The following is a 55,641-nucleotide window of genomic DNA, read 5'->3' as shown; positions in this document are numbered from 1 at the left end:
TGCTCGTCGACGACCTCGAATTTGAAGGTCCGATCTCAGGGAAGCGCACAGGGGCAGCCGGATTCTGCCAAGGCGTCAAGGGCTTCATCGCCAATGTGTCGACCATCGAGGTCATCCAAGAGGTTCACGGAGCAGACGCCTCCGCGATGCTCTACGACGCCCATATGCCGGGCGGGATTGTCCGGCTCGCTGAGTTCTTCCGCTTCGACGACGGCAAGATCTCGACACTCCGGATCCACTACGACCCCACCGAATACATGCAAAAAGGCGGCCGCTGAGCTTCTTACCCAACTTTGAGTCCCAGTGAGAGTGTCGGAACACTCACGCTGGCAGGAAGCGATCACGATCCATAAGTAGCGGCAATCGCACTTGTTTGAAGATGTTGAAAAATAGCCGCATGCGAAAATGACGGCATGACCCACGAACAGCACCAAACTGCCACCCCGGAACCGCAAGCAGCCCCCGACCCCGCGTTCGAAGCCGCCTACCAAGCCGCCCAAAAGAGCCTCAGCGAAGGCGGTATCCCCATCGGAGCAGCGCTCGGCCGTGACGGCGTGGTCATCGCGAGCGGACACAACGAACGAGTCCAAAATGGCGATCCGATCGCGCACGGCGAAATGTCGGCACTTCGCGCAGCCGGCCGGCAGAAGAGCTACCGGAACACCACGCTCTACACCACCCTCGCCCCGTGTGCCATGTGCACCGGAACCATCATCCAGTTCAAAATCCCCCGCGTGGTGGTGGGAGAAGCGCGCACGTTCGACGGCGAATTCGAGCTTCTGCGATCACGTGGTGTTGAGGTGGTGGTCCTGGATGATCAGCGTTGCGTGGACATGATGCGCACCTTCCAGGATAAGAACCCGGACCTGTGGGCGGAGGACATCGCAGAGGACATCGCCGAGTCGGCCTAGACGAGCAGCCGTATCCCCAAACCCGACCAACCGCACTCGAGGAGAGCATCATGACCGCTACCTACACCTTCGACGTCTTTTCCAGCCTCGATGGCTTCGGCTCCCACAGCGGCAACTGGGGCGGCTACTGGGGCAAGCAAGGCCCCGAACTGCTCGAGCACCGTCTCGCCTTGTACGGCGAGGAGCAGCGGATGGTCTTCGGGGCCAACACGTATCGGATCTTTGCGCAGATGCTGGCCTCAAGCACCGACGAGTCCGAAGGCCGTGACCCATGGGTGACGCGGATGAGGAACCTGCCGGCATCGGTGGTGTCGACCACGCTGCAAGGACCGCTCGACTGGCCGGACGCGACCGTCGTGAGCGGCGACGCGGTCGACGTCGTCGCCCGGCTCAAGGAGGAGTCCGAGGTGCCGTTGCGCTCACACGGCAGCCTGTCGATGAACCGGGCGCTGATGGCCGCCGGTCTGGTCGACCGCGTCCAAGTGACGCTCTTCCCTGTGATCACCGGTCAGACCGGAGTGGACCCGATCTTCCGGGGTGCGGCCGACTTCGACCTCGAGCTGATCGAGAGCCGGACGCTCGACGGCCACACCCAAGAGCTCACCTACCGGCCGACCCTGCATGTCTGAATCCATCCAGGCACCCGGCTCCTACGCGATTGCGAGTCATCCCAGGGTCCGATTTGTTTCGCTCAGGTCCGTCCCCGCTGTGGTTGCGGTTTCCTCCTCGTGGCTGGCGGCCCAGCTGGCAAGAAGCCGGAGACGCTCTTCGGAGGGCGAGCCTGGCTCTGCTGTGTAGATGAGAAATGACAAATCCGGTTCCGTGGTGAGTTCGAGTCCCTCGTAGGCAAGAGTGAGATCCCCGACGACGGTGTGGTGGAAGGTCTTCTCCCCCGTTCCGTGTCGGCGCACGTTGTGTGCTCCCCAGCGGGTGCGGAACTCATCGCTTCGCGTGGACAGTTCTCCGATGAGGTCCTGCAGATCCTTGTTATGCGGATCCCGGCCGGCCTCCGTGCGTAGGATCGCGACGGTGACGTCAGCGGCTGCCTCCCATTCAGGGTAGAAGATCCGGGACCGTTCTGGGTCGAGGAAGCTGAACCGGGCCAGATTCCCCAGTCCAGGCGCGGCGAACACGTCTGCGTAGAACGCCTTGCCGAGCCGGTTCACGGCCAGGATGTCCATCCTGCCGTTACGCACGAATGCCGGCCCGGCAGTGATCGCGTCCAGGGCCCGCTGCAATCCCGGTCGAATTGCGGCGGACCTGGCCGTACGGCGCCTGGGCTTGACCGCCGGAGCGTGAGACGCGCGCGCGAGATCAAACAGGTGTGCGCGTTCCGCGTCGTCCAGCTGCAAGGCCCCGGCGATGGAGTGCAGGACGCCGTCTGATGCCCCGGAGATGTTGCCGCGTTCAAGTTTGGAGTAGTACTCCACGCTCACGTCGGCAAGCATCGCAACCTCGGCCCGGCGCAACCCGGCTACGCGCCGATGGGCTCCGCCGGCCGGAAGACCTGCCTGTTCCGGGGTAAGTCTGGCCCGCCGTGAGATGAGGAACTCGCGGACCTCGTTTTGGTTATCCACCACCCCGACGTTACCTGCCCCGGGGAGCCTGAGGGATCCCCTGCCAGTACACCTTTCGTCAGGGACTCCCACGTGCGCCCGAAAGAACGTTGACTGGATGCAGGCCGGGCAGCCTTGCATTGGCAGGCACGTTTATCGACAAAGGAGGAACATCATGCACACACGAACACTTGGACAGGGCCTTGAGGTCTCGGCCATCGGACTTGGTTGCATGGGCATGTCACAAAGCTATGGCCCCAACCCCGGAGACCGGCAGGCGATGATCGGCGTGCTCCGCGATGCCGTCGAACTCGGCATCAACTTCTTCGACACCGCGGAGGTGTACGGACCCTTCGTCAACGAGGAGCTCGTCGGCGAGGCCCTGGCCCCGGTCCGGGACAAAGTCGTGATGGCAACAAAGTTCGGATGGCGGATCGAGGGCGGCAAGTCCGTCGGTCTCGATAGCTCCCCCACTCGGATCAAACAAGTCGCCGACGAGTCGCTGTGCCGGCTGCGCGTCGATACCCTTGACCTGTTCTACCAGCACCGCGTCGACCCGGCCGTGCCGATCGAAGACGTCGCAGGGGCGGTTGGCGAACTCGTCCAGGCCGGCAAGGTCCGCCACTTCGGCCTGTCCGAAGCCTCGGCAGCAACCATCCGCGCCGCCCACGCCGTCTTCCCCGTGACAGCAGTCCAGAGCGAATACTCCCTGTGGACCCGGGACCCGGAACCGGAAGTTCTGCCGACACTCGCGGAGCTGGGCATCGGGTTCGTGCCCTTCAGCCCGCTCGGCAAGGGCTTCCTCACCGGAACCGTCAGCACGGCGACCCAATTCGCCGACGGCGACGTTCGCGGCACCATCCCGCGCTTCACCGCCGAAAACCGTGCCGCGAACCAGGCGCTGGTCGTCCACGTCGCCGGCCTCGCCGCAGCCAAAGGCGCAACACCCGGGCAAATCGCGCTGGCATGGCTGCTGGCCCAGCAGCCATGGATTGCGCCGATCCCCGGCACCCGTCGACGTGAGCGTCTCGAAGAAAACGCAGCCGCAACCACGGTCGCCCTGTCCGCTGACGAAGTCGCAGACCTGGACGCAGTAGCCCGCCGGATCGGCGTGCAGGGCAACCGCTACAACAACCACCACATGGGGCTCGTCGGTCGATGACCAGGCCCCAGAGTCCTTGGCTGCCATCGAGCAGGCCGGGCACGACTTCACCCTAACCATCGAACCTGCCCCTTAAGGAGCACATCATGACCAACGCCACACCCGAGCCGTCCGGCGCGCAGCGCATGTTCGGCGACTTCGCACCGGCCCTCGTCACTTACACCGACGACGTCCTCTTCGGTGACGCCTGGAAGCGTCCGGAGCTGTCCCCACGCGACCGCAGCCTCGTCACTGTCGCGGCCCTCATCGCCGGCGGCAACACCGAGCAGCTCAACTTCCACCTGCCTTACGCCCGCGAGAACGGGCTGAGCGAACAGGAACTCATCGAAGCGATCACCCATCTGGCCTTTTACGCCGGCTGGCCCAAAGCCATGTCCGCGATGGGCGTTGCCAAGAACGTCTTCACCACGCAGAACGAACGAGATAGCAAGGAGAACGCATGAACATCGAACCCACCTACCCCACCAGCAAGAACCCGCCCGAACAGTTCGTCGGCGATGTATGGCTGGACCCCATCGCGCTGCCCCACGAAAGCGATCAGCGCATGGTCGTCGCAACCGTGCGCTTCGCTCCCGGCGCCCGCACAGCCTGGCACTCCCACGCCCGCGGACAGTACCTCCGCGTCACCCAGGGTATTGCCCGGTTCGGTGGCCGCGACGGCACGATCATCGAGCTCCACCCCGGCCAGACCCTGTACACCCCGCCTGGTGAAGAACACTGGCACGCTGCCGCGCCCGGTTGCTTCATGGAGCACATCGCCATGCTTGAGAACGGCGACGATCCGGCCACGACCACCAACTGGCTCGAGCACATCACCGACGACGAGTACAACGGCCCCCAGTCCTGACCCCGCCCTCGAATCCACGGGTCCCCGGAACATCCTTCCGTTCCGGGGACCCGTGACACAGGAAGCACATGACCAGCACACACCCCGGCACCGTTACCGCCACCGCGACCGCTGAGGCGCGCGGCTTCGTCGCGGCCACCGTCTCGTTCATCTCCGTGTTCGCCGCCGGCGCCGCAGCGATTCCCCTCTACGACACTTACCGAAGCAACGACGGTCTGACCAATGACGAGTTCTCACTGGTCGCCGTCGTCTACTTCGTCTGCGCAGTGTTCGCCCTGCTCGTCCTCGGCCGGCTCTCCAACCACCACGGGCGCCGCCCCGTCGCGATTGCCGCGCTCCTGCTCGCCATCGCCGGCTGCCTCACCCTGCTTTTGGTCCACAGCTTTCTCCCCCTCCTAATTGGCCGGGCCCTCCAAGGACTTGCCGCCGGTCTGGCCTCCAGTGCAATCGGCGCCTACGCCGTGGACACTGCACCCCGGCGCCCCAAATGGCTCGCCGCGACCGTCACCACTGCCGCCGCGACCGTCGGACTCGCTCTCGGCGTCTTCCTCTCCGGCGTGCTCGTCGAGTTCGCGCCGGCGCCGCGCGAGCTCACCTTCTGCGTGTTCGCCGTGATCCTGCTCGGCTGCGCAATTGCACTTGCGGCCTCGCCCGAGACCGTGCCCCGCACCGCCGGGGCGTGGTCCTCACTGATCCCCCGGTTCGCCGTTCCGAAGTCGTCCCGCGGCTACCTGCCCCTCGCCTCCGGTGTCTTTGTCGCCACCTGGGCGTTCGGCGGCTACTTCACCTCGTTCGGCCCCTCCATCGCCGCCGACAACCTCGGCTCGCACAGCCCTCTCACCGCAGCCGCCGTGTTCGCCTCCTACATGGCGCCGAGTTTCGTCGGCGGCTTCATTGCCGGGCGCTTCACACCGGCGGCAGCGCAACGCATCGGGATGACACTCGTCGCCGCGGCAGGCGCAGGCCTCGCGTTCGCCAGCACCGCCGGAATCCTCGGCCTGTACATCAGTGCGGGCGTCATCGGCGGCATCGGAATGGGCATCGCCACCTCCGGCAGCATGAATACGCTCCTGCCCGAAGCGCTCCCCCGGCAGCGCGCCGGCCTGCTCGCCGTGGTCTACGCCATCTCTTACACCGGATCCGCCGTGCCCAGCCTCATCGCCGGACAAGCCAGCCTGGTCATCAGTCTCCCCGCCATCACGGCCGGCTACGCCATCCTGGCCACCGTCGTCTGGCTCTGCACACTCGTCGCCGCCCGAAACCCGCCGCCGGCATCATCGCCGGTCCAATAGCCGAACCGCCGCCAGGCCAGGATTCTTGCAAAGGGCCGTTCGTTGCCGCAACAAAACCGGCGGCCGCGATGAACTCGCGGCCGCCGGTTTGTTATCGGGTGCGACCAGGGCTCAACGCACCGACTTCCGCTCGTAGATCGCCATCGACCAGGCGTACCCGGAGACCACGATCACGACGCACCATCCGATCGCGAGTGCCGGGCTCCAACCGAGCGGGGCGCCGAGCAGCAGCCCGCGGATGGCCTCGATGAACGGCGTGAACGGCTGGTACTGCGCGAACCATTGCAGCCACTCCGGCATCGACTCGGTCGGCACGAAGCCGCTGCTGAGGAAGGGCAGGAAGGTCAGCACGAGGGGCCAATTGCTGGCTGTCTCGACCGACTTCGCCTGCATGCCCATGGCGACCCCGAGCCAGCTGATCGCGTACGCGATGAGCACCAGCAGACCGGCGGCGGCGATCCACTCGACCGCTCCGGCCGTCGGGCGGAAGCCGACAGCCAAGCCGACGCCGAGCACGAGCGCGACGGCGATGATCGCCTGGATGGTGTTGCCGAGCACGTGCCCGGCGAGCACCGCAGCCCGCGAGATCGCCATCGTGCGGAACCGCGCCGTGATGCCCTCGGTCATGTCCATCGCGACCGTCGTCGCGGTGCCGCCGGCGCTGCCGGCGATGGTCAGCAGCAGGATGCCCGGCATGATGTACGCGACATACGCTTCCCGCCCGGCGGCCGGATCCGCACCGGGCAGGCCGGCCCCGAGCGTACCGCCGAACACGAACACGAAGAACAGCAGAATCACCACCGGCCCCACGATGGTGAACACCGACAGGCCCGGGTAGCGCACCATGTGCAGCAGGTTGCGGCGCAGTATTGTGATCGAGTCGGAGACGACGTGTGAGTGTCGGGTGGTGCCCGGGGCGGTCTTGCGCTGGGCGGTGATGGTGGTCATGACGCGGTTCCCTTCGTGTCCGCCCGGCCGGTGAGCGCGAAGAACACGTCATCGAGGTCCGGGGTGTGGATGCTGAGGTCGTCGACCTCGACGTCGGCCGCGTCGAGGCGGTCCAGCACGGTGCGAAGCGCGCCGACCCCGCCGTCGCTCGGCACGGTGAGCACGAGCCCGGCGTCGTCGCGATCGGACTCGTCGAGCAGGCGGGCGGCGGTGTCGAGCGCCGCGGCATCCGCGAACCGGAGCCGGATGTGCCCGCCGGGCACAAGGCGCTTGAGCTCGTCGGGCGTCCCGTCGGCGACGATGCGGCCGCCGTCGAGCACCGCGATGCGGTCCGCGAGTTCGTCCGCTTCGTCGAGGTACTGGGTGGTGAGCAGGACGGTCGTGCCATCCGCGACGAGGCCGCGCACGATGTCCCACATGGTGTGGCGGCTGCGCGGGTCCAGGCCCGTGGTGGGCTCGTCGAGGAAGATCACGCTCGGGGTGGCGACGAGGGTCATCGCGAGGTCGAGGCGGCGCTGCATCCCGCCGGAGTAGGTGGCGAGCGGCTTGCGGGCGGCGTCGACGAGGTCGAACTGCTCGAGCAGCTCGACCACCCGGGTCTTCGAGCGCTTCGCCCCGAGGTGGCGCAGCCGCGCCATCAGCAGGAGGTTCTCCTCGCCGGTGAGCAGTTTGTCCACCGCGGAGAACTGGCCGGTGAGGCCGATCGCGGCGCGCACGCCGCCGTGGTCGCGCACGACGTCGCATCCGTTGACGAATGCCGTGCCGCCGTCGGGCCGCACGAGCGTGGACAGGATGTGCACGGTGGTCGTCTTGCCGGCGCCGTTCGGGCCGAGCAGCGCGGTGACGGTGCCGGCGTTGACGGTGAGGTCGACGTCGTCGAGCACCACCTTTCCGCCGTAGGACTTCCGCAGCCCGTGGACTGCGATCGCTGGCGTGTTCATGTGTGTGGTTCCCTTCTGTTGGTTGCCCGGGTTCACCGCGCGCGCTGGATGTTGATGTTGCCGTGCTGCGTGCGTGCACGTACTTCGACGGTCTGTTCGGATGCGTCGGGGGCGCTGTCGCCGTCGAGCTCGTTGCGCACATGTCCGGCCTTCGAGGACAGGTCGAGCCAGGCGGCAACGCCGGTCCGCACGCCGATGGTGACCTGGCCGAAGCCGCTTTCGACTTGGATGGAACCGCTCGCGACCTCTCCCAGCTGGATGCTGCCGTATGCGGTCTTCGCCGTAACGGAGGCGCGTGCCTTTGTGATCTCGAGGTCGCCGTAGGAAAGCTTCGCGTCGAGGTCGCCGCCGGAGTCCCCGACCTGGATGGTGCCATGGGAGGCCTTGAGGATCGCGTCGCCGGTGACCGTGCCGACCCGGATCTGACCGTGGTCGGCCGTGATCTCGACGCCGCCTTCGGCGGTGCCCACGGTCGCGTTGCCGTGCGAGGCCCGCAGCCACAGGTCGCCGGTGGTGTCGACATCCACGGGACCGAGCGAACTCTTGATGCGGGTGGCCCCGAGGCGGCCGACGGTACGCAGGCCGCCGACCGCGATCTCGGCGGCGAGCCGGGACCCCGTCGGCAGCTCGATCTTCACGTCGACCGACTCGGTTGGGCCGATCCAGCTGATGCGGGGCCGCGGGCCCGTGATGGTGAGCCGCTGGCCATCGAAGTCGACCCTGGTCTCCTCCGCGCCTCGACGGTCGACCGCCTTCTCGGGGTTGGTCGGCGATACGGTCACCACCGTGTCGGCGCGGTCGCTGGCGAAGACATCGATTCCGCCGACCTGCAGGTTGATGGCGAGGTCGATCGGGGCGGGGGTGTTGTAGGTGGGCATGCTGGCGCCTCCCTTTCTCTGCGCGTGTTTGTATCACCCGCGGGGCGGCGGGGTCGGTGAATGGTGAAGGTGGGGCTGAGCGGGCTAGCGCGCCCAGCCGGCGAAGTTGTCGCCGGTGCGCAGCGTGCGCTGCGTGGATCGTCGTTGCTTGGGTTGGAGAGCGGCCGCAATCGCGCGGACCAGCCAGGTGTTGACGGACATGCCGTCAGCCGCCGCCGCCTCGTCCACCCGCGCCTTGAGGGCGTCCGGCAGGCGGAGCGTCGTGCGGGAGGTGCTCGCGTCGTCGAGGTCGACGGTTGCGGCGGGCCGCTCGTCGCTGTCAGGCTCGGTGTTCGGCGGGGTAACTACGAACTCGATGTCGCGTCCGCGCAGCCGCATGTCAACCGAACCGGGTGCGAGGTCGCGGGTGATCTCGCCGGCCGCGGCCGACAGAACGTCGAGTAGCACGAGCCGCGCGGCGGCATCTAGTCCGGCGGCGAGCCGCTCGGCCACGGCGCGAGTGTCCTCCGTGCCGTTCTCCGCGGCATCCACTAACTGGCGCTGCAAGTCGCTGACGTATTGTCCAAGTTCCATGCCACCATAGTGACACCACCATGGTGTCACGTCAAGCAATCGTGGTGTCATGGCCACGACACGTGCGGCTCCGCTTGAGGAGAGCCTCGCGGCAGGAGTTCGATTTACGCTGCTGAGATGCAGGAACGTATCAACTGGGCTCGGACCCCGCACCCTTCGTTGAAGGCGCTGCGCAGCGCGGTCTGCGAGACTTCTCGGCGTGAATACTCCTGGCACTGATGGTTCTGCGGTATGGCCGGCCCTGGAAACGGCGTGGCCCGAACTGCCGTGGCGGAATGCCGCCTTCAGGCACGGAGCCTTCCACCATGTCGCTGTCATGGGTACGACGTGCGTCGCGCGGCTCTCGTTTGGTGCGCAGCACTCCTCGCAGATCCGGAACGAGCACCGAAACCTGGCCTCGTTCGCTGCCATAGATCTTCCTTTCCGCGTCCCTGCCCCGCTCCATAAGCCCCTGTCCACACCGTCCTGGTCAGCCCATGCCGTGAGCTTCCTTCCCGGACGCGGAACGGAAATGTCGGCCGGTTTACCCCGATCACTTGCTACATCCAACGTAGACCCAGCAGGCATGCTGCCGGGAGGCTGACTTCTGCCAAGGTGTCGCTCCGCTGCAATCGGCACTAAGAGCGCCCAAGGGACCGGGGAAATTAGCCCTCGTCGAGAAACCACAACAACCACGAAGCCCTCTGCCTAGGCATTCGGTTTCCGGGCTGCCCTCTTAGGTAAGAGGCCGAAGTGATTCTTTCTCCTGCATCAAAAGTCTGGTCCATCACGCCGGCATCGATGATCCAACTCGCTCCCCGAAGTAAAGAATGGTTCCAGGTAGAGCGGGTGTTGATGCCTTCGCCATCTCGGTGACGCCTAACGAGAGAGCTTCAAGACGGGTGCGGCAATCGGAATCCTGTGTGCCGAGTCGCTTCTCCTCACTGCATAAATCTAACGACCCCAGTGCGCCGTTAGTCCACATATTGAGAGTCAAGGACGTAGGACAAGCGGCCAAAATTCTTGTAACACAATTATAACGGAGTGAGGGGGAGACTAAGACAAGGCAAGCGGAAACAGCGAGAGACGGCTCAAGACATCCATTGTTTGGTCAGAGACCGACCAGGTTCATTTCACTAAAAACGCAGCACGACTAGGAGTCCGACATGGCAAATCGCGCCCTTCTCGTCGGGATTGACGTATATCCCGACCCTAGGAACAACCTGAATTCATGCATCGCAGACACCCTAGCGTTCAGGCAGATGCTTCAGAACACCTATGGCTTCGATCTTGGTTCCATCAAACTGCTTCATAATCAGGACGCGACCAAGGCAAACGTCCTCGCTAGCCTCGACGCCATGTTGGCAGGCGCACAACCCGAGGACCGGCTGGTTTTCTTCGAATCGTCTCATGGCTATCGGTACCCAAAGGGAGACACCATGGTCGAGGTTCTGTGTCTATATGACCAGTTCCTTGAAGACACGGAGTTCGTGGCTAAGTCGCAGTCTGTTCCTCCAGATGTTCTGACGGCCTGCATCGACGCATGCCACTCGGGCGGGTTGAACAAGCTCTTTTTCGCTGATGGAAATGTAAACATCGCTCCGGCGAAGGTTTGGAAGCCCACCGCGGAAGAAGAGGCGGCCAACCTCGGGCTGTACAGTCAGGTCACCAAGTTTAAGTTCTTCGGTTATGCCTCCACCGCCGACAGCGGAGCGGTTGCGAAGAATTTCGCGATGGGTCCAATCGGTGTCGACGGACCCAAGAACTTTGGGGAAGGAGCACCGGAGTTCAATGGCGCGCTCTTCGCGGCGTGCCAAGCGGATCAAACGGCTGCCGCCGGCAGCCTCCCTACCAACTACCTCTCAGCGTTCACGTACGCCCTTCTGCAGGAACTTGACCCGCGAATCTCGCTCAGCGATCTGAACGCGAAGGTCGTGGCCCGGCTGAAAGCGCTCAACATGAACCAGGCGCCTCAAGCGGTCGCGCCAACATTGCATCAGGAAATACTCACGGACACGTTCGTGTCCATGCAGAAATTGGGCGACTCAGCAGGTCCTCAGTCGCCCGCGAGCGAACCGTCAACCAATGGCTTTGACCCGCTCGCCTATCTCCGTGACCAGCTCGCATCCCTCCGGGGCTGAAAGAACCCCACAAATATGAAGTTCACCAATTAAGGAGTAGATCATGACCGATACGACTGCTGTGCTCGACACACGACTGCAACCGCTGGCCGAGCAACTCAAAAAGTCGTTCACCGGGAACGGCCAGGTGTCGAAGGATTGGGGAAAGCCCTCCGTCAACACCGACGCCTCTCAATTGGCCGCCTCGCTTCTGTCCGCTTACCAACAGGCAGCTCTCGTCAACCCAGGAATAGCCATCCGCCCCAAGGGTGTCGTCCCTGCCCTGCAGCTCCAAGATCCCGCAAATAAAGACTTGTGGGATGATGCGCTGAAGCTTGTGACCACCGTTGGACCGCCACTGATTAACTGGCTGAGCAAGGACTACAAGCCTGAGACGCCCACGCTCGGGGACATCATCAAACAGGTCCCTGAGTCGCGCCGAAATGACAAAGATTGGACGGATTTCGCCTCCCAGTTTGTGCTGATCGCTGCGCAGGCAACTGTGCAGGCTTTGTCCGGCGCTAAGGACTTCACGGACCCGAAGAACTCCATAACTTTTCCCGATCTGCCACCGGGCTTAACTGAGGCGGAGCGCAAGAATTGGTTGAGTGACCTGGGCGACTGGACGGTTCATTCTCTTCCGTCTATCATCCCAGCAGTCCTGCCGTTGATCCTCTAAACCGTGGAGATTCTGCAGCCAGGCCCGATTCCACTGAAAATCGCGCAAGATTTGGCCGTGTTGGCGCTTCCAGATCTGAGTTCTTTCTCGGCGGGGGAGATCAGAGAGCAGTACTGGCCCATGTTTTCCAAGAGTGGGCTAAAACCGGAGTGGCTGGCTTGGCTGCAGAACGCAGTAGAAGAGATCAGCAACGGCCTGACCAAGCTCGAACCAGGCAAGGCTGAAGATCTGCCTAACTTCGACCCGATGAAGCCAATATTTGCCGATGTCCAGCGCGTTCAAGGCGCCTCCGGAGAAAAAGTCCTCATTATGAGCCAGGGCGATCCGCGCTTTGAGTTCGTGGACGAATAATCGTCTGGGCGCGTCGACAGCAAAAGTTGACGGTCCGGTTTTCGTTTCTCGTGCCAGGTACTGAAGCCACTCGTTGGATCGCTACACAATTCGGCGGAGGAGCTACGCGATCGTCCGTCCATGCGACACCGACTTTCTTTCAAACTTTAGTCCCCCTACAAGGAGGCTCTCATGGCATACCAATCCGGGCTGGTTGGCCCAATTGTTTACAACCAAGACAATTCCGGGGTAAGGACGGACACGGACACGAACATCGTGTTTACGCCTCAAGAATTTGGGGCACCGGCGGGAGCTCAGATCATACCGCCGACCGTCAATCAGTCTTACACGGTTTCTCGCGGGCAGGCCTATGTCCACAATTTGGTCATAGAAGCGAATGCTATTGTTTTCCAGGTTTTCACTCAGGCTGCTGACGACGGACTGTTCGGGCATCACAGCGGGGCAATCTCGGTGGGCACGAGCTTCCAATGGTATTTAGACTGATTGCAGGGTTCACGCGGTCAAATCCCTGAGAGCGACGACACCGAGGAATGATCGGCATGCCTAAAGGGCGGAGGTACGCGCGTCTGAACTGCACGCCGAAAATTGGAGCCACAATTAGGCGGCGCTTTTAGCCCGGATAAAGGGTCACTGCGCGAATTACCGAGCAGTCCATCTGCTCCTTGAGGAAGCGCTGACCTGCCAGGTCGGGTGGTCCCCGTCCGGGCCGAGAAGCTCTTCGGTGCGCCCGGCGATCCAGTGGTCGATGAAGGTGGCGCCCGCTTCAAGGGCAGCGGCTTTTTCCGCGTCCCTGACCTGGAGCAGGTCAGGGTCCGGTTCGTCGGTGTAAGACAACCGGTCGAGGGTCATGCGCACGGCACGATCATGGTGTCAGCCCTGTGGACGATCCGACAGTCGTTTCGAGTAACCGAGGCTTTGAAGGCTTGATCAGGTTATAGTCGTTCGCCATAGTCTGTGTTGTGTCGCAGGGACAGTGGCTAAACCACCGCTCAGTCCAGGGGGACGGAGGTGAGCATGTTGAGTGAAAGCGAATGGTCGCTGGAACTGCTCGGAGCCTGGCGCCTGTTCGCCAAAGGTGAGCCGGTGCATGTCGCGCCGAGACAGCAGCGCCTCATCGCGGCGCTTGCGCTGATGGGACCGCGGCCTCGGGTCGCTTTGGCCGGCCTGCTGTGGCCTGGCAACACTGATACTCGCGCGTCCGGTAACCTGAGAGCCACGCTCTGGTATGTCTCGCACGAGTTGCCGAACTTATTGACGGACACTCATGGAATTCTTGATATATCTTCCGGAGTGGAGGTGGACATTCGAAACCTTCAGTGCTCTGTGAAGACCCTGTTGAATGGCGATTCGTCCCGCCCCCTTGAACTCCTTGAGCAACTGAAGCGTGCGGAGTTGCTCCCGGGATGGTACGAGGATTGGCTCCTATTCCAACAGGAACACCTCGGCCAGATCCGTTTGTCGGCGCTCGATGCTTTGGCAAGGCAGTTCATGGCAAACGGTGATTTCGAACAGGCAGTGACCGCCTCAGCGTCTGCAGTCTCGATTGAGCCGCTCCGTGAGAAATCGCACCGTTTGCTGATCGAAGCATTCCTGGCTTCCGGGAACGTCGCGGCCGCGATCAAGGACTTCAAAAGCTATAGATCAAGGCTGCGGCTTGAATGCGGCGTACAGCCCTCAACGCAGTTAACGAGGTTGATCGCGGCGATCCAGAATGTCCCAAGGTCACCCATAGAACTCGCCAGCAGCCCAGGTGGGTATGGCACAGTGAATTGGCCCCACTTAGGGGACTTTTAGCCGGGTGGATTCTAACGATCGTCGCAACACCTGATCATTTGCAGGAGTCCCAGTGGCCATCGATCGGAAGAGAAAGCTGAAGCCCGGGCCGCCGGAGAAGACGGGCGAGCGCGCTGCGTCCTCGCCGACGGGGCGATAGTGGCGCCGGATCGGGGACGGCGGACCCTCGCGGCCAGCGCGTTGGGCGGGGCTATATTGGCCCGTTAGCAGCAGCACCGCGGACGGGCGGCCCGAGTCGTGGACGATCTCCTGGTCGGTGGATCCCATGGCGGTCCCGCGAGGTTCTCCGGTGTTCGAGTTGCGGCGTAGCGAGGCGCCGCAGCCGAGAAGTCCCGTTGACAACTGCAAAACGTTTTGTGTAACGTGTCTCACACCAGATACAAAACGTTTTGCAAAGGGAAGTCAATAACGACAAGAGTGGGAATACGCGACGTGGCCAAGGCCGCCGGGGTCTCCGTCACCACGGTGTCGCACGCCCTCAACGAGGCCACGAGCTTCCGGGTGAAGGCAGCAACCCAGCAACACGTCCGGGACGTGGCCAGGGATCTTGGGTACGCCCCGAACAAGATGGCCAGCGGACTGCGCAACCAGCGCTCCCAGATCCTTGGCCTGGTCAGTGACGAAATCACCACCACCCCCTATGCCGGAGCCATGATCCGCGGGGCGCAGGACGCCGCCTACGACCGCGGCTACGTGGTGATGGTGGTCAACTCCGGCCTGGACAGCGAGCTGGAAAACCGTGAAATCAACATGCTGCGGCAGCACCAGGTGGACGGGGTGGTCTACGCCAGGATGTACCACCAAAGCGTGCAGGTCCCCGCGGAACTGGAGGGCCTCCCCACCGTGCTGCTGGATTCCGTCACTGACGACAAGTCCATTTCCTCGGTTATCCCCGACGAGGTGGGCGCCGCCGAGACGGCCGTTGAAGCAATCATCCAGGCGGGCCACACCCGGATCGGGATGATCAACAACATCGACGACATCCCCGCCACACACGGCCGCAGGGAGGGCTTCCTCAACGCTCTCCGGCGGCATGGCCTGAAGCACGACCCGCGCCACCTCGTGATCGGCCAGCCCGAAACCGCGGGAGGCCGCGAGGCCGCGCTGGGCCTGCTCGGTCAGCCCGACCGCCCCACAGCCCTGTTCTGCTTCAGTGACAGGGTTGCCATGGGTGCCTACCAGGCGGCCACCGCATTGGGGCTGCGCATTCCGGAGGACGTGTCCATTGTGGGGATCGACAATCTCGAAATCATCGCGGACGCCCTATGGCCGGGGCTCACCACCGTCGCCCTTCCCCACTACGAAATGGGCAGCTGGGCGGTCCACCGAATCCTGGACGACATCGAAAATCCCGGCGTACCCGCAGTCCAGACGCAACTGGACTGCCCCCTGATTGAGCGGGGGTCCCTCGGCCCGCCGCCAAGTTAGCCGATTGCCGGCAGCAATCCGGCATCACCACAGCGTTCCACCGCTTCACTGTTCCACTGCCCGGGGGCCTCAAAAGAAGGGACGCAGCCGTTGCACCGGCCGCGTCCCGAAGGACCCGGGGCAATCTCCCACGCCCAAATTCAGCAGAAAGATTGACCATCATGAACAAGCGATTCACCCGGATCCTCGCCACCAGTGTAGCTGCGGCGGCACTTGTGGGCTCCTTGGGCGCCTGCGGCAAGGGCAGCGCCTCTGCCCCGTCCGTGGGCTCCAATGAGATCACCATGTGGACCCACAATGCGGGCAACGCCGAAGAACTCAAGGCGGTTGAAAACATCGTCGATTCCTACAACAAGAGCGCCGGCGCCAAGGCCAAGATCAAGGTCCAGGCGTTCCCGCAGGACTCCTACAACGACTCCGTGGTCTCGGCCGCGGCCTCCGGGAAGCTCCCCTGCATTGTTGACATCGATGGCCCCAACGTTCCCAACTGGGCCTGGGCGAAGTACCTGACACCCCTGAAGCTCGACGCGGACGTTTCCAAGAATCTGCCGAGCACGGTGGCCAAATGGGAGGGCGAGACCTACGCCGTAGGCACCTATGACGTCGCACTGGCGATGCTCGCACGCGCCTCCGACCTCAAGGCAGCCGGTGTCCGCGTCGCCACGGTCGAGAAGCCGTGGACCAAGGACGAGTTCCAGGACGCGCTGACCAAGCTCAAGGCCCTGGGCAAGTGGGAATACCCGCTGGACATGGGTACCGCCGGAACCGGCGAATGGCTGCCCTACGCCTACTCTCCGTTCCTGCAGTCCTTCGGTGGGGACCTGATCAACCGCGACGGGTTCCAGTCGGCAGACGGCGTCCTCAATGGCGACAAAGCCATCGAATGGGCGCAGTGGTTCCGCGGCCTTGCCGACCAGGGCTTCATGGCCAAGAAGAGCGGCAAGGACTCCACCCAGGACTTCCTCAACAACAAGAGCGGCCTTCTCTACACCGGCTCCTGGGCCGCGGACAAGGCACGCGCAGCGGTAGGTAAGGACCTCGTGGTCATGCCGTCCGTGGACCTCGGGACCGGCCCCAAGATCGGCGGCGCCTCCTGGCAGTGGGGCGTGACCAGCGGCTGCAACAACTCCGCGGCAGCCATGGACTACCTCTCTTACTCACTGAAGCCGGAAAACCTGGCCGCGGTGGCGAAGGCGACGGGCACCATCCCGGCCACCGACGAAGCCGCCGCGCTCCTCCCCGAATATGCCAAGGGCGGCACGAACCGGATCTTCATGGAACTTTCCCGCAACTACGCGGTGATGCGTCCCGAAACCCCGGCCTATCCCTTCATCGCCACCGAATACGGCAAGGCGGTTCAGGACATCCTCGCCGGCGCCGACCCCAAGACGGCGCTGGACAAGTCGGTCAAGGCCATCGACGCCAATATCAAGTCCAACGGCGGCTACAAGAACTAGCCAGCTGCCGAACGGTACGACGACGGCGGTGCGCAACCGCCGCCGTCGTCGTACCTCCGGCCCTGACTGTCGACGGAGAAACCCATGACAACCACCCAGCTCCCCTCCCCCGGCCGCCGTCTGGCGGATCCGGCCCCGGCCGCACCGCCCAGCAAGCCGCGCCGCCGGCCGCGCCACCTGCGCGAACAGATCAGCGGGTGGGGCATGATCGCCCCGGCCGCGGTCCTCCTGCTCGCCTTCGTCTTCCTCCCGGCGATCCTGGGCTTCGGCCTGGCATTTACGAACGCCAGGCTTGTTTCCCCGCGGCCCGTCGAGTTTGTTGGCACGGACAACTTCGCGCGGCTCTTCGCGGATCCCGTGTTCTGGCGCTCGCTGCTGAATGTCAGCTACTTCGCCGTCGTGGTGGTGCCCGTCCAGTCCGGACTCGCCCTGGCGATGGCCCTGCTGATCAACAAGAAGTTCCGCGGCGTGAACTTCTTCCGCACCATCTACTTCCTTCCCGTGGTGACGTCCATGGTGGTGGTGTCCCTGCTGTGGCTGTTCATGTACCGCAAGGACGGCCTGATCAATGAGTTGCTGTCGGCGGCCAGTTTCGGCCTCATCAGCGGCCCGGACTGGCTCAACGATCCCGCCACCGCCATGCCGGCCATCATCGCCCTGTCCATCTGGCAGGCCGCAGGATTCCACATGATCATCTGGCTCGCAGGCCTGCAAAGCATCTCGGGCGAACTCTACGAGGCCGCCCAACTCGACGGGGCCAGCCGCTGGCACCAGTTCCGCTACGTGACCTGGCCCGGCCTCACCCACACCCGCACCCTGGTCTTGGTGACGATCACCATCCAGGCGCTCGGGCTCTTCGACCAAGTCAGCGTCATGACCCAGGGCGGGCCCCTCGATTCCACCACCACCATCATCTACGAGGCGGTGCGCTCCGGCTTCAAGCAGCAGGAAACCTCCTACGCCTCGGCCATCTCGCTCGTGTTCTTCGTGCTCGTGTTGCTGATCTCCGCAGTGCAGCGCTACCTGACCCGAGAGAAGGACTGACGTGAAACAGACACTCAATTCCACCAGTCTCAGCAGTGCAGCGGCCATGGCCGTACGCATCCTGTTCGCTGCCGTCGCCGCCTTCCCCATCGTGTTCATGATGGTGTCCTCCCTCAAGCCGGACCAGCAGATCTTCGGCGACATGTCCTCCGTGGCAGCGTTCCTGCCGATCGGAAACATTTCTCTGGACAACTACGCAGCCGTGTTCGAACGGGTTCCGGCCGCCCGCTTCCTGATCAACTCCATCGGCATTTCTGCGGTAACGGTGGTGCTCGGCATCTTCATCAACAGCCTCTGCGCGTTTGCCTTGTCCCGCATGGAGATTCGCGGCAAGCGCGTGGTGTTCACAGCGATCCTCGCCACCCTCATCGTGCCCTTCCAGACGCTGGCGCTGCCGCTGGTGTGGTGGGTCAACCAGCTGCCGTACTTTGAGCTCAACGGGTTCAGCCTCGAGATCTCGAAGGGCTGGCTGGACACCTACCAGGTCCAGATCATCCCCTTCATCGCCAACGCGTTCTCCATCTACCTGTACCACCAGTACTTCGAGTCCATCCCGAAGGAACTGGATGAGGCCGCCCGGATCGACGGCGCCGGCTGGTTCACCATCTACCGCAAGGTGGTCATGCCCCTCGCGGGGCCGGCCACCGCCACCGTTGCCATTCTGACCTTCCTGCCCGCCTGGAATTCCTACCTGTGGCCGCTCATGGTGGTCCAGTCCGAGGAGCTCCGTCCGGTGATGATCGGCATCCAGTACTTCTTCCAGCTCAACGTCTCCTGGGGCGAGGTGATGGCCTACGCGTCCCTCATCACCATTCCCGTGGTGGTCCTGTTCATCGCGTTCCAGCGTTCCTTCATCAACAGCATCGCCTCCAGCGGCGTCAAGGGCTGACCTACCTCCTCACGCGAAAGCCTGCAAAACACCCTCATGAAAGCAATCACCGAGCTCGACTGCCAGTACCGGCCAAAGTGGCACTACTCTGCGGAGCGCAACTGGCTCAACGACCCCAACGGACTGGTCTACTCCAACGGCATCTACCACCTCTTCTACCAGCACAACCCGCACGGCGTTGAGTGGGGCAACATGTCCTGGGGCCACGCCACATCGACAGACCTGCAGCACTGGGAAGAACAGCCCGTGGCCATCCCGTGCGATGAGCAGGAGGCCATCTTTTCCGGCTCCGCAGTGGTCGATGTCCATAACACCAGCGGGTTCGGCGTCCGTGGAGTGCCTCCGCTGGTGGCCATCTACACCAGCGCGTATTCGCCCGCGTCGCCGCTCGCGGAACGGCAGGCACAGTCCCTCGCCTACAGCACGGACGACGGCGCCACCTGGACCAAGTACGCCGGGAACCCGGTGCTTGACCGGGCCTCCCCCGACTTCCGTGACCCCAAGGTCTTTTGGTACGACGGCGACGCCGGCAGCTACTGGGTGATGGTCGCCGTCGAGGCACTGAACCACGAGGTGGTTCTCTACAAGTCGGCGGACCTGTTGTCCTGGGAGCATCTGAGTACATTCGGCCCCGCGAACGCCACGGGAGGGGTGTGGGAGTGCCCGGACCTGTTCGAACTGCCGGTGGACGGCGATGCCTCAGACACCCGGTGGGTCATGGTGGTAAACCTTAGCCCGGGCGCTATCGCCGGCGGCTCGGGCGGCCAGTACTTCATCGGAACTTTCGACGGCGTGACGTTCCGTTCCGAAACCACCGTCACCGACGGCGTGCAGGCCGACGACAGCCGGATGGCCGACTACGGGTGGCTCGACTGGGGCCGGGACTACTACGCGGCCGTGTCCTTCAGCAACGTCCCGGACGGACGGCGGCTCATGATCGGCTGGATGAACAACTGGCAGTACGCCGCCTCAACACCCTCAAACGGCTGGCGCAGCGCGATGTCCCTGGTCCGTGAGGTCAGGCTGGTGTCCCGCGGCGGGCGCCCGGTGCTGGTGCAGGAGGCGGTGGACCCGTTCCACAGCCACGGTACCGAGGTGTTCGCGCTGGACCGGCAGCCGTTGGCGGACGGAGTGACGTGGCTTCCAGCCGAGGCCTGCGGTAATGTGCTGCGAATCGATGCGGACTTCGAGCCCGGCGCCGCCGGCAGCGTAGGTCTGGTGCTCCGGGCCTGCAGCGAAACGGGCGGGGAATCCGGCACCAGGTCCGGACCCGGAGCCGGGGCGCGCACTGTCCTGGCATACAACTGCCTCACGGCGGAGCTCAGCCTGGACAGGACCGAATCCGGCAACGTCGGGTTCCACGAGGCATTCCCGTCGGTGGAGCGCGTTGCCGTGTCCTTGCAGGACGGCCGGCTAAAGCTCCGGGTCTTCCTGGACCGATGCTCCGTCGAGGTCTTCGCGCAGGACGGCCTGGTCACCATCACCGATCTGGTCTTTCCCACGTCCTCCGGCACCGCCGTCGGACTGCTGGCCGAAGGCGACGGCGGCACTCTCGCGAGTCTGACCGTCCTCCGTTGACCCCTAAAGAGAGCTCAAACCAACAACTGGGGTACGCCCACTCGAGGATGCTCGGGCCGCCGCAGAACAGCGCGTAGGAATCGGCGGCTGGCCCGTTGCGCCGCGATCTTGCCGATCCTGCTTTGGCGTGCAGCGCCAGGTCCCGAAAGGAGCTCTGATCACCCTCGGCACAAGCACCGCCAAGGACGAAGACTACGGACTCCATTTCACGACACGGACTCTGTCAGCGAGCACGGGCCCGACTTTCGTAGACTCTATGGAGATTCGTCATGTCTCCTCTATCGAGGCATGCCCGCCACAGGAAGAGCCATCGATGAAGATTATCGTCCTAGTCAAGGAGGTCCCCGACACGTACGGGGACCGAAAACTGAACCTGGAAACAGGTCTCGCCGACCGGGAGGCCAGCGAGACAGTCATTGATGAGATTGGTGAGCGGGCCTTGGAGCTGGCACTGAAATACGCCGACGCGAACCCGGGCACTGAGGTCGCCGTCCTCTCCCTCGCCCCCGAAGGTGCGACGGCGACGATCCGCAAGGGTCTTGCGATGGGCGCGGCAAGCGCCACCCACGTCTCTGACGAGGCGCTCCGGGGCGCGGATCTTGGGCTGACCGCCGAAACCCTCGCGGCGGCGGTCCGTCGCATGGGGTTTGACCTGGTGATCACCGGCAACGTCTCCACCGATGGATCCGGCGGGATGATTCCCGCGATGCTGGCAGAACTGCTGGACGTGCCGCACGCCACCGGCCTCAGCTCCGTGAAAATCAGCGACGGCGCGGTGTCCGGCTCCAGGCCCGTTGATTCCGGCGTTCAGACGGTTTCCGCGGACCTGCCCGCGGTGATTTCCATTACCGAGGCGCTTCCCGGGCCACGCTTCCCGAACTTCAAAGGCATCATGGCCGCGAAGAAGAAGCCCCTTGAGGTGCTGACCCTGGCAGACCTCGGGATTACGGCAGACAACCCGGAAGCGGCGCGTTCGATCATGCTGACCATTGCCGAGAAGCCTCCGCGTGCGGCGGGCGTCAAGATCCTTGACGAGGGTGATGCCGGCGAGAAGCTCGCTGACTTCCTGATCGAAAACCGACTGGCGTAAGGAAAAACGACATGACTGACTTCCCTCGTGACGCAATCCTCGTCGTCGTCGAAGCCCGGGCTTCCGGTGAACTCGAGAAGGCTGCGGCCGGACTCTTCGGCGCGGCCGCTGCGGCTGGCACGCCAGTTGCGTTGGTCCTTGCCGCACCCGGCGCCGGGAGCGCCGCCGCCGCGGAGGCCGCGGCCCTAGGTGCCGCGCGCGTACTGATCGCTGAGACTCCGGATCCCGCCGCGCTCGGAGTGCCGAGCGTTGACGCGCTTGCCGCCGCTGTGGAGCAGGTGCAGCCAGAAGCGATCCTGATTTCGCATTCCCTGAATGGGCGCGACCTTGCCGGCCGTTACGCTGCCCGTTCGCGGGCGGCGATTTCCGCCGATGCGATCGGTGTGTCACGTGATGACGAGGGGGTCGTGGCACACCACTCCGTCTACGGGGGTGCCTACAACGTGACGTCCACGGCCACGTTCGGGGCGCCGGTCATTACGGTCCGCCAGGGCTCCATCGAGGCGCGTGCTACGGCTCAGCCGGAAGCGTCGGAGACTCTGGCAGTCACGCCCTCCGGGAAGCTGGCCGCGCGGATCGACTCGTTCGAGGAGGCAGTTGCCGCCACCTCGCGGCCGGAGCTGCGTGGCGCCGCGAAGGTTGTCGCGGGTGGCCGCGGCCTCGGGTCGGAGGAACAGTTCGCCCTCGTGGGACAGCTCGCCGATACCCTCGGCGCTGCCATTGGTGCTTCGCGTGCCGCGGTGGATGCGGGCTACATCCCGCAGTCACATCAGGTGGGCCAGACCGGGGTTTCCGTGTCGTCACAGTTGTATATCGCGCTCGGCATTTCCGGCGCGATCCAGCACCGGGCCGGGATGCAGACCGCGAAGACGATCGTCGCCATCAACAAGGACGGGGACGCGCCGATCTTCGAGATCGCCGACTTCGGTGTGGTGGGCGACGTCTTCAAGGTTGTCCCCCAGCTGATCAGCGCACTTGAGGCTCGGAAGAAGTAGCGATGGCAACTCTGTCTCGGTCTATCCGGCGGGGCCTGCCGCGCGTCGCAGGCGGAGAACCCTGGCCCGCAGCAGGCCAGGCGCCCGCACACATTGCCACGGAAGGAGCGGCAGCGGAAGCGGCAGCACCGTCGGAGTCTGTTTCCGGGGAGGAATCGGTCGCCGCCGCTGCTGCCCAGGAAAAGGCACTGGGTGCGGCGTTGCCCGGTCCGGTCCCTGCCGTGAACGCAGGCGCCGCGGTGCCGCGGCGCCTGCGCCGTGGCCTGCCGCGCGTGCCGGGCGGCGAGCCCTGGCCGCCAAAGGGCGAGGTTTCGGTATCAGTGGCGGCTCTGTCCGGGGCTCCCGCTGCAGGCGCCACGCCCACGCCCACGCCCGCCGCAGATGCTGCTGCAGATGTCGCTGAGAAAGCAGTGCCGGCAGCGACGTCGCCGGCAGCTGCTCCGGCCACCGCACCCGCCACTCTGACGATGGGGACCACCTCGCTTCGTCGCGGGCTTCCCCGTGTCCCCAATGGTGAACCGTGGCCGCCCGCTGGACTTGCCCCGGCGGTCGCCGCCGCCCCTTCGATGCAGGCAGCTCCCGAACACATTGCCCAGGCCCACGCCCCGGCTGCCAGCGTGGTGGAGGCTGTTGCCGAGGCGGAGCCACCGGGGACCGCGAGTGCACCCGCGGTCACAGCCGCCCCAGCATCGGCGGCACAGTCCGTCGCGCCTGAAAAGCCCGTGAGGCCAAAGGCCGAGGCAAGGCTCTACGGTTCGCGCACCCTGGGTCAGTGGATCAAGCTCGTCGTGCTCCTCGCGGTCGGCGCCGTGGCCGCCGCAGCGATTCTTGTGCTCGCAGCGCGCGGTGTGACGACGCTGCCGGGCGTGCCAGAGTTCCTCGAGAGGTACCCCGGCGCGTATCAGCTGCCCGACACAGCCGAGCCCGGATTCCCGTGGTGGGCCCAGTGGGCGCACTTCTTCAACATCTTCCTGATGGTGCTCATCATTCGCTCCGGCTATCAAGTGCGCACCGAGCAGAAGCCGCCGGCGTTCTGGACGCCGAAGCGCGGTGGCAAGAAGATCAGCATCAACCTCTGGCTGCACCAGTCGCTCGACATTTTGTGGCTGGTCAACGGACTCATCTTTGTGGTGCTGCTGTTTGCCTCCGGCCGCTGGATGCGACTCGTACCGACCAGCTGGGAGGCGTTCCCGAACGCGCTCTCCGCGCTCCTGCAGTACATGACACTCGACTGGCCCGTTGAGACCGGCTGGGTGAACTACAACAGCCTGCAGCAGATCATGTACTTCCTCGTGGTGTTCATCGCGGCCCCGCTCGCGGCGATCACCGGTGTGCGCATGAGCGAGTTCTGGCCGAAGAACGCGAAGACCCTGAACAAGGTCTACCCGGTGGAGGTTGCGCGTGCGATTCACTTCCCGACGATGCTGTTTTTCGTGCTGTTCATTCTCATCCACGTGTTCCTGGTGTTCGCGACCGGTGCGCTGCGCAACCTGAACCACATGTTCAGCGGCACCGACGTGGTGAACTGGGTCGGGTTCTGGCTCTTCGCGGCCGCCATCGCCGTCACGGCGGCCGGTTGGTACGCCGCCCGCCCGCTCGTGCTCGCACCAATCGCGAAGCTGTTCGGTCAGGTGAGCAGCCGTTAGGCTTCACCGCCTACACCGGGAGGATCCCGCGCCAGACACCGCTCAGGCGCGCTAGCGCGGGATCCTCACCGCATGGCGGCAACCAAACAACGTAGCGGACGACGGCGGGACTTCCCGCCGTCGTCCGCTTGCGCTTGGTTGGGGCATCTTCGCTACGGCTTCAGGACCACCTTGATGCAGCCGTCTTCCTTTTTCTGGAAGATCTCGTAGGCGGCCGCGGCGCCGTCGAGGTCGACCTCGTGAGTTTTCAGGTCCATGACGCCGAGCGGGTCTGCGGGATCTTCCACGATCGGGAGCAGCTCGTCCGTCCACCGGCGGACGTTGCACTGGCCCATCCGGAGTTGGATCTGTTTGTCGAACATGGTCAGCAGCGGCATGGGGCTCGCAGTGCCCCCGTAAACGCCGCTTAGCGAGACGGTGCCTCCCCGGCGCACGGAGTCGATCGCTGCGTGGAGGACCGTCATGCGGTCCACGCCGGTAGTCTCCATGGCCTTCTTTGCCAGTGCATCCGGCAAGAGCCCCACCGCATTCTGTGCAAAGGCGCCGACGGGGGAATGATGCGCTTCCATGCCGACGGCGTCGACGACCGCGTCGGGTCCCCTTCCGCCGGTCATCTCGCGAAGCTGGTCACCGACGTCTTTTGTGAAGTCAATCGTTTCCACTCCGTGCCGCTCTGCCATGCGGCGGCGTTCTGGAACCGGCTCGACGGCGATGACCCGCTGGCCCAGGTGTCGACCGACCCGGCTGGCGAACTGCCCCACCGGCCCGAGCCCAAAGACGGCCAGTGTGCCGCCGGCGGGGACGTCCGCGTATTTCACTCCCTGCCAGGCGGTGGGAAGAATATCGGAGAGGTAGAGGTACCTCTCATCGGGCAGTTCGTGCCCGACCTTTATCGGTCCGTAGTCGGCGTGGGGCACGCGCAGGTATTCCGCCTGCCCGCCGGGGACCGACCCGTAGAGCTCGGAGAACCCGAACAGGCTTGCCCCGCTGTTGTGGGCATGGACCTGGGTGGTTTCGCACTGGGACTGCAGCCCCTGTTTGCACATCCAGCAATGGCCGCAGGAGATGTTGAAGGGGATGACCACTCTGTCGCCCGGCTTGAGGTTCCTGACTTCGGAGCCCACCTCCTCAACGACACCCATGGGTTCGTGGCCCAGGATGTCGCCGGCCTTCATATAGGGGCCAAGGACCTCGTACAGGTGGAGGTCTGAGCCGCAAATCGCCGTTGAAGTGATCCTGACGATGGCATCCGTCCCCTTCTCAATGACCGGATCCGGAACCATCTCCACGCTGACCGACCGCTTTCCCTGCCAGGTAAGTGCCCTCATAATCGCTCCTTCAGTCGTATCCAGATTAGTAAGTCTACTGATCAATACGATCATTCCTTGTTCGCGCCTGGATGGGAAGGCGTCCCGCCCGGGGCCCGAAGGGACCGGGCGGATTCGCGCGGCTCAGGCCCCGCCAGGAAAAGGCGAGCGAAACATCGGATGTCTTGCTTTGCTGATATTCAGTTTCCCATTACAGTTGGCTGGAGAACAGGTCGGGTAATGACCGCTCCCGCTCACAACTCCGATGTTTGCTGTGTTTCGACGTTCACGACACGCACCCATGAAGCGCCCGAAAGGATACGACAAGAGTGAAAATCGCACGGCTGGGACCAGCAGGGCATGAAATACCCGTCATCTACGCAGCGGCGGTGAACGGCGAGGAAGAGGCGTATGACGCGAGCAGCATCACCGCCGACATCGACGGGGCATTCTTGGCTGCCGACGGCGTTGCCCGGCTCCGCGCCGCCCTTACGGCGGGCGCCCTGCCCGTCCTGCCCGGGGCAGGCGGTCTGCGGATAGGAACCCCTCTCGCCAGGCCCAACAACGTGATTTGCATCGGCATGAACTATGCGGCCCACGCTGCGGAGTCGGGGGCCGCTGCGCCTGAAACCCCGGTGGTCTTTCTGAAACCGAACAACACCGTCACCGGCCCTTGCGACGACGCCCCGATACCGCCGGGCAGCCGCAAGTACGACTGGGAAGTGGAGTTGGGGATCGTGATCGGCAGGGAAGCCAGCTACCTGGATAATGCCGCAGAGGCGATGAACGCCGTCGCGGGCTACCTCGTCGCCAATGACCTTTCCGAGCGTGAGTATCAGCTTCCGGGCGCGGCCGGGCAATGGACCAAGGGCAAATCACTGCCTAAGTCCACACCGCTGGGGCCCTGGCTCGTGCCGGCCGATGAAGTGGATGCCGGAAACCTTCGGCTGCGCAGCTGGGTGAACGGGGAAGAGCGCCAGGATTCGAACACCGCGGATCTGATCTTCGACGTCGCGACGGTGGTGCACCACGTGAGCCAGTACATGCTGCTGGAACCGGGAGACGTCATCCTCACCGGCACCCCGGAAGGCGTGGCCCTCTCCGGCCGCTTCCCCTACCTGCAGGACGGCGACATCGTCGATCTCGAGATCGAGGGCCTGGGCCGGCAACGCCAGACATACGTGCGCACCCCCGTCCTGCGACCGCCTGTCCGGGCCGGCGCCGCACCCGCACCCAAGTAGCCACCAGCTCCAGCAAGGAGGCCTGAATGGGCCAGGAAATGAATGAACTCGTCGCCGTCGTCACTGGTGGGGCATCCGGGATCGGCGCCGCCATTGCCGCCCGCCTGCAGGAGTTCGGCGCCAAAGTTGCCGTACTGGACCTCCTTCCCACCGGAGTGCCGGACGGCCAACTCGGCCTGGTCTGCGACGTCGCCAACGATGCGTCCGTCCGCGCGGCCATCGAGGCGGTGCGAGCCTCGTTTGGGCGGCTGGATATCGTTGTCAACAACGCCGGCATGGGAGCCCTGGGCACTGTGGAGGATAACGACGACGCCGAATGGCACCGCGTCTGGGACATCAACGTCGTCGGGATGGTCCGTGTTACCCGTGCCGCCCTGCCGCTGCTGCGCCAGTCGCCGTCGGCCGCCGTCGTGAACACTTGCTCCATTGCCGCCACCGCCGGGCTGCCCCAACGCGCCCTCTACAGCGCCACCAAGGGGGCAGTACTCTCTCTCACCCAGGCCATGGCTGCTGACCACCTGCGCGAAGGAGTCCGCGTCAACTGCGTCAACCCCGGCACCGCGGACACGCCCTGGGTCGGGCGGCTGCTGGACGCCGCCGTCGATCCCGACGCCGAACGCCTGGCCCTGAACGGGCGGCAGCCGCACGGCCGGCTGGTTACTGCGGACGAAGTCGCGGGCGCTGTTGTGTACCTGGCGAGCCCGCTCTCCGGCTCCACCACCGGTACGTCCATAGCCGTTGACGGCGGCCTCCAGGCACTGCGGCTGCCGGCTGCCCGGTTCTGAGGACTGGGCGCTTGACGATGTTCCGTTCACTGCGTGACCCCTGCCCCGGCGTGGGTCAACCACAATCCTGTCCGGGGGGATGAGGCTCATGACCGTCACGGATGAAGCGATCCTGAAGATCAAGGAAATGATCCTCGATGGACGGCTGTCGGCAGGAGAGCGCCTCCCGCCGGAGAAGGAACTCAGTGAGCAGCTCGGGTTGTCCCGGAGCTCGCTGCGCGAAGCGGTCAAGGCCCTGGAAATCATCCGCGTCCTCGATGTGCGCCGGGGCGACGGCACCTACGTGACGAGCCTGGAGCCACGGCTGCTGTCAGAAGCGATGGCTTTCATCGTGGACCTGCACCAGGACACCTCAGTACTCGAGCTCTTCGAGGTACGTCGAATCCTGGAGCCGGCAGCTGCATCCATCGCCGCCAGCCGGATCAGCAGTGACCAGCTGGCCCTGCTCCGAGCAAGCATGGCCACTGTCCGGAAAGACACCTCGGTGGAGGAACTGGTCTCCCACGACCTGGAATTCCACCGCATCATTGCCCACGCCAGCGGCAACAGCTACCTCGCAAGCCTTCTGGACGGCCTCTCCAGCGGCACCGTGCGGGCCCGGATCTGGCGCGGCCTGACCGAGGAACGCGCGGTCGCACGAACCGTTGACGAGCACGCTGCCATCGTGGAGGCGCTGGCTCGCGGCGATAGCGAGCTCGCCCGGGCCTTGCTGACTGTCCATATCTCCGGCGTCGAGACCTGGCTCCGCGAAGCGGTATGAGAATGAGAAGCGGTATGAGAATGAGAAGCGGTCTGAGAATGAGATGAGACCTGTGCCGTGGCGGGGCCGGGACCGGCCCACGTCGCCACGGCACAGGTGCTCAGCTGCTCCCCCGGTCAATCCCCCACGGCAGATGTCGGCGTGGCGGTGGCGGCCCCGGTGCGCTGGAGATAGCCCAGCAGATCACGGATGCCGTAGCTCCAGCGCGGCAGCTCTTCGGTAGGTCCCACCTCGTTAATCAGCGTCCCAAGATGAGAGCTGGAAATTTCCACGATGTCGCCCATCAGGTGAGTAAACCCTCGGCCGGGCTCGCCCCTGTCCTGGGTGGGGGCGAACAGGGTCCCGGTGTACAACGCGAAGCCGTCCGGATACTGGTGGTGGTCGCCGTGGGTCGCGGAAATCAGCTCTTCGAAACTGCGGCTGATCCGGCCGACGCTGCTGTTCCCGGTCAGCAGGTAGCCGTCCGGGCCTTGGACCTTCAGCAGAATTTCCTCGGTGCGGAGGGTCTCCAAAGTGAAGTCCTCGTCAAAGAGGCGAATGAGGGGGCCCAGCGAGCTGGAAGCGTTGTTGTCCTTTGCCTTCCCCAGCAGGAGTGCGCTGCGGCCCTCTACATCGCGCAGGTTCACGTCGTTCCCGAGCGTTGCCCCTACAGCGGCTCCACGCGAGTTGACGAGGAGCACCAGCTCCGGTTCCGGGTTGTTCCATGAGGAGAAGGAGGGGATCCCGATCATGGCGCCTGTTCCGACCGAGGAGAGCACGGGTGCCTTGGTAAAGACCTCCGGGTCCGGCCCAATGCCCACTTCGAGGTACTGGGACCAGAGCCCTTCCTCAATCAGCACTTTCTTGGCTTCAACGGCTTCTTTCGAGCCGGGCCGTACTCCTGCCAGGCTGCCGCCAAGGGCCGCGCCGACACGACCCCGTATGTTTGCGGCCTTTTGCGGATTACCTCCGGACCTTTCCTCGATGACGCGTTCGATCATGCTGTCCACGAAGGTCACTCCGCAGGCCTTGATGACCTGCAGATCTACCGGAGCCAGCAAATGGGAGCGCTCCGGGTCCCTGGACATAGATGCGTCGATGATGTCCGCAGTGCGCCAGCGGGGCGTCGTCATGGCCGCTTTGACGTCCGCGAGGAGAGTCTTGGATTCCAGCAGATCCGACACGGTTGCGGTGATGGGCTGCAGATCGAAGGCGTCTTCCCCGCGGAAAGCCGCGACGCGCGGGCCCCGGGTTTCAACGTCCCAGACCCGTCCGATGAGCAGGGCGTTCTCGGAGTCCTCGGGGAGCACGTCCCTCACCGTCAGGCGCTGCGGGAGGTTCTCGTTGGGATTAGTCATCAGGCATCCACCTTTGGCTGCGGTCGGGTCCAGGTCCCGTCGATGCGTTGGGGCACCGACCAGGGGTTCGTGTCTTGTAGTGGTTCCGGCAGCCGTGAGGCGGGGAAATCCTGGTGCGCCACCGGACGCATGAAGCGCCCGACGGCGGCCGTCCCCACGGACGTCGTGGTCGAAGTCGTGGCCGGGTAGGGGCCGCCGTGGTGCTGGGCGAAACTGACGGTAACGCCGGTGGGCCAGCCGTTCCAGAGAACCCGTCCACTGATGTCGGCAAGCCGGTCCGCGAGTTCGCTGACGTCGTCGTCCGCCTCGGCCTGCAGGGTGGTGGTCAGCTGGCCCTCAAGGAGCTCGGCGAGCGCCGTCAGCTCGGATTCCTCCCGGTATTCAACCAGCAGGCTGGCCGGGCCGAACATTTCCTGGCGTAGCAGCTCGGGCTGCTCGAAGACCGCAGCGCTGGCCGCGCGCAGCACAGTCGGCATCGGGGCGGCGTCGAAAGTGCCCTCCACCAGCGGCTCAACTCCCGGCTGTCCTGCAACCTCTTTTACGGCGTTGCGGTAGCCTTCGTGCAACCGTTCAGTGAGCAACGGCGCCGGTTCGAAGTCCGTGAACGCTGCGCGCAGTGCTTCGGCAGCTTCCGCCGTCGTACCCCCGGGGACAAAGAGGAGGCCCGGTTTGGTGCAGAACTGCCCCATGCCGAGGCTGAGTGAGGCCGCGTAGCCGCTGAGAATGCTGTCTTTGCGCGCCGACCAGGCCTGTTCGGTCACGAACACGGCGTTGATCCCGCCGAGCTCTCCATAAAATGGGATCGGCTCCGCCCTGGCGAAAGCCCGCTCCGCCAGCGCGCGTCCCCCTGCCGTGGAGCCGGTGAAGCCGATGGCCTTCACCAGCGGGTGGTCTACCAGCGCTTCAGCCGCCGCCCGGCCCGTGATCAGGGTGAAGAGACCGGCCGGAGCTCCCGCCTCCCGGAGAGCGCGCTGCACGGTTTCGGCCGTGCGGAGCGAGAGTCCAGGGTGACCCTCGTGGGCCTTGTAGACAACGGAACATCCGGCCGCGAGGGCCGAGGCGCTGTCTCCGCCCATGACGCTGAAGGCAAAGGGGAAATTGGATGCGCCGAAGACGCCCACAACACCCAACGGGACATTCATCCGCCGCAGGTCAGGCCGGGCGCCCATCCCCCAGTCGGGATCCGCGTGGTCGATGGTCGCATCCAGGTGCTCACCCGAGCGGACTTCCGCGGCGAACAGCCGGAGCTGGAAAACGGTGCGCTTCAGTTCGCCTTGGAGCCTGGCCAAACCAAGGTTGGTCTCGCGGGCTGCCAGCGGAACCAGAACGTCGGCGTCCTCTTCCAGGGCCGCAGCCACCACCTCGAGCCAGCCTGCCCGGGTGGTCAAATCGACGCGTCGCCCGAGCAGGAACGCGGCGTGAGCCGTCTCAACGGCCGTGTTCAAATCTTCGACGCTGGTGCTCATTGTGAGGCCTCGTCGCCGGTGGTGCTGGAAATCGTCGTTGCCATGAAGTCTCTATCTCCTTAGCGGATGAACGGATCATATATGGATGTATCGCATCATATATGCAATGTGACCCAGAACAAGTTGACCCGCGGGTCAGGGAGTCATTCGTCCGAGCGCGGCGCTCGGCAGTGCGTCCCGCTCCGCACCGAAGGCACGGGCGAAGCGATGGAAGGAGCTGCGGAGGTGAGCGCTCATGGCTTCCTCGGCAGCCAGCGGATCCGCGGCGGCAATTGCGTCGCGGATGCCGCGGTGCTCCATCAAGGTGACCCGGCTGTCCAGGTCCGAGGGGTACAGCCGGAACAGATGCAGGTGGCAGTGTGTCTGGACGTACGCCTGCTGGACCACCGGGTTGCCGGCGGAGGCGAGGACCAGGTCGTGGAAGCGTGCATCGTGGGCCAGCAGGTCCTGGCGCCCATTGACGGTGTCATCAACCTGGCGCTCGAGCACCTCAAGTTCCGCGCGCAGGGCAGCCGAGGGGTTGGACAGCCGGTCCACTGCGGCGGATCGCGCCGCCCAGGGCTCCACCAGCAGCCGGAACTCAAACAGGGAACGAAGCTCCGCCAGGCTCAACAGGGGCGTGGTGCTGTAGCCCCGGCCGGGGTAGTACACCAGCAAGTTGTCGCCCTCCAGGTGCTGCAGCGCTTCGCGGACAGGGGTCTGGGACACGCCCAGGCGCCGGGAGACTGCGTCGATGTTAATGCGTGTACCCGGAGCGATATCGCCATCAAGTATTGACTGGCGAAGGGAGGAATACACCTCGCTGGCGGCGACCTTCGCCGTCGTCACATCGCTTGCGGTTGATACCGTCACTCGCCCCTCATTTCAGTAGCCGTCGAGATCGTGGGCCGTCCAGAACGGCGGATCGCACCGCCGGGGAGCCTGCAGCAGGCCGACGAGCAAAGACTTGACCTAGATCACATTGCATATATGATACAACATATTCCTACAGGATCCCCGTCGGTGTGATCAGCCGGGGATCTTGGAACGCTGTCACAGTCCGCATCCGTTACGCAGTAAATAATCACCAGGAGAGTACTCATGTTCAGAGCAACGCCGAAGTTGCTTCTTGTTCCGGCCGTCGCCTTGGCCCTTACTTTGGGGGGCTGCTCGTCCGGCGGCGCTTCGAACGGATCCGGTGCCGCAACAGGTGCAGTCGCAGACAGCCACCTCACGCAGATTCTCAAGTCGAAGACCGTCAGGATCGCGGTCAGCTCCGACTCCCCGGGATATGGCGTGATGAAGTCCGACGGCACCCACGAGGGCTTCGACATTGACGTCGCAAATGCACTCGGCGCCTCGCTCGGCGCAAAGGTCGAGTTCGTTACCGCCACGAATGAAAGCCGCATCCCGTTGCTGCAGACCGATAAGGCCGACGCCGTGATTGCCACCTTCACCGCTTCGGATGCGCGCGCCCAGGTTGTGGACATGTCCGAGCCGTATGCCGCTAGCTCCACCGTCTTCATGGTGCCTGCGGGAAGCCCGATCGCCAGCTACGCGGACCTTGACGGCAAATCGGTGGCTACGTCACGGGGAAGCGTTGGCGAGCAGATCCTTAAGGCCAGCTTCCCCAACGCCAAGATCACCGGCTTCAACACGACGGCAGACTCCATCCAGGCGCTCAAGAGCGGCAAGGTGGACGCGCTGATTGAAAACAACGCCATCGTCGGCGGCCTCGTGAAGAAGGAACCTTCCGCGTTCCAGGTCCTCAAGGGCGACCCGATCAAGCCGGCGCTGTTCTCCATTGGAGTCAAGCAGGGAGACCAGACCTGGCTCAACTACCTCAACAACTTCCTCCGGAACTACAACATCTCCGGACAGAACGAGGCCTCCTTGCAGAAGTGGTTCGGGCTGTCCCTTCCTGCGTTCCTCGCCCACTAAACAGCATTCGAACGCGTCCTCAGGCGTGGGTGGATGACATGCAGTCTCCACCCACTCCTGCCGTTCACGGATAGGATCCCTTGCTCATGGCTCTATATTTCGGAGACCTTCTCCCGTACAGCTCGCTTCTGCTCGAGGGGCTTTGGACGGCTTTGTACATCACCCTCGTGGCCATGCTGGCGGGAAGCGCTCTCGGCGTCCTCGTGTACCTGGGAAAGGTCGGGCCCGGAAAACCACTCAGCATCCTGTGCACCTGCTACATCGAGGCCATCCGCAACACGCCTCTGCTGGTACAGCTGTACCTGATCTACTTCGCCCTTCCCGCCCTGGGCATCAACCTCGAGCCCGTCTGGGCCGCCGTCATCGGCCTGACCCTGAACAATGCGGCATACACGGCGGAAATTTACCGGGCCGGCTTCGAATCGGTGCCCCACGGACTGCGTGAAGCCGGTAAAGCGCTAGGTATGAAGCCTGGCCAGATCGTGCGGTACATCATCTTGCTGCCGGCCACGCGAAACGTCTTCCCCGCACTGACCAACCAGCTCATTCTGCTGTTTTTGGCTTCGTCGATTGGATCCATCATCTCGCTTCCTGAATTGACCAACGCGATCATGAGCGTCAGCAACACAACGTACCGAACCATCGAGGTACTCGCCGTCGGCGGTCTGCTCTATCTCGGGGTATCAGCACTGATGTCGCTGGCCTCGAAACGGGCCGAAACGACGCTGTTCCGGTGGGCGGTGGGCACGCATGTTTAGGCCCTTCGAATGGCAGGACCTGATTCCGCTGGCCCAGGGCGCGTGGCTGACCATTCAGCTCTGCGCCGTATCCGGGATTCTCGGAGTCATCTTTGGACTGATCCTCGGCATCGCCCGGACATCGCCGAGCAGGATCGCGCGGTGGATCAGCACTATCTACATCAGCTGCGTACGCGGCATTCCCGTTCTGGTCATCATCTTCTTCGTCTTTTTCGGGATCCCGCTGCTGTTCCCCGGCCTGGAACCGGACAAGTTCGCCTCCGCCGTCATCGCCCTGACCTGCTTCGCCGCTGCCTACGTAGCCGAGATCGTGCGCGGCAGCATCGAAGCCGTGGCCAAGGGACAAAGCGAAGCAGCAGATGCCCTCGGTCTCAACTACTGGCGGAAACTGACATACGTCATCCTTCCCCAGGCCGTAAAGATCATGGTTCCGCCAGGCATCGGCTTCCTCATCGGCCTGGTCAAGGATTCCTCGCTGGTCACGGTCACCGGCTTACTCGAACTGACCCATGCAGGGAACATCGTCACCAACCTGACTGGCGACCCCATCAAGACGTTCCTGGTGGTCGCCGGCATGTACTTCGTCATTTGCTACGGCATCTCCCGGCTGGGCCGACTCTACGAGAAACGCACCGGCGTCCATGTCGACCCCCTCAAACTTCCAGAGCCCGCGGGCATTTAGATCGGAATACACCAGTGATATTTGTTGAGAATTTGAATAAGAAGTTCGGGCCGAACCATGTGCTCAAGGGCATCGATTGCCACATCCGCGAGCGTGAGGTGGTGTGCGTCATCGGTCCCTCAGGATCCGGCAAAAGCACCTTTCTGAGGTGCATGAACGGCCTGGAGACGATCTCATCGGGCAGCATCGTCATCAACAAGCATCGGTTGGACGATTCGAAGACCAATATCAATCTGGTCCGGCAGGAGGCGGGGATGGTCTTCCAGCATTTCAACCTGTTCCCGCACCTGAAAGTCATCGACAACGTCATGCTTGCCCCGCTCAAGGTCGCCAAGACCTCCAAGGAGGAAGCCCGCGCCAAGGCTGAAATGCTGCTGACAAAGGTGGGCCTTGCGGAAAAGATGGACACCTTCCCTGGGAACCTGTCGGGCGGTCAGATGCAGCGTGTCGCCATAGCCCGAGCGCTGGCGATGGACCCCAAAATCATGCTTTTTGATGAACCCACCTCGGCGCTTGACCCCGAAATTGTCGGCGAAGTGCTGGCCGTGATGAAGGACCTGGCAAATGAGGGCATGACCATGGTGGTTGTCACCCACGAAATGGGGTTCGCCCGGGAAGTGGCCGACCGCGTGATCTTCATGGATCAGGGACGGATCGTCGAGGAAGGCACACCGGAAGAGATCTTCTCTTCCCCCCAGCACGGACGAACCCAGGGATTCCTGAGCAAGGTTCTCTAGCACCATCGACCGCCCGATTTGAATTCGTCCTGCCGAAACATCGAACAAAGGCTTATCCCCGTGACCGCTGCCATAGCGCCCCTAATCCACCTTCACACTGAAGACAACGTGGCCATCACCACTCAGGACATGCAGGTCGCCTCAACGGCTAGTGCGGGCGACCAGTTGGTAACGCTGGCCGCCGCGATTCCGCGCAGCCACAAGGTCGCCGTACGCGACATCGCCGAGGGCGCACCGGTCCGCCGGTACGGACAGATCATCGGTTTCGCCCGGTCGGACATCAGCACCGGGGACCACGTTCACCTGCACAATCTGGACTACAAGGAGTTCGACCGCGCGTACGAATTCTGCGTGGATGCCAAGGACGAGCCCGTTCTGCCCCTTAGCGAGCGGGCAACCTTTCAGGGCTACGTCCGCTCGGACGGCAAGGTCGGAACCCGGAATTACATCGGCGTCCTAAGTACGGTCAACTGCTCCGCCACGGCAGCGAGCCAGATCGTCCAGCGCCTCCGGTACTCCGGTGTGCTGGACCAGTATGAGAACGTCGACGGCGTCGTTGCACTGACGCATGGCACCGGATGCGGCATGGCCCAGGAGGGCGAGGGGATGGACATCCTCCGCAGAACCATGCGCGGGTACCTCACCCATCCCAATTTCGGCGGCTTCCTGGTGCTGGGCCTTGGCTGCGAAGACAACCAGATCAGTCAACTGACCCAGGACGTTCAGCTCCGCCCGGACCTGCCCATCGTGTACTCGACCATCCAGGAACTCGGCGGAACGTCGAAGACCATTGCCGCCGGCATCGGCTGGCTCACCGGCATGCTGGGGCAGGTCAACCAGACGAAGCGAACCACCGTCCCGGCATCCGAGCTCGTTCTCGGAACCAACTGCGGTGGCTCTGATGCCTACTCCGGGATCACCGCCAATCCCGCTCTCGGCAACGCCGTGGACCGTCTGGTCCATCAGGGAGGGACCGGGATCGTCGGCGAGACCCCCGAAATCTATGGCACCGAGCACATGCTCGTCCGGCGGGCGGCCACCGAGGCCGTGGCCCACAAGCTGCTGGCACGCATCGACTGGTGGCGCGACTACACCGCGAAAAACTCGGGATCCATGGACAACAACCCGTCTCCGGGCAACAAGGAGGGCGGGCTCACCACCATTCTCGAAAAATCCCTGGGCGCCGTCGCCAAGGGAGGCACCACCACCCTCGCGGACGTCGTGGAGTACGCGGAACCCGTCACGTCCAAAGGGTTCGTGTTTATGGATACCCCCGGCCACGATCCCGTGTCGGTCACGGGCATCGTCGCCGGCGGGGCCAATCTGGTCTGCTTCACCACCGGCCGCGGATCAGCGTTCGGATGCGCCCCGGTGCCCAGCATCAAACTCGCGACAAACACCGAACTCTATGACCGCATGACCGAGGACATGGACATCAACTGTGGCGGCGTGGCCGACGGCACCACCTCAATCGAGGACCTGGGAGAGGAAATTTTCAGGACGATCCTCGACGTTGCCTCGGGGACCCACACCAAGAGCGAAGACTTCGGCTATGGCGACAAGGAATTCGTTCCGTGGATGGTCGGCACGGTGATGTAGCCCTAGTGCTGGAGCCGGAGCGGTAGTCGCTTTGTGTGTGCCAGCGTTGGAGATCCTGCACTGACATCAAAGGCCACGGAAAACCGCCCGAATGAGTTTTTAATGTGGTCAGACATGGCTTGCTCTGCCGTGTCAGGATCGGCGTTGGCGACGGCGGTGGCAATGCGTCGATGCTCATCGATCGTGTCAGCCCTGTAGAGGTCCCGGGGATACAAGCGGAATATGTGCAGGTGGCAGTGGGTCTGTGCGTAGGCCTGCCCGATGACGGGGTTCCCGGTTGCCGTCAGGATCAATTCGTGGAAACGCGCATCGTGCGCCACCATGTCCTGACGCAGGTCCTGGTCCGGAGCCGCCGTGTCGACGAACTTTTCCACCTCATGGAGGAGCTGGCTTCCGGGATTGGAAAGTCTGTCCACTGCTACCGCCCGGGCGGCCCAGGGTTCGACGAGCAGCCGGAACTCAAAGAGGTCATGCAGACCCTGAAGATCCAGAAGGGCCGTGGTGCTGTATCCCTTGCCCGGTGCGTAGTTAATCAGGTTGTCGCCTTCCAGGCGCTGCAACGCTTCACGAACCGGCGTCTGGGACACACCAAAGGTCCGGGAAATAGCCTCGATATTGATCCGCGAGTCCGGTGCGATCTCCCCCGACATGATGGCCGCGCGAAGCAACGTGTACACCTCGCTCGTAGGGACCTTGGCTGGCTCTACGGGAGTTCTACTTGGCACTGAACCCCTCCGTCTCTCCGTAAGTGTGGGCCTAACGAAGCATATGTGATCGACCGCCGCCCAGCACCTCACACACGATCGCGCCCGGACCCGATTGTGGCCCGGCAGCACTATTGCTTGACTCAGGTCACACCCTATATATAATTACGGATATTCCTATAGGATTCGATCTCAGAGCATCACTTTGGAACGCCACGCCCGCACTCACCAGCTCATTCGTTAAGGAATCAAAATGACAGTCATCACCGGGGTCGACGTCGTAGACGTCCGCTTCCCCACATCACTGACCGCGGACGGCTCTGACGCCATGAACAAGGACGGCGACTACTCCGCCGCTTACGTCGTCCTCCACACCGACGACCCGCAGCTCTCGGGCTACGGATTCACCTTCACGATTGGCCGCGGCAACGACCTTTGTGTTGCCGCCGCCGAACAGCGTGCGCTGCCGCTGATCGGACGCAGCGTCGAAGAGATCACTTCGGATCTGGGCGGCATCTACCGCGAACTGCAGTCCGACTCCCAGCTTCGCTGGCTCGGCCCGGAGAAAGGCGTCATTCACCTCGCCCTCGCCGCAGTCATGAACGCCGTGTGGGACCTGGCCGCACGCCGGGCCGGCAAGCCGCTGTGGAGGCTGCTGGCCGAGATGACACCGGAAGAGCTCGTCAACGCCGCGGACATGCGTTACCTCTCGGACGCGCTCACCCGCGACGAAGCACTGGAGCTGCTGAGGAACCTCGAAGGAACACGCAAAGACCGGATCGCGCAGCTGGATGTGTCCGGATACCCCTCCTACACCACGTCTGCCGGCTGGCTCGGTTACTCCGACGACAAACTCCGCATGCTCTGCCAGGAGGCTGTGGACGCGGGCTACCGTCACATCAAGCTGAAGGTCGGCGCCGATCTTCAGGACGACGTCCGCCGCTGTTCAATCGCCCGCGAAGTCATCGGCGACGACGCCCACCTGATGATCGACGCGAACCAGGTCTGGGACGTTCCGGAGGCGATCGAGTGGGTCAGCGCCTTGGCCGAATTCAAGCCGCTGTGGATCGAAGAACCGACCAGCCCGGACGATGTCCTCGGGCATGCTGCGGTCCGGAAGGCCGTGGCACCCATCGGTGTAGCCACCGGCGAACACGGAATGAACCGTGTCCTGTTCAAGCAGCTGTTCCAGGCCGAGGCAATCGACTACTGCCAGCTGGACGCCTGCCGGCTGGGCAGCGTCAATGAGGTTCTTTCCGTGCTGTTCATGGCAGCCAAATTCGGGGTCCCGGTCTGTCCCCACGCAGGCGGCGTGGGCCTCTGCGAGCTGGTGCAGCACCTGTCGATCTTCGACTTCGTTGCCGTCTCGGGAAGCCTGGAGGGTCGGGTTACCGAGTTCGTTGATCACCTCCACGAGCATTTCGTCGATCCCTGCATCGTGCGCGACGGCGCGTACGTCCTGCCGTCCCTTCCCGGCTACAGCGCAGAGATGTTCGAGACCACCCTGGCCGAGTTCTCATTTCCCGCAGGCACGTACTGGGCTAAAGCCAGGAACGCCGCTCCCGTCAGCGTCTAAGTCATCCGCGGGGCCGGGCCTGTCCCGGCCCCGCAAAAGCCTCCCAATAAAGGAATAAGACATGCCAGCGGCAACATACATCGGCAACAGCACCATCAACATCGTCGAAAGCAGCCAACGCCCGCCCGCGCCGGGCGAGGTCCAGATCGACGTCGCCTTCACGGGAATCTGCGGGACCGATCTTCACATCTTGCACGGCAACATGGACTCCCGGGTCACCTTTCCGGCGATCATCGGTCACGAAATGTCCGGCCGCATCTCGGCTCTCGGCGAAGGCGTCAGCGGCTGGAACCTTGGCGACCCGGTCACGGTCATGCCCCTTGACTGGTGCGGCGACTGCCCCGCGTGCAAGGCCGGACATCAGCATATTTGCCAGAACCTGAACTTCATCGGCATCGACTCGGCGGGCTCGCTGCAGAAGCAGTGGAACGTCCCGGAGACCGTCCTTGTCAGGCTGCCGGATTCCCTGCGCCTGGATCACGCCGCCCTGGTTGAACCCGTTGCGGTTTCGGTCCACGACGTCCGCCGCGCCGAGATTCAACCGGGCGAGAAAGCCGTCGTCATCGGCGGCGGACCCATCGGTGTCCTCATCGCCACCTCCGCCCGGCATGCCGGCGCCGAGGTTGTTGTGCTGGAGCTCGACGGCGACCGCCGCGCCAGGATTCAAGAGCTGGGCTTTGAAGTACTGGACCCGCAGGCGCAGGACCAGGTCGAATGGGTCAACACCTGGACAGGCGGCGCCGGCGCCGACGTCGTCTTCGAGGTTTCCGGGGCTGCGGCCGCGGTGCTGGGAGCGACGGCGCTGGCAAAGGTGAGGGGCCGGCTCGTGATCGTGGCCATCCACCCCCAGCCCCGGCCCGTGGACCTTCAGCGGGTGTTCTGGCGCGAACTGACCCTCGTGGGCGCCCGGGTCTACGAACGCCGGGACTTCGAGACGGCGGTGGAGCTGCTGGCCGCCGGTGTCATACCGGCCGATCAGCTGATCACCGGAACCGTACCCCTCGAGCGGACCGCGGATGCCTTCAGCCGGCTCGCTGCCGGCGATGCCATGAAGATCCTGGTCGACTGCCAGGCGGTACCGGCGTGAGCACACATTCGTTCGACCTGACCGGGAAGCTTGCTGTTGTCACCGGCGCGAAACGCGGCCTGGGACGGGCCATGGCCGAGGCCCTGGCCGCCGCCGGGGCCGACATCATCGGCGTCAGCGCAACCCTGGAGCCCGAGGGCAGCCAGGTCGCCCAGGCGGTCGAGTCACTCGGGCGCAATTTCAGCGCCCGGACCGTCGACTTCTCGGACCGGGAAGCGGTCGGCGCCCTTGGCGTTGAACTCGCCGCCATGGAACGGCCCGTCGACATCCTCGTCAACAACGCGGGCACCATCGAGCGGGCACCCGCGGCAGAGCACTCGGACGATCTCTGGGACCATGTGCTGCAGGTGAATCTGTCCTCGCAGTTTGTGCTGAGCCGCGAAATCGGCCAGGCCATGATCCAGCGTGGCGCCGGGGGCAAGATCATTTTCACCGCGTCCCTGCTGAGCTTCCAGGGCGGCATCAACGTCCCCGGCTATACCGCCGCCAAATCCGGCATCGCCGGACTGACCAAGGCGCTGTCCAACGAGTGGGCGGTCCACGGCATCAACGTCAACGCCATCGCCCCCGGGTATATCGCCACAGATAACACCGAGGCGTTGCGCAACGACCCCAGCCGGTCCCAAGCAATATTGGACCGCATCCCGGCCGGCCGCTGGGGCACTGCCGATGACATGGCCGGGGCCGTCGTCTTCCTGGCCAGCCGCGCCTCGGACTACGTCTCCGGCACGGTGCTGTCAGTGGACGGCGGATGGCTGGGACGATGACTCACACCTCGACAGCAACCGTCACCGGGATACTCGCTGAAATCCAGATAGTTCCGGTGGTGGTCCTGAATGACCCTGCCGGGGCGAACGAACTCGCCGACGCCCTGGTTGCAGGCGGAATCCCCTGCGCTGAAATCACCTTCCGCACGCCTGCCGGCCTGGAAGCGCTGAAGGCACTTCGCGGGCGCACCGATCTCCTGCTCGGTGCCGGCACGGTGCTGAACGCCGCCGACGTGGATCTCGCCGCCGATGCGGGCGCGAAGTTCATCGTCAGCCCCGGGTTCGGAGCCGACGTCGTTACACGGTGCCGTGAGCGCGGCGTCACCGCCATCCCGGGAGTCGCAACAGCCTCAGAACTGCAGGCGGCCGTAGCTGCCGGCCTCCGGCACGTGAAGTTCTTCCCCGCCGAACAAGCAGGCGGCCTGCCGATGCTCAGCGCACTCTCCGGCCCCTTCCCCGAGGTGCGGTTCATGCCCAGCGGCGGCCTGCGCCCGGACAACGTGAACGCCTACCTGGACCATCCTGCGGTGTTCGCCGCCGGAGGCAGCTGGATGGTCCCCCGCGCCGCGATTGTTGCGGGCAACTTCCAGGAAATTGCCCGCCTGTGCGCTGAAACCCGTTCAGCGCTGGCCGAACACCACCGCACGAACAAGGGATCGACCTGATGCCTCTGACGGTCAAAGCCGACGCGTCCTACGATGCCGTGGCGCTGGGTGAGATCATGCTGCGCCTGGACCCGGGAGCCGGGCGGATCCGCACGGCCCGGCAATTCGACGTATGGGAGGGCGGCGGCGAGTACAACGCGATCCGGGCCCTGAGCCACGTCTTCGGGCAGCGGACAGCCGCACTGTCAGCGCTCGTCGACAATGACATCGGGCATCTCATCGAAGGCCTGGCCCGCGCCGGCGGCGTGGACACCTCCCTCATTAAGTGGGTTCCGTATGACGGTCTGGGACGTGATGCCCGCAACGGGCTGAACTTCACGGAACGAGGCTTTGGCATCCGCGGCGCGCGGGGCGTCTCCGACCGCGGAAATACGGCAGTCTCGCAGATGAGCGCCGAGGACGTGGACTTCGAGGACCTCTTCGGCGTGCGCGGCGTCCGCTGGTTCCACACCGGCGGCATCTTTGCCGGGCTCTCCGACAACTCTTGTGCGACGGCGATCGCCGCCATGACGTCCGCCCGGAAACACGGCACGGTTGTCTCCGTGGACCTTAACTACCGTCCGAGCCTGTGGGCAGACCACGGGGGCCAGGAGCGGGCCGCCGCCGTTTTCACGCAGCTCACCGAATCCGCCGACGTCGTCATTGGAGGTGAAAGCGACTTTATCGACAGGCTCGGCATCGAGGCTCCCCCCGAGCCCCTGGCAGGCGCGCCGCGATTTACCTCAATCGCATCCCGGACACTCGCCCGGTTCCCCAACCTGGGCATGATTGCCACAACCACCCGTAGGGTCAGCAGCGCCAGCCGCAACGACTGGCACGGCATGTGCCACACATCAGCGACCGGAACCGTTACCTCCCGGGAACGGATGGACCTGGAGATTCTCGACCGGGTTGGCGGCGGCGACGGATTCGCGTCCGGCCTGATCTACGGTTTGTTGCAGGGACTCTCGGTTCAAGAAGCCGTTGATATCGGTGCGGCCCACGGTGCATTGGCAATGACCACCCCCGGCGACAACTCCATGGCGACCCTGGCGGAAGTCCTGACCGCGGCTCAAGGACAGGGCACGTCCACCAACCGTTAGGACCGTGCCTACCGACGGAAAGGCAGAAGCCGGCCGCACGATTGCTGAAGTTATTTGATCGCCAAGAGGCCATCTGGCCGATCCGCAGGCATAGGCTACAAACAGAACGTCCCAACAACGCCGGGAGCTCATCATGGACACTGAAACCGCCGATGTCATCGGCCATGATGTCACCACCATCACCTGCGTATGCGGTAACACTGTCAGCCAAAACGGATTAATCCAGTGCAACTCAGAAGGCATCCCCGTTTACATCGGAGGGAACACCCCTGTCCCCGCAGGGCTGGCCAAATGGCCGGAGGATGAGGAACTCTACACCCTGTGTCCATCATGCGGCCGCGTGTACCGTGACACGGTCATCGAAGAGACAGGGACCGCACCCGTTGCTTTCCGGGTCGATGTCGCCGCCGGCCGAATTGCAGAGGCAATCCGAGTCCATTGGGGGCTCAACACTTAGGGCTCAACTCCCGTGCCTAGCGATTTCATGGAAGCCTCATAAGCCTGGTTCTTCTTCCTCCGCCAGTCTGATCATGCGCAGTTCGTCCTCCACCGCGCGGGAAGGCCAATAGTCCTTCGCCAGCTCACTTGTCCGGATCTTATCCGTTGCCGGTACGAGCTTGCCGAGCAGCCCGGCAGCCTGAAGCAAGGCGATCAGCGCTGTGGTCCTGGCATCGGGCGCCTGGACATCAGGCTTCGCGGAAGCGGGCGCCCCGGCCTCGGGTACCCCGACATTGGTCGCCGTGGCATCAGACTTCGCGGGAGCGGGCGTCCCGGCACCGGACGGCGCAGCGCTGAGTTCGGCCTGGATCTTTTTCAGGAGCGCCGCCTCCGGAGCGTGGTCCTTCTCCGGGTACCGCACGGTCCGGAACAGACCCAGGTGTTTTTCGCCGACATGTTCCACGATGCCCAGTGCCGCCAACCCCTCGTAGACACGCTGCACTTCGGCGCGACCCTCCAGCATGGAGACCCACCGCTTGGGCGTGTGGGGCCGAGATTTGCTACGGATGAGCTCCAGCTCGTGCTGGAAGTCCGTTTGTGGTGCGGTGCCGGTAGCCCTGACGCGCTTTCCCTGCAGCCCGATTGCACCGATCAGGTCCAGCTCGGCCAATATTGCCCCTGCCAAAGTCGTCCTGAGTGCGTATATCGGCACCTGAGGTGTGCCGTGTTGGTCGTTCGTTGCGAGAAGGAGGAAGGCCTGGGGAAGGTTCAGCTCGGCCACCTTCGGCGTTTCAGCGCTCATACGACCATCGTGGCGCGGTTGGGCAGTCGCCACAATGAGAGATTTTCAAGCGTCCACGTCGGCGTCTACGGTGCCCTGCCCCGCAGGCCTTTAGCCCACGGCGACGCCTGCCGCGACCCTCAGGTCACGCCGGCTCGGGGCCTGGGCCACATTGCGTCCGGCGATGCGTCCCGAAACCATTGCCCAGCCGATGTGCAGCCCGTGGTTGAGCAGCTGGAGTCCGCCCTGCCCGGTTGATCCGGCGGCCCACAGGCCGGGGATGGCTTCGCCTTCGGCCGTGGTCACCCGGAGTTCGGTGTCGACGGCCAGTCCGCCGTCGGCCAGGGTGATGTAGGCGTTCATCGGGCCGAGCGCGTAGAACGGCCCCTCGCTCACGCCCTGGCCAAGGTGCTGGCGGTTGAAGTCGTCGTCGTTGCCCACCTCCACCTTTGCATTCCATTCCGCAACGCTCGCTGTCAGCGCCGCGGGATCGAGGCCGGTGCTCGCGGCCAGTTCCTCGATGGTGCCAGCCCGGTGGTACACGTCCGGGCGGTACCGCTTGTAGTCATCGACGTAGGCGTAGGCCACTCCGGGGAACGTGGACACCGGGTTGGGCCACGTCGAGAACTTTTTGGCCACCCGCTCGTCGAAGATCATGTAGGCGGTGTTCTTGCCATCGGCAGCGGTGGCCCGTGCCATGGCCTGGTCCCAATCCTCGTTGGCGATTCGCTTCCCGCCGTGGCCCACCAGGATCGCCCCGGCACGATACATGGTGTTGTTGGGGCCAACCCAGCTGGTCAGGGCGCCGCGGATGACGTAGGCCAGGATCTTCCGCGGCAGGCGCTCGGCCACCAGGCGCATTGCCTTGGAAATGAGCGGATGGGACGGAAGCATCTTGATCGGGTCCACCCGGGTGGAGGGGGCAAAGCGAAGCCCCTCATACAGGCGGTCCATCTGGATCATGACCCCGCCCGCCTCGGTTCCCAGCTTAAAACCGTCGCCGGTGTTGTTGGGGTTGACCGGCGGGATCTTGGCCGCGTCCTGCCCCACGTACTTGGCCTTCATTTCGGTGGATGCCGAATAGTCGCCGGTTGCCAGGATGACGCCCTGGCGACCGAAGTACTCCACGCCGTTGGCCCTCGCGCCGATGATCTCGCCGTCGGCATTGCGCAGCAACTCCTCCACGCGCATGGAGGTGTGGATGACCACGCCGCGCTTTTTGCACTCACGCCGGAGCGCCTCGGCGTAGGCTCCGGAGTTGGGCAGGACGTTGTGCATGCGCGGCTTCTCGTAGGGTGGCTCGGGGGTGGGGCCGAGGAACTGCACGCCGATGCTGCCGAGCCACTCCACGGTGGGGCCTGCGTTTTCGGCGAGGATCCGGCGCAGTTCCTTGTTTTCGCGCTGCTCGAATTCGCCGTTGGCCACCTTCATGTCCTCGACGAACAGCTCGATGCTGTCATTGACCCCGGCGCGGTACTGGTAGGCCGTGTTGGCGGCAGTGAAGGAGCCCACGGACATCGCGGTGCTGCCGCCCACCTTGGGGCACTTTTCCAGCACAATCACAGTGGCTCCGCTGGTGGCCGCCGAGATCGCGGCACTCATGCCGGACCCTCCGCCGCCGATCACCAGGACGTCTGCCGTTGAACTCACTGCTATTGAACTCACTGTGCATTCCTTTCACTGCCGTGCCCGTCTGCGACGACGGCGTAGCTTTCGTTCCGTACGAATGAGGCCGCCCGCTCGGCCGCGGACCCACCGGCCCAGCGGCCGGTGATGTAGCCCGGGGCCAGGCCGCCGGCGTAACCGTAGTTGGACAGCCCGCCAATATCGGCACCGGCGGCGAACAGCCCAGGCACCGTCCCGCCGTCGTGATCCAGAGCCTCACCCCGCGCATTGGTGCGGATCCCGCCGAAGGTGAAGGTGATGGACGGCTGGACCATGAGCGCGTAGAAGGGGCCGTTTTGCGGCGCCCGCGCGGAAGCGGACACTGTGACGCCATCGGCGGTGCCGCCGCCGTGGCCCGCAACTTCCGCATAGCGGTCCATGGTGCGGTAGAGCTGATCGCGGTCCACGCCCCAGCCGGCGAGTATGTCCACCAGTTCCGGAAGAGTCTGTGCGACGGCGTGCTTCCCGCCGGCTTCGATTGCGATGCCGAGGCGGTCGATGCTGCCCAAGCCTGGGAACGGTTCCTCGAGCACTTCCGTGCTCCGCACGAACTCGTCGAAGATGAGGACACCGCGTGCTTGGGGCTGGAAGGTGACCGCTTGGTTGAGCAGTTCGTCGCCGTCGGTCTCGTCAGCAAAGCGCTTGCCCTGCAGGTTCACCAGCACCGTGGAGCCGGAGTAGTACTGCGAATAAGGCAGGTAGTTTTCGGCCTCGAAGCTGTGGACCGGATACGGCAGCAGGTGCCCGTAGAAGGTGCTCATCGCCGTCGTCCCTCCGGTGCCCGCGGCGCGCGCGAGGCGCAGTCCATCGCCGACGCTACCGGGGTTGGAGCGCAGCACCAGCCTGTCCGCGTTGGGTCCAATGGAACGCGTCAGTTCGGCGCGGTCGCCCTGGAATCCGCCGCTGGCCAGAACGACGGCGCCGGCCTCGTAGCGGATGCGGCGCCCGTCCGCGGCGCGCACCAGGACTCCCGTCACGGCGCGGGCGTCACGCACCAGTTCCGTGACGACGGCTCCCGCGGTGGTCTCTCCGCCGGCGGCGAGGACCTGGTCCCGGCACCAGGCCAGGATGCCGTGGATGTCCGTGGAGTAGCCGATGCCGAAGGTCATGATGTCCTGCTTAGGCTCCCCGGCGACCCGGACGCCGGCGGCCCGCAACTCCGCGAGCGCCTCCTCGTAGTCGCCCACCAGGCGGCTGCCGAGATCCACGTTTCCCAGCGGAATCCGCTTCCGGTAGGCATCGACGGCTCGGTGCGGTCCAGAACATGCCCGCCGAGAGCGCGGCCGAACCGCCGAACGCCGCCTGCTTCTCCAGCAGCGCGACTTTGGCACCTCGCCGGGCGGCGGTCATGGCCGCGGCGGAACCGCTGACGCCGGATCCGACCACCACCACGTCCACCCGGCGGACCTCGTCCACGCCATGTGTCTCACCGACGCCATGGCCCGTTGCCACAAGACGTTCCTTCTGCTTTGTGCCTATGGTCATCGCGCCACGCTCGATGCCAGCTTGGCGGCGGCGTGCTCTGCGGCAATGCGGCCGAAGACGGCGCCCTTGCCCAGCGAGGTTCCGGTCATATAGGCGGCACCGTGGAATCCGCCGGTGAGCTCGCCGATCGCGTACAGGCCGCGGATCACATCGCCGTCGACGTCCACCACCTCGGCTTTGGGAGTGATGGTCAGGCCACAGTAGGTGGTGGTCATCAGGGACTTGGCCGGGTAGGCGTAGAACGGTCCCTGGTCCAGCGGCAGTAGTTCGCCAACGCCGTTGCACAGGTTGGTGCGGCCCACTTCGTCACCATCCCGGCTGGCCACCGAAGCGTTGTAGCGGCCCACCGTCGCCACTAGGGCGGCGGCGTCGATGCCAGCGGCCTCGGCCAGTTCCGCCAGGGTGTCCGCCTTGAAGATGTGGCCCAGGTCCTCGATCATGCCAATGTCATTGAGCGGGATACCGGGGTGCGATTTGGCCCGGACCTTCGCATCGAAGATCTCAAAACCCAGTCCCTCGGGCTGCTTGAGCACCTCGCGGCCCAGGGTCTTGTAGGACTTGGACTCGTCAACGAAGCGCCGGCCGTCCTTGTTCACGATGATTGCGCCCATGTAATACGCGGTGAGCAATTCATGGAACTCCTCGCCGGTTTCCGGGTGGGAACCGTAGGTGGCGGTGATGTAGGACATGTCCGCCACGCCTGCGCCGAGTTTCCAAGCCATCTTGAGGCCGTCACCAGTGTTGCCCACCCCGCCGTAGGGGATGGCGGCGAGTTGTTCCGGCGCAAAGGTGCGCAGCAGATCAGTGCTGCGGCTGAAGCCGCCGGTCGCCAGGATCACGCCCGCGCGTGCATTGAACAGGGACTCGGTGCCTTCGGATTCGACGACGACGCCGGTCACCGAGCCTTCGTTGCTACGCACAAGCCGGACCGCGCGGTGTCCCAGACGGGTTTCGCCGCTTTTTTCGATGAAGGTCCCGTGCAGATTGGCGAGCAGTTCGGTGATCACGGTGTTGTGGCTGCGCGGCGCGGACTGTCCGGAGCTGATTTCCAGGGCCCGGAAGTTCGCGCCCTGGTCCTTGAGCCAGTGGTAGGTCTCGTCCTGGCGTGCCAGGTACGCGTCCAGCAGAGCACGGTCGTTGACGCCGCCGCCGGTGGAGAGCATGTCCTGCAGGAACAGTTCCGCGGTGTCCTCCACACCTTCGGCCGCCTGCTCTTCGGTCCCGGAGAAGGCGAAGAATCCGCCGCTCATGGCCGAGGAGCCGCCGAGCTTGCCGGTCTTTTCCAGCAGTACCACCTTGAGGCCGGCTTGTGCCGCGCTGGTGGCTGCAGACTGTCCCGCGATGCCGGATCCGAGGACCACCACATCGTAGTCGTATTCGGGCATTGTCATGGTGCTGTCCCTTTCAGGTGTATTGCTGTCATTGGTTCTGGCGCGGCCCTTTTGAGGCAGGTTGCGTTCGCGGCTGCTGGGAGCATCAGCAGGTGAGCCAGCCGCCGTTGACGTCCAGGCTGATGCCGGTGATGTAGGTGGACTGGTTTCCGGTGAGGAAGGCCACCGCGTCGGCGATCTCCTCCGGCCTTGCGAAGCGCTTCATCGGGACCTGCCCCAGGAGTTTGGCGTCCTGGGGGACGCCGCCCATCATCTGCGTCTGCACGAATCCCGGCGCCACGCCGTTGACGCGGATATTCAGGTCGGCAAGTTCGTGGGCGAGGCTGGCCGTCAAGTTCTGCAGCGCGGCCTTCGATGCCCCGTAGGCCACGGAGCTGGGCAGGAACGGCGCGAAGTCCGCGTCCGGGCTGCCGCCGGTGCCTGTCTTGGCCGTGATGGAAAGCAGGTTCACGATGCTGGCGGAACCGTCCGTGGGCATGTGCCGGTAGACCTCGCGGATGAGGAAGAACGGCGCCGCGACGTTGACCGCCATCACGTTGTTCCATTCCTCGTCGCTGACTTCGAAGAAGCGGATCTTGCGGCCGTTGCGCTTGGGGGAGATGCCGACGGCGTTCACCACCACGCCCACCGTGCCCGTTTCGGCCGCGAACGCGGCAAGTTCCCGGTTGGTGGCCCCCACGGCCAGATCGCCGGCGAAGCCGCGGTGTTCGGCCCAGCCCACGTCCGGGAGCGCTGCGGCCGTCCGGTCCGCTGCTTCCCGGTCGATGTCGGCAATGACGACGGCGTAGCCTTCCGCGGCCAGGCGTCGGCTGATCGCCTGGCCAATGCCTCCGGCGCCGCCGGTCACGATCGCCGTCTGCAGCAGGACCGGCTGCTTGACCGCCTCCGCTTCGATGGTGGCCGTGGGATCACTTGTCATGGCCAGGCTCCTGGTTCCGGCTGAACGCCGTGTATGGGTCGGTTATGGCAACGGGCAGGGTGCGGATCGGCGAGAACGACGTCGGGTACATGATCCGGTTCTCCATCGTCATGATCATTGGCCTGATGATGGCCAGGCATTCCTGCCACTTCCCGTTCTTGGCGAGCTCGGCGCGGCGGGTCCGGCGGTCCTCCAGGTCCTCATAGGCCCAGAAGTGGTTGAGCTCGTTCTGCCGCCCGAACTCTGTGACGAAGTAGCCGAGGAAGCCTCCCAGGATCGGCTTCTGCGCGGGAAGGCCGATGCTTTCGTAGGCTTCGAGGTACTCATTGAGCCGGGCGCCGGTGTTCAGGACGTAGGTCCGCTGTTCAACAATCACCGGGTCACGGCCCCTCTCCGGCAGCGGCGGAGCCCACCAGCCCGGCGACGGGCGACTTCGTCGTCGTTTCTTCAGCGGGAACGTAGCGGCCGAAGCGGTGCTGGCCGCCCTCGAGGGTTTTGCCGTCGCCCATCAGCACCAGGTTGATCAGCGCGGCGACGATGATCACGATCCAGGCAACGGTGATGGAGACGGTGCTGCCGCCGCTGATGCTCATCAGCCATGAGGCCAGGAACGGTGCGGGAGCGGCGAAGACCAGGTTGGACCCGGTGAGCGCGAGAGCTGATCCCGTGTACCGCATATGGGTGGGGAACGCCTCGGCGAAGAGTGCACCCTGCCCGGCGTTTCCGAACTGCGCGGTCACCAGGGAGAACGCCACCATGCCGAGCGTCAGCGGGAAGCTGCCCAGGTTCACGATGGGGAAGAACAGGACGGCGGCCAGCAGGGTGCCCGCGGATCCGATCGTCAAGATCCGACGGCGGCCGTAGACGTCGGCGAGCCGGCCGCCCCACCAGATCGCGATCACGGAGAGGAAGTTGGAGATCATGATGATCGTGAACGTCTGGCTCTGCGTGAAGCCGTGGGTAGTGAGGTAGCTGATGCCGAACACGGAGACGATGTAAAAGGTCACGACGATTGGGGCGTAGGCCAGGGTGAGTCGCAGGATGGTGGCGCCGTGGCTCTTGATGACGGTGGCCGGGTTGCTGGGTTCCTGGGCGATCTCCTGCATGCCTTCCTTGAAGACCGGGGTCTCTTCGACCTTGAGCCGGATGTAGATGCCCACAGCCACCAGCAGGATGCTCAGCAGGAACGGCACGCGCCAGCCCCAGGCGAGAAACGCGTCTGGGCTCAGCACGCCGGCGAGGACGGCCAGCATCAGGTTCGCGGCCACCTGGCTGATGGGCGAACCCATCGCCATGAGCGCACCGTAGAAGGCGCGGCGGTCCGCGGGGGCGTGTTCCATGGTCATCAGCTGGGCTCCGGTGGCCTCGCCTCCCAGCGCGATGCCCTGGACGAAGCGCATGAGAACCAGCAGTGCCGGGGCGGCGATGCCGATCGCCGACTGCGGCGGAAGGAGGCCGATGGTCATGGACGCGACGCCCATCATGATGAAGGTGGTGAGCAGGATCTTGCGGCGTCCCAGGCGGTCCCCCAGATGGCCGAACACGATTCCGCCGAGCGGGCGGGCCAGGAATCCGACCCCGAATGTTGCGAAGGATGCAAGCAGCGCGATCGCGGGAGTCATGTCATTGAAGAACAGCTTGGGGAACACGGTTGCGGCCATGGCACCGTAGACCGCGAAGTCGAACCATTCAAGGGCAGACCCGAAGGTACCGCTGAGGACGGCTCGCTTGGCCTGCCGGGAGGCGGGCGTTGCGGGCTTGAGCGAGCGTTTTGCGGCTCGTGACGGCTGGGACAGACTCATCAAGACTCCTTCGTCGGGTGAGCAGAGCGGCGCCTGTGGCGCCTTTAGTTTTGGGGGCATTCAGTTGGGGAGTTCAGCTGGGGAGTGAACGACGCGCGGCCCGGGCTTTCATGGGACGCGGTGCGCAGGTTGTGATGTGAGGCTAGCCACCCCTGTGCGCCGAGCGCAACAACTGGTAACGTAAATTGCGTGATACGCAAAGATGAAGCGCCCCGGGTAGAGTCCGTCCACCGGGCGCTGGTGCTGCTCAAGCACATGGCGGGGCAGGGTTCAATCAGCGTGACCGAGGCTTCCAGCCTGCTTGAGGTCAATCCCTCGACGGCCCAGCGCCTGCTGGTGACGCTGGTCGGAGACGGCTTCGCCGAGCAGGCTGCCCAGCGGCGCTACGCCCCGGGCCCCGAGCTCCGGCGGGCGGCCGTCGACAACGCCCCGCCGTCGCTGCGCGTGCGTGTGCGCCCGTACCTGGAGCGGCTCTTCGCACGGGTGGGCGAGACCAGCCATCTCGCTACGCTCATCGGCACGGAGATCCACCACCTGGACGGCATCGAGGCCACCACCCATGCGCTCCGCTTTGGCCTGCGCACTGGCGTCGTCCTTCCAGCCCATGTGACCTCCGCAGGCAAGGCAATGCTGGCGGACCTGCCGCGCGAGGACATCGAGAGGCGCTACCGCGTCCTCGACGACACGGCCTCAGCCGTCAATGCCGGCATCGATTTCCCCCGGCTCTACCGGGACGTGGACCAAGCGCGCCGGCAGAAGATCGGCATGAACTTCGAAGAGAGCGAGGACGGCGTGGCGGCCATGGCCGTGTCCCTGGGCCTGGTTGATGGCCAACACGCTGCCTTGAGCATCGCCATGCCGATCGCCCGCTTCGCCCGCCAGGACGCCAAACGTTTGTCCGCCCAACTGCTGGAGACGGCTGCGGAGTTCAAGAAGCAGGAGCTCCAGGCCTGACGTCGCTCCCGCACTGGCTCTTGGGGGATGATGCCGTGAGTCGACGCTCTGTTCCCCTTGGCCGAAATGCGCGGGATCACGTACCGGCGAGGACGGATCGTGATCCCGACCCGTGCCGGGCAGCCCTGATGGTGGGGCGCGGCAGCGGGCATGCTAGGCCTCCTGGTCGCCGGCCGTCATGTCGCCGACGCCGGGCGTGCCATCGGCGAGCGCGTAGCGCTGCAGCACCGCACCCTTCGGTGAGGCGACAACCGGTTCGATGAGTCTGAGGTTCGTCGGAACCAGGGGTCCGCGTCGGCGTCTACATTGCCCTGCCGCTGGCGTCGTCCACCATGGCAAATTGTGCGTAAACACCACCTGAATTCCCGCCCGACCTGCACCTACGCATGTGACGAGCTCGATGCTCCCGCCATCCTCGAGCTGCGGGGTGTCCTGCGTCGTCTCTGTCATCACGCCTGCTTCCCGTCGCCTGCGGTGCTACATCCGCCCGGGGAACTCCTTCACCTCGGATTTGAGTGTCTCCAACACCGCAAGATCATCGGCCGTCGGTTCGGTCCGTGCGATGGTCAAGGTCTGCATCATGTGCCCCAGTTCGACCCTGGTGATGACGTACGACTCGGCGTCGACCGTGAGGGCTCCAGTGAACTCCGGTTTCACCATGCTGGTAAGCGACGCCCGCCAGGAGCCGCTCTCTTCCTCCACGGGGACCGCGGCGTTCAACTGCCAGTCATCGTCGGGTCGCCCCAGAAAGGCAGACCAGCGGGGAAGGACGAGCGCCCACGGCGGCCGCATGGGAAGGTTCTCCATCGCCGGGCCATCCTCGGCGGCACGGCCTTCATGTGTCACCCGGGAGCCCTGCGGTGCCAGCTGGAACCGTGCGGCGCCGTCGATCGCGATGTCCCAGTAGCCGCCCTCGAAGTAGAGGAAGGCCCCACGCTCCCCGTCCGCATCAGGGTTGGCCGTAAAATCCGTGGCGAACGTACCGGCGAGGAATGCCGGCTCCATGCGGGCCAAGAGGCCGAGGAGCTGTTGGTGGTTCGGGCTCATGATCGCTCCGGTTATTTGAACTTGCACGAGACGGTCTGCTAGCAGGTGGCGAGGCGTTCGGCCGCGAGCTGAGACCCCCAGTAGACCACGATGTCGGTGATGGCGGGCCGGGGGCCACGGCGTTGAAGCGCAGTCCTTTGGGCCCGTAGATCACGGCGGGCCCGACCGCATGGAGGCCTTTCGCTCCCGTTGCCACCCAAGCCAGGCTTCCGCCACGTGACAGCCTCGGTCCCGACGTCCCTAGATCATGGATACTTCTCGATCTCCATCGGAGACCGCGGTTGCATGAACCTTGACCTTCCTCTTGTCTGTGAGAAGCGTCTCAAATAATTACGGCCGCAGCCGGGAGCCAGTCGCAGGCGGTAATGTTATCTGTTCGTAACATCTCCTGACTGAAATGTGTTTGAATATGCCTGAAGAGTCCGCTCCCGACGACAAGCCGAAACAGCTCCTCGGACTAAGTGGCACCCACACCATTGGCTCGGCTTTAGCCGCGGTGACCTCTGCCTTGGTGGGGTCCTTTCTAGGCGTTGCCGGGACGCTTATCGGAGCCGCACTCGGCTCTATCGTTGCCACGGTGGGCGCCGCCCTCTATGCCCGAACACTCAGTTCGGCCGCCACAGTGGCAATGAAAAAAATCCCCGCTCGACGCAGGGGCGGACTTCCCGCTGACGACGTCGACGTGCTGGCCGCCAGCGCGCCGGCCGAGAGCGACGAACCTCGAGCTAAACGTGTGAGGAGGCAGTTCACCCCCAAGACCTGGATCAAGGTCGGGGCGGTCAGTGCTGCCGCATTCGTAATCGCGATGGTCGGTGTCACGGCGGTCGAATTCGGAACCAATCGACCCATCTCCAGCCTCGTCTCGTCGACGTCGAGCATCGACGGCGGCGCGACCGGCCACACGACGACGCTGGGCAAAGCATTGAGCGGCACTGCGACTGTCCCGGACAAGACAGACGAATCGCCCGAGAACCCGGAGCAAGTGCCTAGGCAAGTCGAGCAAGGCGCTAACAAAGAAGATGGCCTGACTACCGACGGCAGCCCCAGTCGCGGGGACAGCGGCCCGGCCGGAACTGCAGAGCCGGGAGCCGACAAATCAAGCGACACCCCGCCGGCGGACGTCGCCCCGGAAACCGCACAGAGCCCGAAGCCCGCCCCGGAGACCGCACGGACCCCGGAGCCCGAGGTGTCCTCGGATTCGGGATCGGCCACGCAGCCCGCACCGTGATGGCGAAAGCTACGGATGCGGCCAGCTAGGAAACGCCGTGATCCTTAAAGACCGCGCCTAGGTTTGAAGAGCCACCCGGCATCGGTCCACCTCGCCGGGACGCCTAGCCTGCTAGTGACGGTGGGCGGAGCGACTGTGTTGTGGCGGCTGACTCATCCGGCGGGGACCACCGGATTCTCAGCGGTCAGCCCGCGCCCTGGCCCTCGCGGGCCACCTCTTCCAGAATCCTGGCTGTCGGCGCTGCCGTCATCAGCTGCCCTATCACCTCGGGCTTGTCCCACACCTGGCTGCGCAACTTTTCCAGAAAGCCGGTCGCGGCGTCCCTGGTGTCGAAGTCAAGGAGCACGGCCACGCTGTTCTGGTCCCCGGTATCCCGGAACAAGCGGACAGACCGGGCACCCGAGGCGGCGCGGCCTGCGGGATCCGTGTCGAAGACTTTCTTGAAAGCCTCGTATTCCCGGACCGGATAGCTAATCTGCAGGGTGAACATCGTCGTTCCTTTCCCTCGGGCTGTGGCAGGGACCACGATAGGCCTTCCAGCGTCATCCCGGTAGGGCCGGAGGACGGACTTGAACCGGCGCTGCGCTGCCCTCGTGAATGGCCAGGCGAACGAGCGACCCAAGCGGACGACGGCGGGTCCTCCCGCCGTCGTCCGCTTCCGTTTGGTGCGGCTTCCCTACAGGGCGGACCAGCCGCCGTCGGAGGCGAGGATGGCGCCGTTGATGTTGGTGCCGTCGTCGCTGAGCAGGAAGGTGATGGACGCGGCGAGCTGCGCGGCGGTGGCGGGTGTGGGGACGGTGGCCTGCATCAGCGGGCCGAGGCGTTCGGCCGCGAGCCGGGATCCCCAGGTGGCCACGATGTTGGTGATGGTGGGGCCGGGGGCCACGGCGTTGAAGCGCAGGCTGCTGGGCCCGTACATCACGGCCGAGTTTTTGGTCAGGCCGACGACGGCGTGCTTGGACGCGGTGTAGGCCGCCCCGGCGGCGGATCCGCGCAGGCCTGCCTCGGAGGCGACGTTGACCACGGAGCCGGTGCCGGCGTCCAGCATCAGCGGCACCACGGCGCGGGTGAGGCGCATGAGGGCGGTGACGTTGATCCGGAACACTCGGTCCCAGAGGTCGTCGTCCACCTCGTGGATCGGGGCAAAGTTGTCCATGATGCCGGCGATGTTCGCCAGCGCGTCGACCCGTCCGTCGGCGGCAGCGACGACGGCTGCCACGGTTTCCTCGGTGGAGATGTCGCCGGCCACGGGGACCAGGTCCAGTCCGGCGTTCTCGGCCACCAGGTCGTCCAGTCGTTC

At 64.6% G+C, this 55,641-nt stretch carries 59 protein-coding genes (1 of these 59 only partly in view); 36 read left to right on the top strand and 23 right to left on the bottom strand.

Going from position 1 to position 55,641, the window contains the following annotated elements; all coding sequences use genetic code 11:
• The 3 genes from BLQ10_RS02700 to BLQ10_RS02690 all read left to right on the top strand — a co-directional run.
• Positions 1–278 carry the 3' portion of a nuclear transport factor 2 family protein gene (locus BLQ10_RS02700; protein WP_254785371.1) on the top strand. Its footprint begins 103 nt before the window's first position, so 278 of the gene's 381 nt are visible here — the last part of the coding sequence; its start codon lies beyond the left edge, outside the window; the stop codon is at positions 276–278.
• A gap of 135 nt (positions 279–413) precedes the next feature.
• Positions 414–911: a nucleoside deaminase gene (locus tag BLQ10_RS02695; protein ID WP_091558110.1), complete on the top strand. Its 498-nt coding sequence runs from the start codon at positions 414–416 to the stop codon at positions 909–911.
• Positions 912–961: 50 nt separating this feature from the next.
• Positions 962–1,540, top strand: a complete 579-nt coding sequence (locus BLQ10_RS02690; protein ID WP_091558108.1) for a dihydrofolate reductase family protein — start codon at positions 962–964, stop codon at positions 1,538–1,540.
• 36 nt (positions 1,541–1,576) lie between these two features.
• Here the strand turns inward: BLQ10_RS02690 and BLQ10_RS02685 are convergent, their stop codons facing one another.
• Positions 1,577–2,488 (bottom strand): helix-turn-helix transcriptional regulator, encoded by a 912-nt coding sequence (locus BLQ10_RS02685; RefSeq protein WP_091558804.1) that lies wholly within the window; start codon positions 2,486–2,488, stop codon positions 1,577–1,579.
• 154 nt (positions 2,489–2,642) lie between these two features.
• On the opposite strand from BLQ10_RS02685, the gene BLQ10_RS02680 reads away from it, so the two are divergent.
• The 4 genes from BLQ10_RS02680 (at position 2,643) to BLQ10_RS02665 (ending at position 5,768) form a co-directional block, all read left to right on the top strand.
• Positions 2,643–3,629 carry an aldo/keto reductase gene (locus BLQ10_RS02680; RefSeq protein WP_091558106.1) on the top strand — a complete coding sequence of 329 codons (987 nt, stop codon included), beginning with the start codon at positions 2,643–2,645 and terminating at the stop codon, positions 3,627–3,629.
• Positions 3,630–3,715: 86 nt separating this feature from the next.
• Positions 3,716–4,072 carry a carboxymuconolactone decarboxylase family protein gene (locus BLQ10_RS02675; protein WP_091558103.1) on the top strand — a complete coding sequence of 119 codons (357 nt, stop codon included), beginning with the start codon at positions 3,716–3,718 and terminating at the stop codon, positions 4,070–4,072.
• Positions 4,069–4,476: a (R)-mandelonitrile lyase gene (locus BLQ10_RS02670; RefSeq protein WP_091558101.1), complete on the top strand. Its 408-nt coding sequence runs from the start codon at positions 4,069–4,071 to the stop codon at positions 4,474–4,476. The genes BLQ10_RS02675 and BLQ10_RS02670 overlap by 4 nt, the downstream gene beginning before the upstream one ends.
• A gap of 68 nt (positions 4,477–4,544) precedes the next feature.
• A complete protein-coding gene (locus BLQ10_RS02665; RefSeq protein ID WP_091558097.1) occupies positions 4,545–5,768 on the top strand; it encodes an MFS transporter in 1,224 nt (407 codons plus the stop codon).
• 111 nt (positions 5,769–5,879) lie between these two features.
• On the opposite strand, the gene BLQ10_RS02660 is transcribed toward BLQ10_RS02665, so the two are convergent.
• The 4 genes from BLQ10_RS02660 to BLQ10_RS02645 form a co-directional block, all read right to left on the bottom strand.
• Positions 5,880–6,716, bottom strand: coding sequence for an ABC transporter permease (locus BLQ10_RS02660; RefSeq protein ID WP_091558094.1), 837 nt, complete (start codon positions 6,714–6,716; stop codon positions 5,880–5,882).
• Positions 6,713–7,657, bottom strand: a complete 945-nt coding sequence (locus BLQ10_RS02655; RefSeq protein WP_091558091.1) for an ATP-binding cassette domain-containing protein — start codon at positions 7,655–7,657, stop codon at positions 6,713–6,715. Before BLQ10_RS02655 ends, BLQ10_RS02660 begins: the two co-directional genes overlap by 4 nt.
• A 32-nt stretch (positions 7,658–7,689) precedes the next feature.
• Complete coding sequence (locus BLQ10_RS02650) at positions 7,690–8,535, bottom strand: DUF4097 family beta strand repeat-containing protein (RefSeq protein WP_091558088.1); 846 nt, start codon at positions 8,533–8,535, stop codon at positions 7,690–7,692.
• 84 nt (positions 8,536–8,619) lie between these two features.
• On the bottom strand, positions 8,620–9,108 hold the full coding sequence (locus BLQ10_RS02645; RefSeq protein ID WP_091558086.1) for a type II toxin-antitoxin system HicB family antitoxin: 489 nt from the start codon (positions 9,106–9,108) through the stop codon (positions 8,620–8,622).
• Positions 9,109–10,253: 1,145 nt separating this feature from the next.
• On the opposite strand from BLQ10_RS02645, the gene BLQ10_RS02640 reads away from it, so the two are divergent.
• From BLQ10_RS02640 to BLQ10_RS02625, 4 genes are all read left to right on the top strand, one after another.
• Positions 10,254–11,228 carry a caspase family protein gene (locus BLQ10_RS02640; protein ID WP_091558084.1) on the top strand — a complete coding sequence of 325 codons (975 nt, stop codon included), beginning with the start codon at positions 10,254–10,256 and terminating at the stop codon, positions 11,226–11,228.
• 43 nt (positions 11,229–11,271) lie between these two features.
• On the top strand, positions 11,272–11,886 hold the full coding sequence (locus BLQ10_RS02635; protein WP_091558081.1) for a hypothetical protein: 615 nt from the start codon (positions 11,272–11,274) through the stop codon (positions 11,884–11,886).
• A 3-nt stretch (positions 11,887–11,889) separates the two neighbouring features.
• Positions 11,890–12,237 (top strand): hypothetical protein, encoded by a 348-nt coding sequence (locus BLQ10_RS02630; protein WP_091558080.1) that lies wholly within the window; start codon positions 11,890–11,892, stop codon positions 12,235–12,237.
• Positions 12,238–12,408: 171 nt separating this feature from the next.
• On the top strand, positions 12,409–12,720 hold the full coding sequence (locus BLQ10_RS02625; protein ID WP_091558077.1) for a hypothetical protein: 312 nt from the start codon (positions 12,409–12,411) through the stop codon (positions 12,718–12,720).
• Positions 12,721–12,876: 156 nt separating this feature from the next.
• On the opposite strand, the gene BLQ10_RS02620 is transcribed toward BLQ10_RS02625, so the two are convergent.
• The gene (locus BLQ10_RS02620; RefSeq protein ID WP_091558076.1) at positions 12,877–13,092 is read right to left on the bottom strand and encodes an SGNH/GDSL hydrolase family protein; all 216 of its coding nucleotides are present in this window, start codon (positions 13,090–13,092) and stop codon (positions 12,877–12,879) included.
• Between the two features lie 159 nt (positions 13,093–13,251).
• Between BLQ10_RS02620 and BLQ10_RS02615 the strand changes: the two genes are divergently transcribed.
• The 9 genes from BLQ10_RS02615 (at position 13,252) to BLQ10_RS02575 (ending at position 24,158) form a co-directional block, all read left to right on the top strand.
• Positions 13,252–14,031, top strand: a complete 780-nt coding sequence (locus BLQ10_RS02615; protein WP_091558073.1) for an AfsR/SARP family transcriptional regulator — start codon at positions 13,252–13,254, stop codon at positions 14,029–14,031.
• Positions 14,032–14,448: 417 nt separating this feature from the next.
• Positions 14,449–15,459: a LacI family DNA-binding transcriptional regulator gene (locus tag BLQ10_RS02610; protein WP_368086489.1), complete on the top strand. Its 1,011-nt coding sequence runs from the start codon at positions 14,449–14,451 to the stop codon at positions 15,457–15,459.
• 161 nt (positions 15,460–15,620) lie between these two features.
• Complete coding sequence (locus BLQ10_RS02605; protein ID WP_175558448.1) at positions 15,621–16,916, top strand: sugar ABC transporter substrate-binding protein; 1,296 nt, start codon at positions 15,621–15,623, stop codon at positions 16,914–16,916.
• An 84-nt stretch (positions 16,917–17,000) separates the two neighbouring features.
• On the top strand, positions 17,001–17,960 hold the full coding sequence (locus BLQ10_RS02600) for a carbohydrate ABC transporter permease (protein WP_026539022.1): 960 nt from the start codon (positions 17,001–17,003) through the stop codon (positions 17,958–17,960).
• A 46-nt stretch (positions 17,961–18,006) separates the two neighbouring features.
• A complete protein-coding gene (locus BLQ10_RS02595; protein WP_091558802.1) occupies positions 18,007–18,849 on the top strand; it encodes a carbohydrate ABC transporter permease in 843 nt (280 codons plus the stop codon).
• Between the two features lie 36 nt (positions 18,850–18,885).
• Positions 18,886–20,427, top strand: a complete 1,542-nt coding sequence (locus BLQ10_RS02590; RefSeq protein ID WP_091558066.1) for a glycoside hydrolase family 32 protein — start codon at positions 18,886–18,888, stop codon at positions 20,425–20,427.
• Positions 20,428–20,740: 313 nt separating this feature from the next.
• A complete protein-coding gene (locus BLQ10_RS02585) occupies positions 20,741–21,517 on the top strand; it encodes an electron transfer flavoprotein subunit beta/FixA family protein (RefSeq protein WP_091558064.1) in 777 nt (258 codons plus the stop codon).
• A gap of 11 nt (positions 21,518–21,528) precedes the next feature.
• On the top strand, positions 21,529–22,512 hold the full coding sequence (locus tag BLQ10_RS02580) for an electron transfer flavoprotein subunit alpha/FixB family protein (RefSeq protein WP_091558060.1): 984 nt from the start codon (positions 21,529–21,531) through the stop codon (positions 22,510–22,512).
• A gap of 2 nt (positions 22,513–22,514) precedes the next feature.
• Entirely contained in the window at positions 22,515–24,158 is a 1,644-nt protein-coding gene (locus tag BLQ10_RS02575) for a cytochrome b/b6 domain-containing protein (RefSeq protein WP_091558057.1), read from the top strand.
• Positions 24,159–24,310: 152 nt separating this feature from the next.
• Here BLQ10_RS02575 and BLQ10_RS02570 read toward each other — a convergent pair whose 3' ends face one another.
• Positions 24,311–25,486, bottom strand: a complete 1,176-nt coding sequence (locus tag BLQ10_RS02570) for a zinc-dependent alcohol dehydrogenase (protein WP_091558054.1) — start codon at positions 25,484–25,486, stop codon at positions 24,311–24,313.
• Between the two features lie 308 nt (positions 25,487–25,794).
• Here BLQ10_RS02570 and BLQ10_RS02565 point away from each other — a divergent pair, with 308 nt between their 5' ends.
• The 3 genes from BLQ10_RS02565 to BLQ10_RS02555 all read left to right on the top strand — a co-directional run bounded on the left by BLQ10_RS02565 (position 25,795) and on the right by BLQ10_RS02555 (position 28,251).
• Positions 25,795–26,706: a fumarylacetoacetate hydrolase family protein gene (locus BLQ10_RS02565; RefSeq protein WP_091558052.1), complete on the top strand. Its 912-nt coding sequence runs from the start codon at positions 25,795–25,797 to the stop codon at positions 26,704–26,706.
• A gap of 26 nt (positions 26,707–26,732) precedes the next feature.
• Entirely contained in the window at positions 26,733–27,491 is a 759-nt protein-coding gene (locus tag BLQ10_RS02560; protein ID WP_217635769.1) for an SDR family oxidoreductase, read from the top strand.
• An 88-nt stretch (positions 27,492–27,579) separates the two neighbouring features.
• A complete protein-coding gene (locus BLQ10_RS02555) occupies positions 27,580–28,251 on the top strand; it encodes a FadR/GntR family transcriptional regulator (protein ID WP_091558050.1) in 672 nt (223 codons plus the stop codon).
• 116 nt (positions 28,252–28,367) lie between these two features.
• On the opposite strand, the gene BLQ10_RS02550 is transcribed toward BLQ10_RS02555, so the two are convergent.
• From BLQ10_RS02550 to BLQ10_RS02540, 3 genes are all read right to left on the bottom strand, one after another.
• Positions 28,368–29,588, bottom strand: a complete 1,221-nt coding sequence (locus BLQ10_RS02550) for a fumarylacetoacetate hydrolase family protein (RefSeq protein ID WP_091558048.1) — start codon at positions 29,586–29,588, stop codon at positions 28,368–28,370.
• On the bottom strand, positions 29,588–31,054 hold the full coding sequence (locus BLQ10_RS02545; RefSeq protein ID WP_091558045.1) for an aldehyde dehydrogenase (NADP(+)): 1,467 nt from the start codon (positions 31,052–31,054) through the stop codon (positions 29,588–29,590). The genes BLQ10_RS02550 and BLQ10_RS02545 overlap by 1 nt, the downstream gene beginning before the upstream one ends.
• A 135-nt stretch (positions 31,055–31,189) precedes the next feature.
• Positions 31,190–31,906 carry a GntR family transcriptional regulator gene (locus BLQ10_RS02540; protein ID WP_217635768.1) on the bottom strand — a complete coding sequence of 239 codons (717 nt, stop codon included), beginning with the start codon at positions 31,904–31,906 and terminating at the stop codon, positions 31,190–31,192.
• A 228-nt stretch (positions 31,907–32,134) separates the two neighbouring features.
• Here BLQ10_RS02540 and BLQ10_RS02535 point away from each other — a divergent pair, with 228 nt between their 5' ends.
• The 5 genes from BLQ10_RS02535 (at position 32,135) to BLQ10_RS02515 (ending at position 36,750) form a co-directional block, all read left to right on the top strand.
• The gene (locus tag BLQ10_RS02535; protein ID WP_091558043.1) at positions 32,135–32,974 is read left to right on the top strand and encodes a transporter substrate-binding domain-containing protein; all 840 of its coding nucleotides are present in this window, start codon (positions 32,135–32,137) and stop codon (positions 32,972–32,974) included.
• An 86-nt stretch (positions 32,975–33,060) separates the two neighbouring features.
• On the top strand, positions 33,061–33,732 hold the full coding sequence (locus tag BLQ10_RS02530; protein ID WP_091558040.1) for an amino acid ABC transporter permease: 672 nt from the start codon (positions 33,061–33,063) through the stop codon (positions 33,730–33,732).
• A complete protein-coding gene (locus BLQ10_RS02525) occupies positions 33,725–34,414 on the top strand; it encodes an amino acid ABC transporter permease (protein WP_091558038.1) in 690 nt (229 codons plus the stop codon). The genes BLQ10_RS02530 and BLQ10_RS02525 overlap by 8 nt, the downstream gene beginning before the upstream one ends.
• 32 nt (positions 34,415–34,446) lie before the next feature.
• Entirely contained in the window at positions 34,447–35,151 is a 705-nt protein-coding gene (locus BLQ10_RS02520) for an amino acid ABC transporter ATP-binding protein (protein WP_302847279.1), read from the top strand.
• Positions 35,152–35,211: 60 nt separating this feature from the next.
• On the top strand, positions 35,212–36,750 hold the full coding sequence (locus tag BLQ10_RS02515; RefSeq protein ID WP_254785370.1) for a UxaA family hydrolase: 1,539 nt from the start codon (positions 35,212–35,214) through the stop codon (positions 36,748–36,750).
• A 2-nt stretch (positions 36,751–36,752) separates the two neighbouring features.
• On the opposite strand, the gene BLQ10_RS02510 is transcribed toward BLQ10_RS02515, so the two are convergent.
• A complete protein-coding gene (locus BLQ10_RS02510) occupies positions 36,753–37,427 on the bottom strand; it encodes a GntR family transcriptional regulator (RefSeq protein WP_254785369.1) in 675 nt (224 codons plus the stop codon).
• A 280-nt stretch (positions 37,428–37,707) separates the two neighbouring features.
• Here BLQ10_RS02510 and BLQ10_RS02505 point away from each other — a divergent pair, with 280 nt between their 5' ends.
• The 6 genes from BLQ10_RS02505 to BLQ10_RS02480 all read left to right on the top strand — a co-directional run bounded on the left by BLQ10_RS02505 (position 37,708) and on the right by BLQ10_RS02480 (position 43,088).
• On the top strand, positions 37,708–39,030 hold the full coding sequence (locus tag BLQ10_RS02505) for an L-fuconate dehydratase (RefSeq protein ID WP_091558034.1): 1,323 nt from the start codon (positions 37,708–37,710) through the stop codon (positions 39,028–39,030).
• Positions 39,031–39,091: 61 nt separating this feature from the next.
• Positions 39,092–40,117, top strand: coding sequence for a zinc-dependent alcohol dehydrogenase (locus BLQ10_RS02500; protein ID WP_091558032.1), 1,026 nt, complete (start codon positions 39,092–39,094; stop codon positions 40,115–40,117).
• Entirely contained in the window at positions 40,114–40,884 is a 771-nt protein-coding gene (kduD, locus tag BLQ10_RS02495) for a 2-dehydro-3-deoxy-D-gluconate 5-dehydrogenase KduD (protein WP_091558029.1), read from the top strand. The genes BLQ10_RS02500 and kduD overlap by 4 nt, the downstream gene beginning before the upstream one ends.
• A complete protein-coding gene (eda, locus tag BLQ10_RS02490; protein ID WP_091558027.1) occupies positions 40,881–41,549 on the top strand; it encodes a bifunctional 4-hydroxy-2-oxoglutarate aldolase/2-dehydro-3-deoxy-phosphogluconate aldolase in 669 nt (222 codons plus the stop codon). The genes kduD and eda overlap by 4 nt, the downstream gene beginning before the upstream one ends.
• On the top strand, positions 41,549–42,631 hold the full coding sequence (locus BLQ10_RS02485; RefSeq protein ID WP_091558024.1) for a sugar kinase: 1,083 nt from the start codon (positions 41,549–41,551) through the stop codon (positions 42,629–42,631). Before eda ends, BLQ10_RS02485 begins: the two co-directional genes overlap by 1 nt.
• A 133-nt stretch (positions 42,632–42,764) precedes the next feature.
• A complete protein-coding gene (locus BLQ10_RS02480; protein ID WP_091558022.1) occupies positions 42,765–43,088 on the top strand; it encodes a hypothetical protein in 324 nt (107 codons plus the stop codon).
• Between the two features lie 36 nt (positions 43,089–43,124).
• Here BLQ10_RS02480 and BLQ10_RS02475 read toward each other — a convergent pair whose 3' ends face one another.
• From BLQ10_RS02475 to BLQ10_RS02440, 8 genes are all read right to left on the bottom strand, one after another.
• Positions 43,125–43,871: a GOLPH3/VPS74 family protein gene (locus BLQ10_RS02475; protein WP_091558019.1), complete on the bottom strand. Its 747-nt coding sequence runs from the start codon at positions 43,869–43,871 to the stop codon at positions 43,125–43,127.
• Positions 43,872–43,961: 90 nt separating this feature from the next.
• The gene (locus BLQ10_RS02470) at positions 43,962–45,515 is read right to left on the bottom strand and encodes an FAD-dependent oxidoreductase (RefSeq protein ID WP_139164167.1); all 1,554 of its coding nucleotides are present in this window, start codon (positions 45,513–45,515) and stop codon (positions 43,962–43,964) included.
• On the bottom strand, positions 45,512–46,723 hold the full coding sequence (locus BLQ10_RS02465) for an FAD-binding protein (RefSeq protein WP_139164166.1): 1,212 nt from the start codon (positions 46,721–46,723) through the stop codon (positions 45,512–45,514). The genes BLQ10_RS02470 and BLQ10_RS02465 overlap by 4 nt, the downstream gene beginning before the upstream one ends.
• Positions 46,635–47,000, bottom strand: a complete 366-nt coding sequence (locus BLQ10_RS02460) for an FAD-dependent oxidoreductase (RefSeq protein WP_091558015.1) — start codon at positions 46,998–47,000, stop codon at positions 46,635–46,637. The genes BLQ10_RS02465 and BLQ10_RS02460 overlap by 89 nt, the downstream gene beginning before the upstream one ends.
• The gene (locus tag BLQ10_RS02455) at positions 46,997–48,391 is read right to left on the bottom strand and encodes an FAD-dependent oxidoreductase (protein WP_217635767.1); all 1,395 of its coding nucleotides are present in this window, start codon (positions 48,389–48,391) and stop codon (positions 46,997–46,999) included. The genes BLQ10_RS02460 and BLQ10_RS02455 overlap by 4 nt, the downstream gene beginning before the upstream one ends.
• An 85-nt stretch (positions 48,392–48,476) precedes the next feature.
• Positions 48,477–49,310 carry an SDR family NAD(P)-dependent oxidoreductase gene (locus tag BLQ10_RS02450; protein WP_091558010.1) on the bottom strand — a complete coding sequence of 278 codons (834 nt, stop codon included), beginning with the start codon at positions 49,308–49,310 and terminating at the stop codon, positions 48,477–48,479.
• Complete coding sequence (locus BLQ10_RS02445; RefSeq protein WP_175558447.1) at positions 49,300–49,686, bottom strand: NIPSNAP family protein; 387 nt, start codon at positions 49,684–49,686, stop codon at positions 49,300–49,302. The genes BLQ10_RS02450 and BLQ10_RS02445 overlap by 11 nt, the downstream gene beginning before the upstream one ends.
• Positions 49,687–49,690: 4 nt before the next feature.
• Positions 49,691–51,112 carry an MFS transporter gene (locus BLQ10_RS02440; RefSeq protein ID WP_175558446.1) on the bottom strand — a complete coding sequence of 474 codons (1,422 nt, stop codon included), beginning with the start codon at positions 51,110–51,112 and terminating at the stop codon, positions 49,691–49,693.
• A gap of 189 nt (positions 51,113–51,301) precedes the next feature.
• Here BLQ10_RS02440 and BLQ10_RS02435 point away from each other — a divergent pair, with 189 nt between their 5' ends.
• Complete coding sequence (locus BLQ10_RS02435) at positions 51,302–52,066, top strand: IclR family transcriptional regulator (RefSeq protein WP_139164165.1); 765 nt, start codon at positions 51,302–51,304, stop codon at positions 52,064–52,066.
• A 153-nt stretch (positions 52,067–52,219) separates the two neighbouring features.
• Here the strand turns inward: BLQ10_RS02435 and BLQ10_RS22605 are convergent, their stop codons facing one another.
• A complete protein-coding gene (locus BLQ10_RS22605) occupies positions 52,220–52,516 on the bottom strand; it encodes a hypothetical protein (RefSeq protein WP_254785368.1) in 297 nt (98 codons plus the stop codon).
• 27 nt (positions 52,517–52,543) lie between these two features.
• Complete coding sequence (locus tag BLQ10_RS02425) at positions 52,544–53,113, bottom strand: hypothetical protein (RefSeq protein ID WP_091558000.1); 570 nt, start codon at positions 53,111–53,113, stop codon at positions 52,544–52,546.
• Between the two features lie 409 nt (positions 53,114–53,522).
• On the opposite strand from BLQ10_RS02425, the gene BLQ10_RS02420 reads away from it, so the two are divergent.
• Positions 53,523–54,341: a hypothetical protein gene (locus BLQ10_RS02420; RefSeq protein WP_091557997.1), complete on the top strand. Its 819-nt coding sequence runs from the start codon at positions 53,523–53,525 to the stop codon at positions 54,339–54,341.
• A 184-nt stretch (positions 54,342–54,525) separates the two neighbouring features.
• Here the strand turns inward: BLQ10_RS02420 and BLQ10_RS02415 are convergent, their stop codons facing one another.
• On the bottom strand, positions 54,526–54,831 hold the full coding sequence (locus BLQ10_RS02415) for a hypothetical protein (RefSeq protein ID WP_091557996.1): 306 nt from the start codon (positions 54,829–54,831) through the stop codon (positions 54,526–54,528).
• A gap of 186 nt (positions 54,832–55,017) precedes the next feature.
• A partial coding sequence (locus BLQ10_RS02410; RefSeq protein WP_254785367.1) for an SDR family oxidoreductase occupies positions 55,018–55,641 on the bottom strand: 624 nt, incomplete at its 5' end.

The organism is Arthrobacter sp. ok362 (assembly GCF_900102785.1).
Taxonomy (GTDB): domain Bacteria; phylum Actinomycetota; class Actinomycetes; order Actinomycetales; family Micrococcaceae; genus Arthrobacter.
This window is presented reverse-complemented; position numbering and strand designations above follow the sequence as displayed.

Excerpts from the sequence above, each read along its gene's own strand:
- BLQ10_RS02655 (WP_091558091.1), bottom strand. The coding sequence starts at position 7,657 with ATGAACACGCCAGCGATCGCAGTCCACGGGCTGCGGAAGTCCTACGGC.
- BLQ10_RS22605 (WP_254785368.1), bottom strand. The coding sequence starts at position 52,516 with ATGACAGAGACGACGCAGGACACCCCGCAGCTCGAGGATGGCGGGAGC.
- BLQ10_RS02575 (WP_091558057.1), top strand. The coding sequence starts at position 22,515 with ATGGCAACTCTGTCTCGGTCTATCCGGCGGGGCCTGCCGCGCGTCGCA.
- BLQ10_RS02505 (WP_091558034.1), top strand. The coding sequence starts at position 37,708 with ATGACAGTCATCACCGGGGTCGACGTCGTAGACGTCCGCTTCCCCACA.
- BLQ10_RS02670 (WP_091558101.1), top strand. The coding sequence starts at position 4,069 with ATGAACATCGAACCCACCTACCCCACCAGCAAGAACCCGCCCGAACAG.
- BLQ10_RS02665 (WP_091558097.1), top strand. The coding sequence starts at position 4,545 with ATGACCAGCACACACCCCGGCACCGTTACCGCCACCGCGACCGCTGAG.
- BLQ10_RS02535 (WP_091558043.1), top strand. The coding sequence starts at position 32,135 with ATGTTCAGAGCAACGCCGAAGTTGCTTCTTGTTCCGGCCGTCGCCTTG.
- BLQ10_RS02690 (WP_091558108.1), top strand. The coding sequence starts at position 962 with ATGACCGCTACCTACACCTTCGACGTCTTTTCCAGCCTCGATGGCTTC.
- BLQ10_RS02635 (WP_091558081.1), top strand. The coding sequence starts at position 11,272 with ATGACCGATACGACTGCTGTGCTCGACACACGACTGCAACCGCTGGCC.
- BLQ10_RS02660 (WP_091558094.1), bottom strand. The coding sequence starts at position 6,716 with ATGACCACCATCACCGCCCAGCGCAAGACCGCCCCGGGCACCACCCGA.
- BLQ10_RS02420 (WP_091557997.1), top strand. The coding sequence starts at position 53,523 with ATGCCTGAAGAGTCCGCTCCCGACGACAAGCCGAAACAGCTCCTCGGA.
- BLQ10_RS02585 (WP_091558064.1), top strand. The coding sequence starts at position 20,741 with ATGAAGATTATCGTCCTAGTCAAGGAGGTCCCCGACACGTACGGGGAC.
- BLQ10_RS02530 (WP_091558040.1), top strand. The coding sequence starts at position 33,061 with ATGGCTCTATATTTCGGAGACCTTCTCCCGTACAGCTCGCTTCTGCTC.
- BLQ10_RS02560 (WP_217635769.1), top strand. The coding sequence starts at position 26,733 with ATGGGCCAGGAAATGAATGAACTCGTCGCCGTCGTCACTGGTGGGGCA.
- BLQ10_RS02485 (WP_091558024.1), top strand. The coding sequence starts at position 41,549 with ATGCCTCTGACGGTCAAAGCCGACGCGTCCTACGATGCCGTGGCGCTG.
- BLQ10_RS02640 (WP_091558084.1), top strand. The coding sequence starts at position 10,254 with ATGGCAAATCGCGCCCTTCTCGTCGGGATTGACGTATATCCCGACCCT.
- BLQ10_RS02645 (WP_091558086.1), bottom strand. The coding sequence starts at position 9,108 with ATGGAACTTGGACAATACGTCAGCGACTTGCAGCGCCAGTTAGTGGAT.
- BLQ10_RS02555 (WP_091558050.1), top strand. The coding sequence starts at position 27,580 with ATGACCGTCACGGATGAAGCGATCCTGAAGATCAAGGAAATGATCCTC.
- BLQ10_RS02590 (WP_091558066.1), top strand. The coding sequence starts at position 18,886 with ATGAAAGCAATCACCGAGCTCGACTGCCAGTACCGGCCAAAGTGGCAC.
- BLQ10_RS02605 (WP_175558448.1), top strand. The coding sequence starts at position 15,621 with ATGAACAAGCGATTCACCCGGATCCTCGCCACCAGTGTAGCTGCGGCG.
- BLQ10_RS02415 (WP_091557996.1), bottom strand. The coding sequence starts at position 54,831 with ATGTTCACCCTGCAGATTAGCTATCCGGTCCGGGAATACGAGGCTTTC.
- BLQ10_RS02500 (WP_091558032.1), top strand. The coding sequence starts at position 39,092 with ATGCCAGCGGCAACATACATCGGCAACAGCACCATCAACATCGTCGAA.
- BLQ10_RS02580 (WP_091558060.1), top strand. The coding sequence starts at position 21,529 with ATGACTGACTTCCCTCGTGACGCAATCCTCGTCGTCGTCGAAGCCCGG.
- BLQ10_RS02475 (WP_091558019.1), bottom strand. The coding sequence starts at position 43,871 with ATGAGCGCTGAAACGCCGAAGGTGGCCGAGCTGAACCTTCCCCAGGCC.
- BLQ10_RS02595 (WP_091558802.1), top strand. The coding sequence starts at position 18,007 with ATGGCCGTACGCATCCTGTTCGCTGCCGTCGCCGCCTTCCCCATCGTG.
- BLQ10_RS02440 (WP_175558446.1), bottom strand. The coding sequence starts at position 51,112 with ATGAGTCTGTCCCAGCCGTCACGAGCCGCAAAACGCTCGCTCAAGCCC.
- BLQ10_RS02425 (WP_091558000.1), bottom strand. The coding sequence starts at position 53,113 with ATGAGCCCGAACCACCAACAGCTCCTCGGCCTCTTGGCCCGCATGGAG.
- BLQ10_RS02675 (WP_091558103.1), top strand. The coding sequence starts at position 3,716 with ATGACCAACGCCACACCCGAGCCGTCCGGCGCGCAGCGCATGTTCGGC.
- BLQ10_RS02455 (WP_217635767.1), bottom strand. The coding sequence starts at position 48,391 with ATGACAATGCCCGAATACGACTACGATGTGGTGGTCCTCGGATCCGGC.
- BLQ10_RS02650 (WP_091558088.1), bottom strand. The coding sequence starts at position 8,535 with ATGCCCACCTACAACACCCCCGCCCCGATCGACCTCGCCATCAACCTG.
- BLQ10_RS02570 (WP_091558054.1), bottom strand. The coding sequence starts at position 25,486 with ATGAGGGCACTTACCTGGCAGGGAAAGCGGTCGGTCAGCGTGGAGATG.
- BLQ10_RS02625 (WP_091558077.1), top strand. The coding sequence starts at position 12,409 with ATGGCATACCAATCCGGGCTGGTTGGCCCAATTGTTTACAACCAAGAC.
- BLQ10_RS02695 (WP_091558110.1), top strand. The coding sequence starts at position 414 with ATGACCCACGAACAGCACCAAACTGCCACCCCGGAACCGCAAGCAGCC.
- BLQ10_RS02545 (WP_091558045.1), bottom strand. The coding sequence starts at position 31,054 with ATGAGCACCAGCGTCGAAGATTTGAACACGGCCGTTGAGACGGCTCAC.
- BLQ10_RS02525 (WP_091558038.1), top strand. The coding sequence starts at position 33,725 with ATGTTTAGGCCCTTCGAATGGCAGGACCTGATTCCGCTGGCCCAGGGC.
- BLQ10_RS02680 (WP_091558106.1), top strand. The coding sequence starts at position 2,643 with ATGCACACACGAACACTTGGACAGGGCCTTGAGGTCTCGGCCATCGGA.
- BLQ10_RS02600 (WP_026539022.1), top strand. The coding sequence starts at position 17,001 with ATGACAACCACCCAGCTCCCCTCCCCCGGCCGCCGTCTGGCGGATCCG.
- BLQ10_RS02550 (WP_091558048.1), bottom strand. The coding sequence starts at position 29,588 with ATGACTAATCCCAACGAGAACCTCCCGCAGCGCCTGACGGTGAGGGAC.
- BLQ10_RS02615 (WP_091558073.1), top strand. The coding sequence starts at position 13,252 with ATGTTGAGTGAAAGCGAATGGTCGCTGGAACTGCTCGGAGCCTGGCGC.
- BLQ10_RS02460 (WP_091558015.1), bottom strand. The coding sequence starts at position 47,000 with ATGACCATAGGCACAAAGCAGAAGGAACGTCTTGTGGCAACGGGCCAT.
- BLQ10_RS02480 (WP_091558022.1), top strand. The coding sequence starts at position 42,765 with ATGGACACTGAAACCGCCGATGTCATCGGCCATGATGTCACCACCATC.
- eda (WP_091558027.1), top strand. The coding sequence starts at position 40,881 with ATGACTCACACCTCGACAGCAACCGTCACCGGGATACTCGCTGAAATC.
- BLQ10_RS02450 (WP_091558010.1), bottom strand. The coding sequence starts at position 49,310 with ATGACAAGTGATCCCACGGCCACCATCGAAGCGGAGGCGGTCAAGCAG.